Annotated in this window: 51 protein-coding genes (1 of these 51 cut by a window edge); 22 read left to right on the plus strand and 29 right to left on the minus strand. The window is 68.4% G+C overall.

The features are described from left to right. Positions 1-37 precede the first annotated feature (37 nt). On the minus strand, positions 38-325 hold the full coding sequence (gene rpsF / locus ACWF82_RS11925) for a 30S ribosomal protein S6 (protein WP_022565973.1): 288 nt from the start codon (positions 323-325) through the stop codon (positions 38-40). Positions 326-494: 169 nt separating this feature from the next. On the opposite strand from rpsF, the gene ACWF82_RS11930 reads away from it, so the two are divergent. Continuing rightward, positions 495-1880, plus strand: a complete 1386-nt coding sequence (locus ACWF82_RS11930) for a glycosyltransferase family 87 protein (RefSeq protein ID WP_452500477.1) — start codon at positions 495-497, stop codon at positions 1878-1880. Positions 1881-1952: 72 nt separating this feature from the next. Here the strand turns inward: ACWF82_RS11930 and ACWF82_RS11935 are convergent, their stop codons facing one another. Both ACWF82_RS11935 and ACWF82_RS11940 read right to left on the minus strand, forming a co-directional pair. Beyond that, the gene (locus ACWF82_RS11935) at positions 1953-3059 is read right to left on the minus strand and encodes a DUF475 domain-containing protein (RefSeq protein WP_452500479.1); all 1107 of its coding nucleotides are present in this window, start codon (positions 3057-3059) and stop codon (positions 1953-1955) included. A 69-nt stretch (positions 3060-3128) separates the two neighbouring features. Next, entirely contained in the window at positions 3129-3704 is a 576-nt protein-coding gene (locus ACWF82_RS11940; protein WP_019049996.1) for a TerD family protein, read from the minus strand. 321 nt (positions 3705-4025) lie between these two features. On the opposite strand from ACWF82_RS11940, the gene ACWF82_RS11945 reads away from it, so the two are divergent. From ACWF82_RS11945 to ACWF82_RS11960, 4 genes are read left to right on the plus strand one after another with little or no spacing between them, the layout of a single operon-like run. Further along, positions 4026-5114, plus strand: a complete 1089-nt coding sequence (locus ACWF82_RS11945; protein WP_452500481.1) for a hypothetical protein — start codon at positions 4026-4028, stop codon at positions 5112-5114. A 16-nt stretch (positions 5115-5130) separates the two neighbouring features. Next, a complete protein-coding gene (locus ACWF82_RS11950) occupies positions 5131-6342 on the plus strand; it encodes an HpcH/HpaI aldolase/citrate lyase family protein (protein WP_452500737.1) in 1212 nt (403 codons plus the stop codon). Further along, positions 6339-8822: a phosphoribosyltransferase gene (locus tag ACWF82_RS11955; protein WP_452500483.1), complete on the plus strand. Its 2484-nt coding sequence runs from the start codon at positions 6339-6341 to the stop codon at positions 8820-8822. Before ACWF82_RS11950 ends, ACWF82_RS11955 begins: the two co-directional genes overlap by 4 nt. A 38-nt stretch (positions 8823-8860) precedes the next feature. After that, positions 8861-9667, plus strand: a complete 807-nt coding sequence (locus tag ACWF82_RS11960) for an HAD family hydrolase (protein WP_452500739.1) — start codon at positions 8861-8863, stop codon at positions 9665-9667. 45 nt (positions 9668-9712) lie between these two features. Here the strand turns inward: ACWF82_RS11960 and ACWF82_RS11965 are convergent, their stop codons facing one another. The 4 genes from ACWF82_RS11965 to ACWF82_RS11980 form a co-directional block, all read right to left on the minus strand. Then, on the minus strand, positions 9713-10762 hold the full coding sequence (locus tag ACWF82_RS11965; RefSeq protein ID WP_452500485.1) for an alpha/beta hydrolase: 1050 nt from the start codon (positions 10760-10762) through the stop codon (positions 9713-9715). A gap of 135 nt (positions 10763-10897) precedes the next feature. Beyond that, positions 10898-11662 carry an AIM24 family protein gene (locus tag ACWF82_RS11970; RefSeq protein WP_452500487.1) on the minus strand — a complete coding sequence of 255 codons (765 nt, stop codon included), beginning with the start codon at positions 11660-11662 and terminating at the stop codon, positions 10898-10900. A gap of 4 nt (positions 11663-11666) precedes the next feature. Beyond that, the gene (locus ACWF82_RS11975) at positions 11667-12365 is read right to left on the minus strand and encodes an AIM24 family protein (protein WP_452500489.1); all 699 of its coding nucleotides are present in this window, start codon (positions 12363-12365) and stop codon (positions 11667-11669) included. Positions 12366-12374: 9 nt separating this feature from the next. After that, positions 12375-12998: an AIM24 family protein gene (locus ACWF82_RS11980; RefSeq protein ID WP_452500491.1), complete on the minus strand. Its 624-nt coding sequence runs from the start codon at positions 12996-12998 to the stop codon at positions 12375-12377. Positions 12999-13165: 167 nt separating this feature from the next. Here ACWF82_RS11980 and ACWF82_RS11985 point away from each other — a divergent pair, with 167 nt between their 5' ends. Together ACWF82_RS11985 and ACWF82_RS11990 are read left to right on the plus strand one after the other, a co-directional pair. After that, positions 13166-14515, plus strand: coding sequence for a TerD family protein (locus ACWF82_RS11985; RefSeq protein ID WP_452500493.1), 1350 nt, complete (start codon positions 13166-13168; stop codon positions 14513-14515). Between the two features lie 30 nt (positions 14516-14545). Then, positions 14546-16066 carry a TerD family protein gene (locus ACWF82_RS11990; protein WP_452500495.1) on the plus strand — a complete coding sequence of 507 codons (1521 nt, stop codon included), beginning with the start codon at positions 14546-14548 and terminating at the stop codon, positions 16064-16066. A 3-nt stretch (positions 16067-16069) separates the two neighbouring features. Here ACWF82_RS11990 and ACWF82_RS11995 read toward each other — a convergent pair whose 3' ends face one another. The 3 genes from ACWF82_RS11995 to ACWF82_RS12005 form a co-directional block, all read right to left on the minus strand. Beyond that, positions 16070-17809 carry a glycosyltransferase family 87 protein gene (locus ACWF82_RS11995; protein ID WP_452500497.1) on the minus strand — a complete coding sequence of 580 codons (1740 nt, stop codon included), beginning with the start codon at positions 17807-17809 and terminating at the stop codon, positions 16070-16072. Between the two features lie 21 nt (positions 17810-17830). Then, entirely contained in the window at positions 17831-20038 is a 2208-nt protein-coding gene (locus ACWF82_RS12000) for a transglycosylase domain-containing protein (protein WP_452500741.1), read from the minus strand. Positions 20039-20856: 818 nt separating this feature from the next. Then, positions 20857-21276 (minus strand): DUF5318 domain-containing protein, encoded by a 420-nt coding sequence (locus tag ACWF82_RS12005; RefSeq protein WP_189031475.1) that lies wholly within the window; start codon positions 21274-21276, stop codon positions 20857-20859. Between the two features lie 425 nt (positions 21277-21701). Here ACWF82_RS12005 and ACWF82_RS12010 point away from each other — a divergent pair, with 425 nt between their 5' ends. Both ACWF82_RS12010 and ACWF82_RS12015 read left to right on the plus strand, forming a co-directional pair. Beyond that, complete coding sequence (locus tag ACWF82_RS12010; RefSeq protein WP_071930941.1) at positions 21702-22259, plus strand: PadR family transcriptional regulator; 558 nt, start codon at positions 21702-21704, stop codon at positions 22257-22259. Continuing rightward, entirely contained in the window at positions 22252-23361 is a 1110-nt protein-coding gene (locus ACWF82_RS12015; RefSeq protein ID WP_452500499.1) for an inositol-3-phosphate synthase, read from the plus strand. The genes ACWF82_RS12010 and ACWF82_RS12015 overlap by 8 nt, the downstream gene beginning before the upstream one ends. A 218-nt stretch (positions 23362-23579) precedes the next feature. On the opposite strand, the gene ACWF82_RS12020 is transcribed toward ACWF82_RS12015, so the two are convergent. The 6 genes from ACWF82_RS12020 to ACWF82_RS12045 form a co-directional block, all read right to left on the minus strand. Further along, positions 23580-24011 carry a GyrI-like domain-containing protein gene (locus ACWF82_RS12020; protein ID WP_452500500.1) on the minus strand — a complete coding sequence of 144 codons (432 nt, stop codon included), beginning with the start codon at positions 24009-24011 and terminating at the stop codon, positions 23580-23582. A gap of 2 nt (positions 24012-24013) precedes the next feature. Then, positions 24014-24475 (minus strand): GyrI-like domain-containing protein, encoded by a 462-nt coding sequence (locus ACWF82_RS12025; RefSeq protein WP_452500502.1) that lies wholly within the window; start codon positions 24473-24475, stop codon positions 24014-24016. Between the two features lie 203 nt (positions 24476-24678). Then, the gene (locus tag ACWF82_RS12030; RefSeq protein WP_452500504.1) at positions 24679-27018 is read right to left on the minus strand and encodes a transglycosylase domain-containing protein; all 2340 of its coding nucleotides are present in this window, start codon (positions 27016-27018) and stop codon (positions 24679-24681) included. Positions 27019-27132: 114 nt separating this feature from the next. Next, positions 27133-28020 (minus strand): carbohydrate ABC transporter permease, encoded by an 888-nt coding sequence (locus ACWF82_RS12035; RefSeq protein WP_378852234.1) that lies wholly within the window; start codon positions 28018-28020, stop codon positions 27133-27135. An 11-nt stretch (positions 28021-28031) separates the two neighbouring features. Next, positions 28032-29009, minus strand: a complete 978-nt coding sequence (locus tag ACWF82_RS12040) for a carbohydrate ABC transporter permease (protein WP_452500506.1) — start codon at positions 29007-29009, stop codon at positions 28032-28034. A gap of 45 nt (positions 29010-29054) precedes the next feature. Further along, on the minus strand, positions 29055-30302 hold the full coding sequence (locus tag ACWF82_RS12045; RefSeq protein WP_452500508.1) for an ABC transporter substrate-binding protein: 1248 nt from the start codon (positions 30300-30302) through the stop codon (positions 29055-29057). A 217-nt stretch (positions 30303-30519) separates the two neighbouring features. Here ACWF82_RS12045 and ACWF82_RS12050 point away from each other — a divergent pair, with 217 nt between their 5' ends. Beyond that, entirely contained in the window at positions 30520-31320 is an 801-nt protein-coding gene (locus ACWF82_RS12050) for a DUF2786 domain-containing protein (protein WP_452500744.1), read from the plus strand. Between the two features lie 120 nt (positions 31321-31440). Continuing rightward, positions 31441-31965, plus strand: coding sequence for a TIGR04338 family metallohydrolase (locus ACWF82_RS12055; RefSeq protein WP_452500510.1), 525 nt, complete (start codon positions 31441-31443; stop codon positions 31963-31965). Positions 31966-32064: 99 nt separating this feature from the next. On the opposite strand, the gene ACWF82_RS12060 is transcribed toward ACWF82_RS12055, so the two are convergent. From ACWF82_RS12060 to ACWF82_RS12080, 5 genes are all read right to left on the minus strand, one after another. Next, complete coding sequence (locus tag ACWF82_RS12060; protein ID WP_452500512.1) at positions 32065-32487, minus strand: organic hydroperoxide resistance protein; 423 nt, start codon at positions 32485-32487, stop codon at positions 32065-32067. 8 nt (positions 32488-32495) lie between these two features. After that, a complete protein-coding gene (locus ACWF82_RS12065; RefSeq protein WP_379305701.1) occupies positions 32496-32927 on the minus strand; it encodes a MarR family winged helix-turn-helix transcriptional regulator in 432 nt (143 codons plus the stop codon). Positions 32928-32966: 39 nt separating this feature from the next. Further along, positions 32967-33485 carry a RipA family octameric membrane protein gene (locus ACWF82_RS12070; RefSeq protein WP_452500514.1) on the minus strand — a complete coding sequence of 173 codons (519 nt, stop codon included), beginning with the start codon at positions 33483-33485 and terminating at the stop codon, positions 32967-32969. Between the two features lie 105 nt (positions 33486-33590). Next, positions 33591-36389 carry a TIR domain-containing protein gene (locus tag ACWF82_RS12075; RefSeq protein ID WP_452500516.1) on the minus strand — a complete coding sequence of 933 codons (2799 nt, stop codon included), beginning with the start codon at positions 36387-36389 and terminating at the stop codon, positions 33591-33593. 135 nt (positions 36390-36524) lie between these two features. After that, entirely contained in the window at positions 36525-37529 is a 1005-nt protein-coding gene (locus tag ACWF82_RS12080; RefSeq protein WP_452500518.1) for an o-succinylbenzoate synthase, read from the minus strand. A gap of 50 nt (positions 37530-37579) precedes the next feature. On the opposite strand from ACWF82_RS12080, the gene ACWF82_RS12085 reads away from it, so the two are divergent. Further along, positions 37580-37927, plus strand: a complete 348-nt coding sequence (locus ACWF82_RS12085; RefSeq protein ID WP_452500520.1) for a hypothetical protein — start codon at positions 37580-37582, stop codon at positions 37925-37927. 39 nt (positions 37928-37966) lie between these two features. Here the strand turns inward: ACWF82_RS12085 and ACWF82_RS12090 are convergent, their stop codons facing one another. Then, positions 37967-39136 (minus strand): thiolase family protein, encoded by a 1170-nt coding sequence (locus ACWF82_RS12090; protein WP_452500522.1) that lies wholly within the window; start codon positions 39134-39136, stop codon positions 37967-37969. A gap of 93 nt (positions 39137-39229) precedes the next feature. On the opposite strand from ACWF82_RS12090, the gene ACWF82_RS12095 reads away from it, so the two are divergent. After that, positions 39230-39751: a winged helix-turn-helix transcriptional regulator gene (locus tag ACWF82_RS12095; protein WP_452500746.1), complete on the plus strand. Its 522-nt coding sequence runs from the start codon at positions 39230-39232 to the stop codon at positions 39749-39751. Positions 39752-39826: 75 nt separating this feature from the next. Here the strand turns inward: ACWF82_RS12095 and ACWF82_RS12100 are convergent, their stop codons facing one another. After that, positions 39827-40903 carry an ABC transporter ATP-binding protein gene (locus ACWF82_RS12100; protein WP_452500524.1) on the minus strand — a complete coding sequence of 359 codons (1077 nt, stop codon included), beginning with the start codon at positions 40901-40903 and terminating at the stop codon, positions 39827-39829. A gap of 143 nt (positions 40904-41046) precedes the next feature. On the opposite strand from ACWF82_RS12100, the gene ACWF82_RS12105 reads away from it, so the two are divergent. The 5 genes from ACWF82_RS12105 (at position 41047) to ACWF82_RS12125 (ending at position 46049) form a co-directional block, all read left to right on the plus strand. After that, positions 41047-41841 (plus strand): LLM class F420-dependent oxidoreductase, encoded by a 795-nt coding sequence (locus tag ACWF82_RS12105; protein ID WP_452500526.1) that lies wholly within the window; start codon positions 41047-41049, stop codon positions 41839-41841. A gap of 69 nt (positions 41842-41910) precedes the next feature. Continuing rightward, positions 41911-43704 carry an ABC transporter substrate-binding protein/permease gene (locus ACWF82_RS12110; RefSeq protein ID WP_452500527.1) on the plus strand — a complete coding sequence of 598 codons (1794 nt, stop codon included), beginning with the start codon at positions 41911-41913 and terminating at the stop codon, positions 43702-43704. Beyond that, entirely contained in the window at positions 43701-44426 is a 726-nt protein-coding gene (locus ACWF82_RS12115; RefSeq protein WP_452500529.1) for an amino acid ABC transporter ATP-binding protein, read from the plus strand. Before ACWF82_RS12110 ends, ACWF82_RS12115 begins: the two co-directional genes overlap by 4 nt. A gap of 105 nt (positions 44427-44531) precedes the next feature. Beyond that, positions 44532-44828, plus strand: a complete 297-nt coding sequence (locus ACWF82_RS12120; protein WP_379305679.1) for a hypothetical protein — start codon at positions 44532-44534, stop codon at positions 44826-44828. 153 nt (positions 44829-44981) lie between these two features. After that, positions 44982-46049: an alpha/beta hydrolase gene (locus tag ACWF82_RS12125; protein WP_452500531.1), complete on the plus strand. Its 1068-nt coding sequence runs from the start codon at positions 44982-44984 to the stop codon at positions 46047-46049. A 1-nt stretch (position 46050) separates the two neighbouring features. Here ACWF82_RS12125 and ACWF82_RS12130 read toward each other — a convergent pair whose 3' ends face one another. Genes ACWF82_RS12130 through ACWF82_RS12145 form a run of 4 tightly spaced genes read right to left on the minus strand, consistent with a single transcriptional unit; the run spans position 46051 to position 51399 of the window. Beyond that, positions 46051-47331, minus strand: a complete 1281-nt coding sequence (locus ACWF82_RS12130) for a CHAT domain-containing protein (protein ID WP_452500533.1) — start codon at positions 47329-47331, stop codon at positions 46051-46053. Further along, entirely contained in the window at positions 47328-48842 is a 1515-nt protein-coding gene (locus ACWF82_RS12135) for a tetratricopeptide repeat protein (protein WP_452500535.1), read from the minus strand. The genes ACWF82_RS12130 and ACWF82_RS12135 overlap by 4 nt, the downstream gene beginning before the upstream one ends. Further along, a complete protein-coding gene (locus ACWF82_RS12140) occupies positions 48842-50062 on the minus strand; it encodes a hypothetical protein (RefSeq protein ID WP_452500537.1) in 1221 nt (406 codons plus the stop codon). The genes ACWF82_RS12135 and ACWF82_RS12140 overlap by 1 nt, the downstream gene beginning before the upstream one ends. Continuing rightward, positions 50062-51399: a hypothetical protein gene (locus ACWF82_RS12145; RefSeq protein WP_452500748.1), complete on the minus strand. Its 1338-nt coding sequence runs from the start codon at positions 51397-51399 to the stop codon at positions 50062-50064. Before ACWF82_RS12145 ends, ACWF82_RS12140 begins: the two co-directional genes overlap by 1 nt. Positions 51400-51545: 146 nt before the next feature. Here ACWF82_RS12145 and ACWF82_RS12150 point away from each other — a divergent pair, with 146 nt between their 5' ends. The 4 genes from ACWF82_RS12150 (at position 51546) to ACWF82_RS12165 (ending at position 55911) form a co-directional block, all read left to right on the plus strand. Next, positions 51546-52058, plus strand: coding sequence for a lipoprotein LpqH (locus ACWF82_RS12150; RefSeq protein ID WP_452500539.1), 513 nt, complete (start codon positions 51546-51548; stop codon positions 52056-52058). Between the two features lie 41 nt (positions 52059-52099). Then, positions 52100-52900, plus strand: a complete 801-nt coding sequence (locus tag ACWF82_RS12155) for a hypothetical protein (protein WP_452500541.1) — start codon at positions 52100-52102, stop codon at positions 52898-52900. 155 nt (positions 52901-53055) lie between these two features. After that, positions 53056-55116, plus strand: a complete 2061-nt coding sequence (locus ACWF82_RS12160) for a PhoX family protein (protein WP_452500542.1) — start codon at positions 53056-53058, stop codon at positions 55114-55116. Positions 55117-55224: 108 nt separating this feature from the next. Further along, positions 55225-55911 carry a pentapeptide repeat-containing protein gene (locus ACWF82_RS12165; protein ID WP_452500544.1) on the plus strand — a complete coding sequence of 229 codons (687 nt, stop codon included), beginning with the start codon at positions 55225-55227 and terminating at the stop codon, positions 55909-55911. Position 55912: 1 nt separating this feature from the next. Here the strand turns inward: ACWF82_RS12165 and ggh are convergent, their stop codons facing one another. Next, entirely contained in the window at positions 55913-57253 is a 1341-nt protein-coding gene (gene ggh, locus ACWF82_RS12170; protein WP_452500546.1) for a glucosylglycerate hydrolase, read from the minus strand. A gap of 54 nt (positions 57254-57307) precedes the next feature. Then, positions 57308-57671 carry the 3' portion of a DUF6069 family protein gene (locus tag ACWF82_RS12175; protein ID WP_452500548.1) on the minus strand. 140 nt of this gene lie beyond the right edge of the window, so the window shows 364 of its 504 coding nt (coding positions 141-504); its start codon lies beyond the right edge, outside the window — the gene reads right to left on this strand; the stop codon is at positions 57308-57310.

Raw genomic sequence — 57671 nt, forward strand, 5'->3', positions numbered from 1 at the left:
GATAGGCACCGACGAAAACGAGATTTCGCTCTGCGGACTACTTGTCGTTGCGCAGAACCTTGGTGCGCAGCACCGTCTCGTTCAGGCCCAGCTGGCGATCGAGCTCGCTCACGGTGGCCGGGGTCGCGGTCAGTTCGACGACCGCGTAGATGCCTTCGGCCTGCTTGGCGATCTCGTAGGCGAGCCGGCGGCGGCCCCAGATGTCGACCTTGTCGACCTTGCCGCCCTCGGTCTTGACGACGTTGAGCAGGTTATCCAGGGACTGCCCGACGATGCGCTCGTCCAGGCTGGGGTCGAGGATGACCATCACTTCATAATGACGCACGGACCAATCACCTCCTGTGGACTAGGAAACGGCCATGGACTTTCCATGGCAGGAGGGTTCGTTGCGTCAGCAACCCGGTAAGGCTACATGAGCGGGCCCTGAGCAGCGAAATCGATCTACGCCGCGGGTGTACTCCTGGATCGTCGCCGCGCCGCATAATGTGGTCGATATGACCACAGCCGACCCACAGCAGCGCGCGGCACGTGGCGCGGCGCGGGCCACGGCGCTGACGTTCCTGATCGTGCTGTTGTGCGCGCTCACCCTCGCGATGGCCTATGCCAACAAGGCGCGATGCGCGGGCGGCGCGATCGATGAAACCGGTCGCAGCCAGGTATTCGATGTCCGCAAGGATATGGATGTCTGCTATTCCGATATCCAGTTCCTCTGGATCGGCCGCGATATCGACAATCACGTCTTCCCGTATGTCGACGGCGGGATCACCGAGGAGGGCGCGCTCACCGGCGGCGCGGTGGAGTATCCGGTGCTCAGCGGCGTGCTCATGTGGGCGGGCGCGATCGGGGTCACCAACGACGCGGATTTCCTGTGGCATTCGGCGCTGCTGCTCACGCCGTTCGCGCTGCTGACAGCGTGGATGCTGGCCCGGTTGGCCGGCCCGGCCGCGTTGCTGTGGGCGATCGGCCCGCCGTTGGTGCTGTATGCCTTCCACAACTGGGAACTGCCGGTCGTGTGTACCGCGGTGGCGGCGGTCTACGTGATGTCCATGCTGACCGGCCTGTCGATACGCACCCGCGGGATCATCGCCGCGGTACTGCTCGCCATCGGTTTCTGCTTCAAGATCTATCCGGGGATCTTCCTGCTGCCACTGGCGTTCTACATCCTCACCGAGGGCGCGCCGAAAGACGCGCGGCGCGTGCGTGATCTGGACGTGGCCGGCGCGGCACAGGCACTGCTGGCGGCGATGGGCACGGTGGCCGCGGTGAATCTGCCGTTCGTGATGGCGGGCGTCGAGGGCTGGCGGGCCTCGATCACCTTCCAGCAGATGCGCCAGGCCGACATCACCACGAACTCGATCTGGTACTGGGGACATCGGCTCATCTTCGGCCGCGACGCCGAGACCACAACCACCTGGCACGACATGGTCGCCGTCGCCTCGCCCGCGCTGATCCTGGCGTCCTTCGTGCTGGCGATGTGGCTCGGCCTGCGCCGCTGGACGCCGACCTCGCCCTTCCCGTGGGTGGGTGTGAGCGGCGCGATGCTGTGCGGATTCATGCTTTTCCACAAGGTCCACTCACCCCAGTACACCCTGTGGATAATTCCGTTCCTGGTGCTGCTGCGGGTGCCGTGGTCGCTGGTCGCGGCGTATCTGGTCGCCGACGCGGCGGTGGGGATCGGCGTCTTCCGGTACTTCTACGCGATGGGCGCGGGCGAGGGGGTCGAGCTGATGGAGGGGATCGTCCAGTTCGGCGTGTGGCTGCGCTCCGCCCTGCTCATCGTGCTGTTCTTCGTGTTCCTGCGGGCCGGGCTGCGCGGTGCGCGCCGGACCGAATCGGCCGCCGCTCGCCTCGATCGACACGAACTCCAGCCGGTCGCCTGAGAAACGACAGCGGCGGCGAATCCCGATCCGGGATCCGCCGCCGCTGTGGCTATCGCGTGTTCGTGCCGCCGATCAGCTGACCGGTGCGGCTTCCTTGGACTCGTCCACCGCGTCGGGCTCGTCCTTGCGGTTGCGCAGGATGCTCGAGATGAACGCCGCGCCGATGAACGCCACGCCGACCAGACCGGTGATGAGCTCGTCCACGTGCACGCCGATCGAGATCAGCAGGATCGTCGCCAGCGCGCCGATCGCCCAGTGCGCGCCGTGCTCGAGGTACACGTACTCCGAGAGCGTGCCCTGACGGACCAGGTACACCGTGATCGACCGGACGAACATCGCGCCGATGAAGCCGAGGCCGAGCGCGATGATGATCGGGTCGGAGGTGATCGCGAACGCGCCGATCACGCCGTCGAAGGAGAACGACGCGTCGAGCACCTCGAGGTACAGGAACAGGAAGAACGCGGCCTTACCGGTCGCCTTCACCAGACCCGACGGGCCGGACGGCGAGTGTTCGAGCTCCTCGGTGTGGAACATCGAGCCGAGCCCGTCGACCGCGATGTAGACGATCATGCCGAGCAGACCGGCGACCAGCACGGTCGAACGGTCGTCTTCCTTGGCCAGGAACTCGGCGACGAGGATCAGGCCGGTGCCCGCCACGACCACCGACAGCATGTCGAGCTTGCCCGCCTTGGCCAGCGGCCGCTCCAGCCAGCTCAGCCAGGTGATCTCACGCTCTTCGAAGATGAAGTTCAGGAACAGCAGCGCGAGGAACATGCCACCGAACGCCGCGATCTGCGGATGCGCGTCGGTCAGCAGGGTCTCGTAGCTGGGGCTGCCGTCGGGGAAGTACGGTGCGTCGTCCGGCGGTGGGTTGAGCGCCAGGTCGAACGCTTCGATCGGACCGAGCCCTGCGGTGATCCACACGATGGCCAGCGGGAACACCAGACGCATACCGAACACGGCGATGACGACACCGATGGTCAGGAAGATCCGCTGCCAGAACTCGCTCATCCGTTCCAGGACGGTGGCGTTGATGACGGCGTTGTCGAACGACAGCGACACCTCGAGGATACCGAGGATCGCGCACAGTGCGAGGGCGGTCAGGCCACCATAGAGGTAGGCGACGACCAACGACACCACCGTGATGACGATGGACATGCCGAAGATGCGCGTAATCACGCGGAGGGACCTTTCTGTCTCACACGGACAGGGGGCCCGGTCAGTCGAGCCCCCCGTCCGCGATGGTGACTAGACGTTGACGCCGTAGTCGCGGGCGATACCGGCGAGGCCGGAGGCGTAGCCCTGTCCGATGGCGCGGAACTTCCATTCGGCACCGTTGCGGTACAGCTCGCCGAAGACCATAGCGGTCTCGGTCGAGGCGTCCTCGGACAGGTCGTAGCGGGCGAGCTCGGTGCCGTTGGCCCGGTCGACGACGCGGATGTAGGCATTACGCACCTGGCCGAACGACTGCGAGCGGGTCTCCGCGTCGTAGATCGAGACCGGGAAGAAGATGCTCTCGATGGTGGGCGGGGTGTTGGCCAGGTCGACGTTGATGACCTCGTCGTCGCCCTCACCCTCACCGGTGGTGTTGTCGCCGGCGTGCTCGATGGCGCCTTCGGGGGACTTCAGGTTGTTGAAGAACACGAAGTGCTTGTCCGAGACGACCTTCTTGTCGGCGCCGGTCGCGATCGCGCTGGCGTCGAGGTCGAAGTCGGTGCCGGTGGTGGTGCGCACGTCCCAGCCGAGGCCGACCGCGACCGCGGTCAGGTTCGGAGCCTCTTTGGTCAGCGAGACATTGCCGCCCTTGGACAGACTGACACCCATGCGGGAATCCCTTCGGTTAGTCCGGTGTGTCGTTTCCCAGCATGTCCGAATCGCCGGGTACCGCTACGACAGTAATAGGTTTCGCGGAACTTGCGTAGGAACGAGCAGCAGCCCTGGTTAACGCGGGGAATCTCCTACCATCGGGACTGTGCGTGGTCGGGTCGCCGCGCGGTTCGGAAAGGGGACGTGCCGGTGACATCTCGCAGACGCGGATGGTTCAGATCGGGGGCCGATCATGAGTGGATCAGCGGGGCGAGGGCGGCCACGTCGTCGGCCTTCCTCGATATGGACCATCGGCAGACGGCGGCGGAGGCGGGTGTGGTGGCCAGCGAACAGGTCTTCCCCGACCGCCGGGTCGGCGCGGTCTGGGAGCCGGTGCGCGCGCGGTGCTACGCCGCCGCCGGCGCGTATCTGAGTTTCACCGAAGAGCTCGATACCGCCGAAGCCGCGGGCAGCCCGATCGCGGACGGACCGGGCAGGGCCGATGCGCTGGTGCGTCAGCTCAACGACGCGGCGCGCGGGGTCGACGAGTTCTATCACTCCCATCGCGGCGGCCTGGAGGAAGCGGCGCGGGTGCGATCGGCGGTGCCGCAGCTGCTGGCGCACGTGCGGGCCGAGGCCGAACAGGTGCTCGCCGCCGCGGCGTCGTCGGGGTACGCGAGCTACCCCTCGATCGCGGCAGGTGTAAGGCGGCTGAATGAGGATCTGATCACAGCGTCCTCGGCCGATCCGCAGACCTCCGTCGCCGCCGCGCGCACGGCAGCGGCGGCGGTGCAGCAGGCGACGTCGGAATTGTCGGATGCGTTGGCGCAGGCCCCTTCTCGCGCTTCGGCGGCCGCGAAGGCGATCGCGTCGGTGACGACCAGGCTGGCCGCCGTCCGCAACCGCGCGAGTGGGCTCGGCCCGGCGTACTCGGCGCTGTTGCGCGAGTTCAACGCTGCGAGTTCGGCGGACTTGACCAACAATGAGCGGGAAAGCCGGCGCGGCATCGACGCCGCGGACGCGGCGCTGGTGGGCGCGCGTGTCGCGGCTGCCGATCACGACCCGGAGTCCGCCCTTGACCTGACCGCCACCGCGCGCCAGCACCTCGCCGAGGCCGAGCAGTTGGTCGACGCCGTCACCCGGCGCCTCGAACTGCTGCGCGAGGTGCGTGCCGACCCCGATGCGCACGCCCGCACCGTACGATTCCGGCTGCGGGACGCGCAGATGCTCGCGGTCGACCGAGGCCTGGTCGGCGAGTGGGGGTCGGTGCTCGATGCCCAAGCCGAACGCCTCGACCGCATCAATTCCGGACTGACGGGTCGTCATCCGGACTATTGGGCATATGTTTCCGAACTGGACACCGTCGCGGCGTTCATCGCCGGAGTGGTCGAACGCATCAGAAAACACGTAGGAACCGACAGGACTTAGGAATGCACAGGACATGATGACAGCGGGGTACGCGGTCGCGCCGGAGATCTGCCTGCGTAAGCAGGTTCCGCTGCGCCACTTCCGGCAATTGCACGGGCCGAGAGCCCGTGAGCTGTTCCTCCTCGAGCCGGAGCCGATCGTCGATGCCGACGACCGGGAACTGCTGGCGACCGCGCTCGGCGCGACGCTGTATGTACCTGCGACCCGCCCGGACCTGGTCGCCACCATCCAACGGCGCGCGGCGCGCGGCGTGTGCTCGATGGTGATCGACCTCGAGGACGCGGTCGCCGACCACCAGGTTGAGGCGGCCAAGGAGCACGCCGTCGCGACGCTGGATCTGCTCGCCCGCAGCGAGGAACCGAACCCGATGCTGTTCATCCGGGTGCGCGACCCGCAGACTGTCGCCGAGCTGGTCGACCAGCTCGGGCCGGGCGCCGACGTGCTCACCGGCTTCGTCTTCCCCAAGTTCGACGCCGTCACCGGGCCCGCCTACCTGGCCGCGCTCGACGACGCGCGGCGCAGACTGGATCGCCCGGTCTACGGCATGCCGGTGCTCGAATCGGCGAGCCTGGTGCATCGCCAGACCCGCGACGAGCAGCTCTCCCGCATCGCCGACCTGCTCGGCGAACACCGCGACCAGCTGCTCGCGGTCCGGATCGGCGCCACCGACATGTGCTCGACCTTCGGCATCCGCCGCGACCGCGATCTCACGATCTACGACGTGCGCGTGGTCGCCGACGTGATCGCCGACATCGTCAACTACCTCGGCCGCGCCGACGGCACCGGTTTCATCATCACCGGGCCGGTGTGGGAGTACTTCGCCGACCACGAGCGAATGTTCCGGCCGCTGCTGCGGACCGCGCCGTTCGAGGAGTCCGACGCGGTGCCGTTCCGCCAATACCTGGTCAGCCGGGACCTCGACGGCCTGCTGCGCGAGATCACCCTGGACCGCGCCAACGGCATCCAGGGCAAGACGGTGATCCACCCCTCGCACGTGGCCGCCGTGCACGCGCTGTCGGTGGTGACCCACGAGGAGTACGCCGACGCGCTGCACATCATGGAGGCCGACGTCGGCGGCGTCGCGGCCTCGGAATACCGCAACAAGATGAACGAGATGCGCCCGCACCGCAGTTGGGCCCGCCAGACGCTGGTCCGGGCTCGCGCGTTCGGGGTCGCCAACAAGGGAGTTTCCTTCGTGGATTTGCTGACAGCGATGATCGCCGAATGAGCGTGTTCGGACTCGACCTCGAAATACCGTGGGCGACACAGAATCTGGGTATCGAACTGCGACATGGTGAGTCGTTCGCCGCGTCGGCGGCCGAGGACGCGCTGCCGGGTGAGCTCTCGATCGCCGCGCTGGTCCAGCCGGGGCTGCGGCGTAATCCGCGGCGAGCCCACCTGCTGGTGTCGACCGTGCTCGGCAAGCATCTGCCCACCGATCCGCGCATCGTGATCGGCGCGGGCAATCGCCTGGGTGACCTGGTGCGCGACAAGCTCGGTGACCGTGAGCCCGTCGTGCTCGGATTCGCCGAGACCGCGACCGGTTTGGGCCACTGCGTCGCCGCGCGTCTCGGTGCGAGCTGCTACCTGCACTCCACCCGCAGGGCGGAACCGCGTGCCACCACGCTGACCGGTTTCGAGGAGGGGCATTCGCACGCCACCTCGCACCTGCTGCAACCCGCGCCCGCCGACATCTTCGTCAACGATCTGCCGCTGGTGCTGGTCGACGACGAGATCTCCACCGGTGACACCGCCATCGACGCCGTGCGAGCGCTGCACGCCTTCGCGCCCCGCTCGCACTACGTGCTCGCCTCGCTGGTCGACATGCGCACCGCCGCCGACCGCGCCAAGTTCGAGGCGTTCGCCGCCGAACTCGGCGCGCGCATCGACACGGTGTGTCTGGCTTCCGGCCGTACCGAGCTGCCCGACGGCTTGATCGAGACGGTCACCGCGATGCCGGAACCGGAGCTCAATCCGATGGCGGCACAGCCCGGTTCGTTCGGCCGGATCGAATTGACCTGGCCCGCAGACGTTCCCGAAGGCGGCAGGCACGGCATCCTGAACTCGGATGTCGCGGCTTTCGATATCGCGCTCGAGGCCGCCACCGACGAGGTGCATGCGCGCCTCGATGCCGAGTTCGCCGGTCGTCCCGTGATCGTGCTCGGCCACGAAGAGCTCATGTACCTGCCGCTGCGGCTGGCCGCCGAACTGGCGGAATCGGGCACTCCCACCCGCTTCCAAACCACAACGCGCTCACCGGCATACGTCCTCGACGAACCTGGCTACCCGTTGCGCCGTGGCTTCCGCTTCCACGCACCCGAGCCGGACCCGACTGCCCAGCGCTACCTGTACAACGCGCAGTGGACCGACAGCGATGCCGACCCGGTGCTGCTGATCGTCCTCGATCCGCCGGCCGACACCACCGACCTCGTCGCGCCGGGCGGCCTGGTCGACGTGCTCACCGCCGCGGGCGCCGATGTACTGATCGCCGTCCTTCCCGGCGCTGACCCGCGGGCGCTGCACACGGGCAGGACTTCGGTTCCGGCGGAGCAGCTGACTGCCGACGTGCCGGAACCTGCGCGTCGTTTCCCCGGAGCACTGCGCGGTCCCGAGTTCGGTTCCTATGCTGCCGACGAGGTTTCGTGGCTGCTGAAGGACCTCTCGGACGTCGACCTGGAAGCCGATATCGCCGAGCGCGAACGCCGTATCCAGGCCGGTGTCGCCCACTACGCCGAGTCGCTGCCGGTCGAGTACCAGCCCGACGCCGAGTACCGCGAACTGTTCGACCGCGTCCTGGCCGGGAGTGCCGAACGGCTCGCGCTCGCGGTCGCGACGGTGGCCGAGCTGGTGGTGGCCGAACGCGGCGAGGACATCGTGCTGGTCTCGCTGGCCAGGGCGGGCACTCCGGTCGGCGTGCTCATGCGGCGCTGGCTGCGCAGCGGTGTCGGTCGTCCGAGCCTGACCGTGCCGCACTACGCGGTGTCGATCGTGCGGGATCGCGGCATCGATGCGGTGGCACTCGATTACCTTGCCCACCATCATGATCCGTCCACGATCGTGTTCGTCGACGGCTGGACAGGCAAGGGCGCCATCACCCGCGAGCTCACCGACGCGCTCGACGCCTATCACGCCGCCGGTGGCGCGCGGTTCGACGACGAGCTGGTCGTGCTCGCCGATCCCGGCAACTCCGTGCGCACCTACGGCACCCGCGACGACTTCCTGATCGCCTCCGCGTGCCTGAATTCCACGGTCTCGGGGCTGGTCTCGCGCACCGTCCTCAACGACACCCTGATCGGTCCCGGCGAATTCCACGGCGCGAAGTTCTACCGTGAGCTCGCCGGCGCCGATGTCTCCAACCAGCTGCTCGACGCGGTGACCGCCGCCTTCGAGACCATTCGCGATCAGGTACCCGCCGCGGTCGCCGCGATCCGGGACTCCGATCGCACTCCCGACTGGTCGGGCTGGGCCTCGGTGGAACGGGTGCGTGCCGAATACGGTGTCGCGACAGTGAATTTCGTGAAGCCGGGCGTCGGCGAGACCACCCGCGTACTGCTGCGCCGGGTACCGTGGCGGGTGCTGGTTCGGGAAGCCGACGCTCCCGAACACGCGCACATCCGCCTGCTCGCCGCGGCGCGCAATGTTCCGGTGGAAGTGGTCCCCGACCTGGCCTACTCCTGTATGGGCCTGATCAAGGAGCTGGATCAGTGACCGCCGACGCGCTGTTCGCCACCGATCTCGATCGCACGATGATCTTCTCGCGCAACGGGTTCGGTGGCGCCGACGCCGTAGCCAAGCAGTGTGTGGAGTACTACGAGGGCGAGCCGCTGTCGTACATGACCACCACCGCCGTGGAACGGCTGGCGGCGCTGGCCGCGCTCGCGCCGGTCATCCCGACGACGACCCGCACGATCGAACAGTTCCAGCGGATCGACCTGCCCGGCGCGCCGTGGCGCTACGCCATTACAAGCAATGGCGGCAACATCCTGGTCGACGGCCTGCCCGACCCGACCTGGCGCACCGCGATCGACGATCAGGTCAAGGCCTCCGGCGCCACTCTCGCCGAGATCGGGGCCGAATGGCGCTCCCGCATCGACGATTCCTGGGTCACCAAGTACCGGGAGGCCGACGACCTGTTCTGCTACCTGGTCGTCCGGCCCGACGCGGTCCCGGACGGCTTCCTCGCCGAATGGGACGCGTGGTGTCGCACGCAGGGCTGGTCGGCCTCGCAGCAGGGTCGCAAGATCTACACGATGCCCGACGCGGTCTGCAAGAGCCTGGCCGTCGCCGAAGTCCGCCGCCGATTGGTGGAATCCGGTGCATTGTCCGAGGACGCGGAGCTGTTCACCGCGGGCGACGGCGCGCTGGACGCCCCGATGCTGACCGCGGCCGATGCGGCGATCCGTCCCCGGCACGGTGAACTGGAGGAGCTGAACTTCACCAGCCCGAACCTCATCGTCACCGAGTCGGCGGGCATTCTCGCGGGGGTGGAGATCCTGGAGTGGTTCCACGACGCCGTGGAGCGCGCCGCGCTGACAGTGGGCGACGCGGCCTGAGAGCCGAAACCCCGTGTGCCGCAGGGGCACTCGGGGTTGCCGGAATCACGGCTGCGGGAACAATCCCTTCGCCAGCACCGGCCACGACGTCTTGAGATCGTCCTGCCAGTAGCCCCATGAATGGGTACCGGTATCGCGGTAGACGAAAGTACCGGGAATGCCGAGCTGATCCAGGCGCGCCTGCAGATTGTGCGAGGACACGAAGATCGCGCCTTCGATCAGCGCGCCGAGGGCCACGGTCTTGGGCGTATCGGCGGGCTTCTCCATCCGGAACGGCCCACCTGGCTGATCGTGAATGCCCGGGATGCCGGTGCCGGTGGAGACGAAAAGATTTGTGCCGCGCAGCTTCTCGGCATTGACCAGCGGATCGTTGGCCGCCCACAGCGGCCCGCCGACCGGCCCCCACATATTCTCGGCATCACCGCCGCCATACAGCTCGACGGTCAGCTTCACCGCCTGCTGGCCCGCCGGATCACTCACCTGGGTGAGCCCGCTGTAGACCGCCGCGCTACGGAACAGGCCCGGCTTGGCGATCGCCAGGTTCAGCACCGGGATGCCCGACATCGACAGGCCCGCGATGGCATTGACCCCGTTGGTACCCAGCGCCGCATCGATCAGCGGCGGCAGTTCCTCGGCGATATAGGTCTGCCACTTGTTCACCCCGAGCACCGGATCGGGCTTGATCCAGTCGGTATAGAACGTCCACGCCCCGCCGATGATCTGCACGACATTGATGTCCTTGTCGGACAGGAAGTCCAGCGCATCGGTCCGCAGCTGCCACGAGGCACGATCCACCCCGCCACCAGCCCCGTTGAGCAGATACAGCGCCGGTTTCGGTGTCGACGTATCGGCCGGCCGCTGGACATCGACCGGGAACGTCTGATTCATCGCGGCCGAATGCACGTACAGCCGCAGATGTCGCGCGTCGGTCACCACTATCCGCTCGATGAAGGACCCATCCGGCGAGGTCGCAGCGTCGAGAGTGACACCGGGCGCACCGACAGGCGCCGCGGACACGGGGATACCGGTAACGATCGACGCGGCCACAGCGCACAGCACCGCCGCCACGACCCGTCGAATGCTGCGACGCCGCACTGCGCCAACTCCTCTGATCGAGCAACCGCCGACTCATTCCCTCGGCGGCCCCCACCGTAACGGCACCACCACACCCACCGTCAGCTTTTGGAGCGTACTCGTTTCAGAATTTGCCAGCCCGACCGAAGGGCTCGCTCAGTAGTGCTGTTGCTGACCCGCCAGCTGCTGCTGGACGACGCCGTGGATCCGTTGCAGGCCACCCACGGTGATACCGCTCTGCAGCTGACCTTCGATGGTCCTGACCAGGGCGTTGTCGCTCATCACCTTCTCCGAGGACTGGATGAGCACGGTGCCGGCGCCGGTGAAGTCGAACTGGCGCTCCTCGCCCGAGTTGGCGCCCATCCTGGCCGCACCGGCAGCCAGGAAGCTGCCGATCCAGCCCTGGTCGTAGTGGTGGCTGGGGGACGGGCAGTCGGCCCAGCCGACCAGGGCTTCGGGGTCGACGCGCAGTGGGGGCTCGGCGAACATGACCGGGCCGTTGGAGGAGGCGAGGAACTTGCCGGTGCCGATCAGGGTGAGGAAACCGGGGACGATCGACTGCTTGAGCGCCAGGCCCGGCTCGAAGGCGAGCAGGTTGGCGCCGCGGATGGTGAGGTTGCCGTCCTCGAGATCGTAGGAATTGATGTCGTAGCCGCGGTCGCCGATGATCAGCTTGCCGTGGCCCTCGGCCACCACGTACTCACCGGCGAACAGCGGCGCCGAGAACTGGCTGCTCACCATGTGCATGAGATTGCCCTGCAAGCCGTGGGTGAGCATCTGGAACTGGATCTGGCCGTAGTAGGCGATCATCGCGCCCTTGCGCATGAACCACGGGCCGGTCAGGTCGATGCAGTAGGCGTAGCTGTTGCCCGGGATGTTGTCGCTGGCACCGAGATTCATCGGGGAGAGGATTTCGCTCATCGACTCACAACTTCTCTTCTGAGGCCTGCACGTACACGACACCCTGTCCGTGGCAATGCAATTGCATCGCCTCGCCGGCGCCGCGGCCGACCGCGTCGCGCCAGCTCATCGCCGCCTTGAGTTCGGTCTGCACATTGCCGTAGGCGGCGACGAACGCCTGTGGGTCGACAACCACCGGATTCGGTCCGCCCACTTGCAGTTCCAGGAAACCGCCGTGGGCCAGCAGCACCGCGGAACCCTGTCCGCTGAGCTGGGTGGTGAACATGCCCTGGCCGGTCGCGACACCGGCGGCCGCGCCACGCAGCGCGCCCATCAGGCCGCCGCCACCGCCGCCACCACCGGAACTCGCCACCGAGACGACCGATGCCTGCAGACCCGCGGTGTTGGCCAGCAGTCGCGAAGCCTCGGCGCGCAGCACCGCGCCCTGCTGCATCTGCACCACGTGCACCTCGAGCCCGGCGAATCCGTAATGGACGGTGCCGTTTCCGCGCGCCAGCATGGTGCGCTCGTGCTCGCCCGCCATCATGGCGCCCGCCATCCGCATCAGCCCGCCACCGCCCATCCCTGGCCCGGCGCCGGGAATCTGGTGCGGCGCGAACGCGACCTGGCCCTGGTAGAACAACATCGCGCCGGTCCGGGCGACGACGCCGCCCGCCTGCCCGACATCGACCTTGACGACCTTGCTGTTGACCTTCTCGAACATCGCCGCTTCCTACCGTTCCGCCGGCTGGATCAGCACGACACCCTGGCCGTCCCACCGCAGTGAGAACGCCTCGCCCGCGTCCTGGCCGACCATCGTGCGCCAGGAGACGTCGGTGACGAAGGACTGGTTGAGGTTGCCGCGGGCCGCGACGAACGCGTCCGGATCCACGATCAGCGGATACTGCGGCGAGACCTCGAGATGGATCAGCGGACCACCCGCCGACAGCAACGCCACCTGGCCCTGCCCGCTGACGGTGGTGGTGAACAGGCCGCTGCCCGCCGACATCCCGCCGACACCGGCGAACCGCACATCGGTGCGCAGATTGCCCGCGAAGGCGAGCAGCTGCTGCGACTCGACCTGCAACGTCTCGTTGTTCAGATCGACAACGGTGACGTTCTGGCCGTTCACGGCGAAGAACACCCGACCGTTGCCGGTGCATTCCATCAGCGACAGCTTCTCGCCGGTGGCGCGGCGCTTGAGGCCCGAAAGCACGCCCTCGCCGCCGCCGAACCCGGCCGATTTGAACTGCACATTGCCTTCGTAGGCGACCATCGAGCCGGAGATCGCGCGGATACTCGTCCCCGCGAGATGGGCCTCGATCACCTTCTTCGATTGTTCGAACAGCTGCGCCATGACGGCCCTGGAGTCCCCTCTGGACAGGCGGGTGGAATGCCCGATACCTACTGCGTGGTCACCCTAACCGATCGATCGGGTACGCGTGGTGGCCGCGGAGCGCGGACGCTCGCGCTCGCTTTCTCGTAGAGTGGCAGGCGACCGCACCGACAAGCGAAGGGTCGAACTTGTCTGCAACACTCGCCAAGGGCCAGAACGGTCCACTGGCCGTCAGTGACGTGGTGATCTCGCTTCAGCTCACGGCACCGGCCGATCTGTCCGCGCTGCTCGTGACCGAGCAGGGCAAGGTCCGCACCGATGCCGATTTCGTCTTCTACAACCAGCCGAGTGGGCCCGGCGTCGATCTGCGCCCCGGGCCCGCGGGCCAGCCTGCGTCCCTGGCGGTTTCGCTGCCCTCGGTACCCGCCGACATCGACCAGATCCGCGCGGTGATCACCCTCGACGACGCGACGAGCAACTTCGGCCGGTCCGCCCCGCCGACCGCGATCGTCTCCGACGCCGCCGGTAACCGGCTGTTCGAGTACCGGATCGACGGGCTGAACGCGGAGTCGATCGTGATCGCGCTCGAGCTGTACCGCCGTCAGGGCAGCTGGAAGGTGCGCGCCGTCGGCCAGGGCTACGCCGGTGGCTTCGCCGCGCTGGTCACCGATCACGGTGTGCAGGTGGACGATTCGCCCGCACCCGCCGCCGCTGCCCCGCAGCCGGTGCCCCAGCAGGCGCCGCCCGCGTACCCGGCGCAGTCGGCGCCGAGCTACCCGCAGCAGCCCGCGCCCGCCTACGCGCCGCCCGGCGGTGGTTACCCGCCGCCGCCCGGCCCGGCGCAGCAGCCGCCCGCTGCCGGTTACCCGCCGCCGCCCGGTCCCGGCCCCGGTTACCCGCCGCCGGCGCAGGCCGCCCCGCCGCAGCCCGCCGGTGAGGTCAGCCTGAGCAAGGATCGCCCGGTCAGCCTGCAGAAGGGCCAGCGAGTCACCCTCCGTAAGGAAGGCGGCGCCGCGCTCACCTTCGTCAAGATGGGCCTGGGCTGGGACCCGGTGCGCACCCGCGGCATGTTCGGCAACCGCACGGTCGACATCGACCTGGACGCCTCGGTCTGCCTGTTCGCCGACCAGAATCTCGTCGACGTCGCCTACTACGGCCAGCTGTCGTCCAAGGACGGCTCGGTGCGCCACCAGGGCGACAACCTGACCGGCGAGGGCGAAGGCGACGACGAGATGATCCTGGTGGATCTGACCAGGATCCCCGCGCACATCTCCACGCTGCTGTTCATCGTCACCTCCTACAAGGGGCACACCTTCGAGCAGGTGCAGAACGCGTTCTGCCGCTTGATCGATGGCACAACCAACGGCGAACTCGCGCGCTACACCCTCGCCGGCGGCATGCCGTTCACGGCGATGGCGATGGCCAAGGTGTACCGGGTCGGCGGCGACTGGAAGATGCAGGCGCTGGGCGAGGGCTTCCAGGCCAAGCATCCCGGGGAGGCCGTGCCGCAGCTGGCCCGGTTCCTCGGCAGGGACTAGGCGAGTACGGACAAGAGCAAGGCTGACAACGTGATTCACCTGAAGGCGGGCCAGAACACCGCGCTGACCGCCGGCACCGTGCGCTTCACCGCGCACACCGCGGGCACCGTCGATCTCGGCGCGCTGGTGGTCGGCGAGGATCTGCGGGTACGCGACGAGCACGATCATGTGTGCGCGTCGCGGCCCGCCGCTCCCGGCGTCACCTTCGCCGGCGGTGCGGTGGATATCGCACTGCCACAGGTCAGGCCGGACGCGCATGCCGTGCTCCTGTTCGTCACCGCCGGGCACGTGCTCGGCACCGTCACCGCGACGCTGGCCGAGAACGGCACGCCCACAGCCGAATTCGAGATCTCACCCACCGCGGGGGAGAGCGCGCTGATCTGCTTCGAGGTGTACCGCCGCGGTGGCGGCTGGAAGCTGCGCGCGCTCGGCCAGGGGTACGACGGCGGGGCGGCGCAGCTGCTGCCCGCCCACGGCGTGCCCGCCCCCGTATCACCGCAGGCCGCGGCGCCGACCGTGACGGCCGAGCGGCCCGCTGGTGCGCCGGGTATCCCGCTCGAGGTCGACCACGGTCTGCAGCGGATGTGGATGATCTTCGAAGACGCGGCCCGTTCCGCGGCCGCACTGGTCTCGGCCCGCGACTACGCCACCAAACGGCTGGATCAGGAACTCTCCGACGCGGTCTCGAACCCGGCGACCCGCAATACCCCGGCCGCCGACGCGGCTCGCGCCGAGGCGCAACGCAGGCACGACGAGCTGGTCGGCATCGCCGATTCGGACCATCGCCGCGACAGCGACCACCTCGGTCGCGAGATCGCCGAGGCCGATTCCGTCATGCCCGCCGCGCTCGCCTCCTGGCTCGCGCCGGCCTGGACCACGAAAGCCGCGCGCAGCGACGGCATCCGGCTCGGCGAGCTGTACGCGCACGACCGCGGTGAGCTGCGCGTGCCGTATTGCGTTCCGGTGCCGCTGAACCGGCCGCTGTGGGTCGACACCGAGTCGAGCGGAGCCGCGTCCCGCGTGGTCGGCGCGCTGGTGGCCCGGCTGGTCGCGGCCCTGCCGGACAAGCCGACCCGGGTCGACCTGATCGATCTCACCGGTGGCCTGCGTGGGCTCGCCGCTCCGCTCGCCCCGCTGCTCGCCGGTCCGGTCATCGTCGACCACGCCGACATCCCGGCGCGCCTCGGCGCACTGGCGCACGCGGCCGAGCTCGCCGACATCGCTTACAACAGTGGGCAAGCCGTGCCGCCGTCCGAGCACCGGATCCTGGTCGCCGCCGACTTCCCGCACGGCTACCAGGCCACCGACGTGGTGCACCTTGGTCAGCTGATGGTGCGCGGCGATCTGATCGGGCTGTCGCTGGTGATCGTCGGCAGCGGCGGCGCCGACTTCGGTGACGGCCCGCTGTCGCTGCTGTCCCAGTCGTGCAGGCACCTGCCCACCATGCCCGGCACCCCGCTGTTCGACCCGTGGACCGGCAACGCCTGGGAACTCGACCTCGACATGCTCCCGGCCGAACCTGAACTCCAGGCCCGCTACCTGCGGTTGTAGCGCTCAGTCCACCATCGACGCCGGCCGCGTGCTCGTGCAGGCCTGCCTGGGGCGCAGGAATTGCGGCAGCCACGGCAGGAGTGGGTCGGGTGCGCGGTCGAGGATTCCGCCCGCCGGATCGTCGACGAAGTCGCGGCGCACCAGGTCTTCCTGGGGGCGCAGGATCTCGTGGACGATCAGCGCGCACAGGCCGAGGACGGCGAGGTCGCGCAGCACGACGGTGCCGGTGAACCACTGCTCGGGCAGGCCCTTGGCGTCCTCGCCGAGGTAGTAGTACATGCGCGGTACCCAGACCAGCGCGTCGATCGTCATCCAGGCCAGCAGGATTCGCCGATGCGGCAGCGCGAGCACCGCCAGCGGCACCAGCCACAGCGAGTACTGCGGGCTCCACACCTTGTTCGTCAGCAGGAACGCGGCGACGACCAGGAAGCACAGCTGCGCCACCCGCGGGCGCCGCGCGGCGGTCAGCGCCAGGTAGGCGATGCCGGCGCAGGCCGTCAGGAACAGCAGCAGCGAGACGGTGTTCAGCACGGCCGGCGGCTGGCCGTGTTCGAGCGGCCCGTCGAAACCACCCCACCCGGTGAACGAGGTGATCACGTTGTAGATCGAATCCGGGTCGGCGTGCCGGGTGGTGTTGAGCCGGAAGAACTCTCGCCAGCCGTCCGGGTACAGCACGGCGATCGGCAGGTTCACCGCGATCCAGGTGCCCGCCGCGGCGAGCACGGCCAGGGTGGCCGCGCCGAGCGGGCGCAGCGCGAAGAACTGTGTCCTGGCGGGGGTTTCGCGCAGCCAGGTGCGGGCGGTGCCGAGGCTGTCGACGTCACGCAACCGCAGGCCGGCCCGCGCGGCGGGTAGTCGCTGCATCGGATCCGCGCGCAGGCACAGCACCAGAATCGGCCCGAGCAGCAGCAGCGGATACAGCTTGGCCGCGCCGCCGAGGCCGAGCAGCACACCGGCAAGTACCGGTTTGCGCCGCGCCCAGGCCAGCAGGCCGGTGGCCGCGAAAGCCGTTGCCAGCGCGTCGAAATTGGTGAACGCGTGCACGATCACCAAGGGCGACACCGCGATCAGCGCCGCGTCCCAGACGCGCCGCCCGGCTAGTCGCGAGGAGGCCCACACGGTGATCAGCCAGCCCATCGCCAGACCGAGCGCGACGACATTGAAATACACCACCACCGACAGCGCGCCGGGCAGCGGCAGGTGATCCCAGACATTGCCGATCTGCATCGCCGCGTACTGATACAGGCCCGAAAGCACCGGATACTCCATGTATCTGGTCTCGGTGCCGCCGTCGGGGGTCGACTCGGTCCAGGACTTCTTGTACGGGAACGCGCCCTCGTTGAGCCGTTCAGCGCCGTAGAGCGGCACCGTGTCGGAGTAGCACATGGCCACGTACTGGCGGCCGTTGTTCCAGTCCAGCATCAGCCCGCCCGCGCCGTCGCCGGTCTGCTGGATGCAGCCCGCCTTCGCGAACCAGCCGAGCGCGAGGAACGCGACGGTGAAGGCGAACATCACCCGCAGCGGCGTCCAGAACCGCACCCGGCCGATCAGCGCGTGATCGCCGACCGGGCCGCCGATCACCGTCGACAGCTGCGCGGTCAGCGAATCGTTGCGGCTCGGCTTATCTCGCGCGTCGATCGAGCGCAGGTCGGGGGCGAGCTGGGCGGGCGCGACGTACTGCACCGCGCGGCCAGGCCGGGTACCACTCGACGCCGGCTGGTCCGCGAGTTGCTGATCGGTCACGACATCCGAGGCTACCGGTGGTTACCGGGATCTGGTCGGTGTGGTTCCCCCGCCACTCTCGTTGTCGCTGTTAGTACCGCCCGTACCCGGCCTCGTGCCACCGCCGTTGCCATTGCCGTTACCGGTGCCGTTTCCGTTGGTCGGCGGCGAACCGTCCGCGGGCGCGGTCGGCTGACCCGGCAGCGGGCCGGTCGTCGTCTCCGGCGCCTGCTGCGACGGCTGCTGTCCGGCGGGCTGCTGCACACCGGGCACCGGAATCCGGATGCCGGGCAGGATCTCGACCTGCGAGGGCACGATCACCGGCGGCGCGATGACCGGCGCGGTGGTGGACGGTGCCGTGTAGGGCGCCGACCATTCCGGCACACCGGCCTGGCCCTTGATCGGGGCGGGCTTGGGGAACGACTCGTTCGACGTGCCGGACAGCGCGCCGTCCATCGTCGCCTTCCAGATGTCGGACGGCAGACCCGAACCGTAGATGCTGCCGCCGCCGTAGTTGCGCAGCGGATCACCCTGCTCGGTGCCGACCCACACCGCGGTCGACAGCGACGGGGTGTAGCCGACCATCCAGGCGTCGCGGTTGTTGCCGGTGTCGCCGAGCTGGTGGGTACCGGTCTTGGCGGCCGACTCCCGGCCACCGGCCAGGTTGTGGTTGCGCGAGTACGCCGCGATCGGCTTCATCGCCGCGGTGACGTTGTCGGCCACCGCCGCGCTCACCCGCTGCTCACCGGCGGGCTCGCCGCGATCGAGCAGCACCTGACCGTCGGCGGTCACGACCCGCTGCACGAAGTGCGGTGCGTGGTACATGCCCGACGCGGCCAGCGTGGCGTAGGCGGAGGCCATGTCCAGCGGACGCGACTGGTACTGGCCGAGGATGACGCCGTTGTTCGGGCCCGCGCCGTTCGGCTCGGTCAGGGTGGCGCCGATGCCGGGCAGCTCCTCGGGGATACCGAGTTTGTGGCCCATGTCGGCGACCTTCTGCGGGCCGTTCTGCATGTCGAGCTGCATGCGGTAGAAGCTGGTGTTCAGCGACCGCTTGAGCGCCTCGGCGATGGTGCACATGCCGCAGGACTCGCCCTCGACATTGCCGATCTTGATGCCGTTGACGGTGATCGGCGAGCTGTCGTACAGCTGCGAGAGCGGGATACCCAGTTCGAGGTTCGCGGCGAGGCCGATCACCTTGAACGAGGAACCCGTCGGCAGGCCAGCGTTGGCGAAGTCGAAGCCCTGGCCGTCCTCACCGCCGTAGTAGGCGCGCACCGCGCCGGTGCGCGGGTCGACCGAGACCACCGCGGTCCGCAGGTTCTCCGGCTCGCCCTCGAGCTTGGACCGCGCGGCGTTGACCGCGGCCTCCTGCGCCTTCGGATCGATCGTCGTGGTGATCTGCAGGCCCTCGGTGTTGAGCTGCTGCTCGCTGATGCCCGCCGAGGACAGCTCATTGAGCACCTGGTTCTTCACCAGTCCGCCGGGGCCCTCGTCCTCATCGTCCTCGTTGAGCGAGGCCAGGGTGACCACCTGCGGGTACTGCATCGACGACCGCTCGGCCGTCTGCAGGTTGCCGCCGGCGACCATGCCGTCGAGCACGTAGCCCCAGCGCGTCTTGGCGCCCTCGGGGTTCTTCTCCGGATCGAGCAGCGAGGGCAGCTGGATCGTCGCGGCGAGCACCGCGCCCTCGGCCACGGTCAGCTCCTGCACCGGCTTACCGAAGTACGCCTTGGCCGCGGCATCGATGCCGTACGCGCCACGACCGAAGTAGATCGTGTTCAGGTAGGCGGCGAGGATGTCCTCCTTGCTCCACTGGCGGGCCATCTTGGCCGAGATCACCAGCTCGTGCATCTTGCGCTGCATCGAGCGCTCGTCACCGACCAGTGCGTTCTTCACGTACTGCTGGGTGATCGTGGAGCCACCACCGGCGCTTTCCTTGCCGAGGACGTTGTCGCGGGCCGCGCGCGCGAAGCCCGACACCGAGAAGCCCGGGTTGGTGTAGAAGTCGCGGTCCTCGGCGGCGATCACGGCATTGCGCACGTGCGGCGGGATCTGATCGATCGAGACCTCGGTGCGGTTGCCCTGCGGCGGGACCACCCGGCTGATCTCGGTGGTGCCGTCGCTGGCGAAGATCGTCGCGACCTGGTTGGTCTCCAGATCACCCGGCTTGGGCACCGAGACCGCCGTGTAGGCGACCAGGAACACCGCGCTCGGCACGACGATGGCCAGGGCCATCAGCACGTACATGGTCCGGCGAATGGCTCGCCACGGGATCTTCCGCACACCCTTACCGGAGCCGCCGTCGTCGCCACCGCCACCGTCGCGGCGGTTACGCGGTCCGGTCGGCGGCGGGGTGCCACCAGCGCCGGTGGCTCTGCGCTCACCGGTGGTCGGACCGCCGGGACGGCGCCCGGCGCCGGGACGCGCGGTCGCGGGTGACGGACCGGTCCTGGGGCGGTTCGCGTCGTCGGCGCCACGGACGGGCCTGGCCGCGTCCGGGTGAGCCGCGCGCACGGTCTCGTCACGCCCTGGGCGCGGAAGTTTCTGGGTGGCGCCTGCGGCGGGCGGCGGCACCGGGCGACCCGGCTGGGCCGGCCTGCCCTGCGGCGGCCTGCCCTGACCCGGCGCTCCCGGTCCACCCTGCGGACCGGCCGGTCGCTGGGGTGGCGGACCAGGCCGACGTGGCGGCATGCCACCCGGCGGCGGAGCCTGCCGATTCGGCGGCGGCCCGCCCTGCGGACCACGTCCACCGGGCACCGGGCCACGCCCGCCCTGCTGGCCGGGGCCCGCGGGCGGCATCGGGCGCCGCGGCGGCGGGGCAGGCCGGTCACCCGGCTGCGGAGGGAGACCCGGCTGTGAACCCCGAGCCGGACGGCCGCGCTGCGGATCATCGCCGTAGGGGGAGGACTCGTAGGGCGAACTCACTGACCAGATCTCCATAACTTGTAAGGTTCAACCGGCACACGACATCCGCGCCGGACAACCGGCGCGGATACCTTGCACCCCGAACTGCGGCGCGTCATGCGGTGGCCACCATCACCCGGCCCCATCATCGCGCCGCCCCATCACTCGGCCGCAGAGCGCCGCCCCGCTCGCGAACTCGTCCGGCGGCGGGCCGGCGCAGGGGCAGAGCCGAGCACATACGACTGCACCAGATGGTTCCAGCTGCACGAGCGGCACACCTCGACGACATGCACCGAGAATTCCTCGTTCGACTCTGCCATCCTGACCAGCTCCTCGGGCGTCCGCGCGGAACCGGCCACCTGGCCGAGCCCGTCGCCGTACACCCACGAAACCAAGGTCAGCTGCTCTTTCCGGCAGATCGGGCAGGTGACCTCGCTGCCCCGGCCATGGAACTTGGCGGCCCGGAGCAGGTACGGATTCGCATCGCACACCTCGGCGACACCGACCCTGCCCGCGTAGACGTCAGCCAGCAGCGACCTGCGCCGGAGCGCATAGTCGACCACCTGCCGCTGAATTCGCACGATCACCAGAGTAGCTGGGTTTGAATCCCGCTGCCGGTGGCACCGCTACTTCCGTGCTCGCGCCGTGAACTCCCGATCCCGGCGTCGGCCCGGGTATTTCCGCAGGTGAGGCGCGCCGCAACGATGGCTGATTCCCGGGCACGTAGAGCGGCCGATTCCGTGACGAGGGCGCGTGATATCGATCGCGCGCAAGTGTCGACCGTGCTTGACGCGGCGAAGCCGAAGGCGCGCAACAGGTTCCGTATCGCCCCCACCGCGGCCTCTCCCACCTAGCCCTGACCAGGCCATCTCACCAGCCATGACCCAGTGATGTGCGTCATTCGGCTATGCCTTGTTATATCGCTCCGATATAGTTGGAAGTCGCATCCATCGGTTAGGTCCGTTCGGCCTGTCAGGCCGACATAGTCAGGGAGTGAGGTCGGCGAATGCTCGAATTGGCGATTCTCGGCCTGCTCCTCGACGCGCCCATGCACGGTTACGAGCTGCGCAAGCGGCTGACGGGCCTGCTCGGAGCGTTCCGGGCCTTCTCCTACGGTTCGCTCTACCCGACGCTGCGCAGGATGCAGGCCGACGGGCTGATCGCGGAGGAGCTTCCGGAGGGCGCGATCGCGCGCCGTGCGCGCCGCGTCTACCGGCTCACGCCGGTCGGGCGGGAACGGTTCAACGAACTCCTCGCCGACACCGGTCCGCAGAACTACACCGATGACGGCTTCGGCGTTCACCTGGCCTTCTTCAGCCGCACCCCCGCCGAGGCGAGGATGCGGATCCTGGAGGGCCGGCGGCGTCAGGTCGAGGAGCGCCGAGAGGGACTGCGGGAAGCGATCAAGAAGGCCAGCGGCTCGCTGGATCGCTACACCCGTCAGCTCCACCAGCTCGGATTGGAATCAAGCGAGCGCGAAGTGCGCTGGCTCAACGAGTTGATTGCGGCGGAGCAATCGACGAAGGCGGCACCACAGAAAGAGGGAAAGAGCGGCCATGAGTGATGTCAACAAGGTTGGGTCCGGCGAGGTTCGCGTCGCGATCGTCGGTGTGGGCAACTGCGCATCGTCGCTGGTGCAGGGCGTGCAGTACTACAAGGACGCCGATGAGAACGCCACCGTTCCCGGCCTCATGCACGTCAAGTTCGGTCCCTATCACGTCAAGGACGTGAAGTTCGTCGCCGCGTTCGACGTCGACGCCAAGAAGGTCGGCTTCGACCTGGCCGAGGCGATCTTCGCCAGTGAGAACAACACGATCAAGATCTCCGACGTGCCGCCCACCGACGTGACGGTCCAGCGTGGCCCGACCCTCGACGGTATCGGCAAGTACTACGCGCTGACCATCGAGCAGTCCGAGGCCCCGGCGGTCGACGTCGTGAAGGCGCTCAAGGACGCCCAGGTCGACGTCCTGGTCTCCTACCTGCCCGTCGGCTCCGAAGAGGCCGACAAGTTCTACGCGCAGTGCGCCATCGACGCGAATGTCGCCTTCGTCAACGCACTGCCGGTGTTCATCGCCTCCGACCCGGTCTGGGCGCAGAAGTTCGTCGACGCCGGTGTCCCGATCGTCGGCGACGACATCAAGTCCCAGGTCGGCGCGACCATCACCCACCGCGTGATGGCCAAGCTGTTCGAGGACCGCGGCGTGGTGCTCGACCGCACCTACCAGCTCAATGTCGGCGGCAACATGGACTTCAAGAACATGCTCGAGCGTGATCGGCTGGAGTCGAAGAAGGTCTCCAAGACCCAGGCCGTGACGTCGAACCTCACCGGTTCGCTCGCGGGCAAGGTCCACGACCGCAACGTCCACATCGGTCCCTCGGACTACGTGGAGTGGCTCGACGACCGCAAGTGGGCCTACGTCCGTCTCGAGGGCCGCGCCTTCGGTGACGCCCCGCTGAACCTGGAGTACAAGCTCGAGGTGTGGGACTCGCCGAACTCGGCGGGCATCATCATCGACGCCGTCCGCGCGGCCAAGATCGCCAAGGACCGCGGCATCGGCGGACCCGTCATCCCGGCCTCGGCCTACCTGATGAAGTCCCCGCCGGAGCAGATCGCCGACGACGTCGCCCGCGCCCAGCTCGAAGCCTTCATCATCGGCGCGGAGTAATTGGAGCGCTGGCGCGCTCGAGTCGCGGCCCCTCCTGTCCCGCCGATCAGGCACCGGTGCTTGCTCCTTCGTCGCCTGCGCACCGGCACCTGATCGGCGGGACGGCCGCGACCGCCGCTGCGCGGCGGACCCTCCTCGAGGTCGGGTCGTGGCTGGTTGCGTAACGAAAAAGGCCGGGCTGCACGGTGTTTCCGTGTAGCCCGGCCTTTGTCGTGTGCTCAATCGAGTGAGACGTACACCTCGACACTTGTCGGGCCGGTGTAGCGCTCGAGTTCGGCCGTGTGCGAGCGGGTGATGGTGCCCGCGTTCTCCGCCTTGATCACCTGGGCCCACGCGGTGCGCAGCAGGTCGTACGGCTTGTCGGAGACCACGAACTTGGCATAGCGGCCCGCGGGGATGCGGGTCAGCACATCGCCGTTGTCGATGTCGTCGAGCCCGCCGACCTCATAGCCGAGAACCGCGACCGCGTGGTCGTTCTGGCCGATGTAGGCGGCGGCGCGGGGCACCGTCTTCTCCCTGGATAGGTACCGGTCCCAGGTGAAGTTCACCAGGTCGAGGTCGCGGGCGGTCACCTCGCGACCGGCCAGCGGCACGGTGAGCCCCGCGACCAGCCCGTCGTCGAGGGTGACGATCTCGAAGTCGACAGTCATGGCTATTCGCCGCCCTTCTCTTCGATCAGCGAAACGAAGATCTCGACCGTGCGCTCGTCCGGATACTGCTCGTAGTCGCCGGAGTACGCACGCTCGAACTCACCGGCGGCCTCGGCGTCCCAGATCTGGCGCCACAGCGCGACGATGGTGTCGCCGCGGTGCTCGCCGGTGGCGACGAACCGGGCATAGCGGCCTGCCGGGATGCGCGCGAGCACGTCACCGACCTGGAGATCGGCGAGGGTCTTGCACTCGTAGCCGACGATGTGGGTCAGGTAGGAGTTGATTTCCGTCGCGAAATCGACGTACCCCGTCGCGATCGGCCCCGGTAACTGCGGTCTCGCCTGCAGGTGCTGCCACGCCTCAACCACCTTGGCGCGGCGCGGCCCCTCCACGGCGAGCGCCGGACTGCGGAGCACAGTGCCCGCGATCAGCGTCTCGGGACGGTCAACGACATTGAAATCCACCTGCGTAGCCCCTATGTCTAGTCTCGTCGTCGCTCGAGCGCATATCTTCCCGCATCGATATGACAGGTTTCGCGCCGGGATCGTTCGACGCGTCGTCGCGTCGCGGCAAACCGGCGATGCCGACTGGTCGGGCTGGTTCGCGCTCTGGCCAACGATGTTGCCATGTCCGCGGGGGTGTGGGGTCCGGGTGGCCAATCCGTGATCTATCCACCGCCGTCGCCGCCGAGCCCGGGGAACAATTCGCCGGGCGCGGCGGAGGGGCGCGGCGCAGGCGGGATGATGATCAGCGGCGCCGGATTACGTGGCGAGGTGGTCGGCGGGCTGATGATCTCCGGCGCCGGGTTGCGCGACGTGGTGGTCGGCGGCGTGATGAGATCCGGCGCCGGGTTGCGCGGCGCGTTCGTCGGCGGGTTGAGGATGTCGTAGGGACTGCCTCCACCCGGCGCGGCGGGGGCGGGGGCAGGCACCAGCGATCCGCCGCGGCCGGGCAGCGCCGGCGTGGGGAACTGCTCGACCGGTGTGCCTGCCAGCGCGGTGTCCATCACCTGCTTCCAGATGTCGGAGGGCAGGCCGGATCCCCAGATCGCGCCGCCGCGCCCGCTGCGCAACGGCTGCGGCTGCTCGGTGCCGACCCACACCGCCGTCGACAGCGACGGCGTATAGCCGATCATCCAGGCGTCCTTGTTGTCCTTGCTCTCGCCGAGCTGGGTGGTGCCGGTCTTGGCGGCCGACGGCCTGCCCTCGGCCAGCCCGTGCCCGTTGGAGTAGTTGGCGATCGGCAGCATGGCCTGGGTGGTGGAGTCGGCGATGCTCGCGATGATCCGCTGCTCTGGCTCCGGAAGCTGAACGCCCACCCGGTTTTCCGGCGCGCCGCGGTCGAGCAGCACCCGCCCGTCACCGGTGCTCACCCGCTGCACGAAGTGCGGCTGGTGGTAGACGCCGGACGCGGCAAGGGTCGCGTACGCCGAGGCCATGTCGAGCGGGCGCACCAGATACTGCCCGAGCACGATCCCGTTGAGCGGGGGATCGCCTGCCTCGGTGAGGGTCCGGTCCTCCAGCCCGGGGATGTACTCGGGGATGCCGGCCAGGTGCGCGGCCTCGGCGACCGAGCGCGGGCCGTCGGCCATCGTCATGGTGAGGCGGTAGAAGCTCGTGTTCAGTGAGCGTTTGAGCGCCTCGGTGAGCGCGCAGCGTCCGCAGGAATCGCCCTCGGCGTTGGTGATCGTGGTGCCGCGGTCGACCACCGGCGAGCTGTCGATCGCCCTGGTCGTCGGGATGCCCTGCCGCTGCGCCGCGACGAGCGCGAAAACCTTGAACGACGAACCGGTTTGCAGCGGCGCCTGCGCGAAATCGAAACCGCTGCCGTTCTCGCCGCCGTAGTAGGCGCGCACCGCACCGCTGCGCGGATCGATCGAGACCACCGCGGCGCGCAGTTCCGGCGGCTGCCACTCCAGCCGCTGCCGCACCGTGTCGACGGCGCCCGCCTGCGCGACCGGATCGATGGTCGTGGTGATCTGCAATGCGCCCGTGTTGATGTCGGCGTCGCTGAGGCCGGCGGCGCGCAGCTCGCGCAACACCTGGGTACGGATGTGGCCTTCGGGCCCGAGCGCCACCGGCTCGGCCGGAATGTCGGCGAGCGGGATGATCGGCGGGAACACCGTCGCGTCGCGGTCGCCGGGGGCGAGCACCTTCATCTCGACCATGCCGTCGAGCACGTACTGCCAGCGTGCTTTCAGCTGGTCGAGGTGGTTTTCGGGGTCGAGCACCGAGGGCGAGCGGATCACCGCGGCGAGCACGGCCCCTTCGGCCGGGGTCAGCTCCGGCACCGGCTTGTCGAAATACGCCTTGGCCGCGGCGGCCATGCCGTATGCCCCGCGCCCGTAGTAGATCGTGTTGAGGTAGGCGGCCAGGATCTCGTCCTTGCTCCACTGCCGCGCCATCTTCGCCGCGATGATCAGCTCGCGCATCTTGCGGGTGACGGTGCGCTCGGAGCTGAGGAAGGCGTTCTTCACGTATTGCTGGGTGATCGTCGAACCGCCACCGGCATTGTCGTTGCCGAGCAGGTTGTCGCGGGCGGCCCGCAGGAACCCGCTCGTCGAAAAGCCGGGGTTGGTGTAGAAGTTGCGATCCTCGGCGGCCAGCACCGCGTCACGCACTGGCATCGGCACGTCGGTGAGCGGGATCGGGATCCGATTGCCTTTCGGCGGAATGAATTTCGTCAGCACGGTGGTGCCGTCGGCGGCCAGCACGGTGGCGGGCTGTTCGACGGCGACCTCGGCGGGCTCGGGGATCTCCGAGCTCCAGTAGATCGCGACGAACAGCAGCGTCGGCAGGCAGACGAAGATCACGAACAGCGCCGTGATCAGCCGCCGGATCTTCTGGCCCCTGGTGCGGGGTTCGGCGGCCAGTCGCGCGGCCTGGGCTCGTCGCGCCTCGCCTTTGCGCGGCTGATCACGTCCCAGTGGATCCTTGAATCCGGCGATCGAGGAGTACGGCGCTTCCGGATCGGAACGCCTGCGCCCACCCTCGGAGGCCAAGACCATCTCCTTCCGGAGCGACGGAAGAACTCACCTGCACCGACCGATGACTCTACCCGCCGGGGCCCGCGGAACCCGGGAGGAACGCGTGGGGGCGGCGAACGCGCCGCCCCGCACCGATCAGCTCTTCACACCACCGGCGGTCAGACCGGAGATGATGCGGCGCTGGAACACCAGCACCATGATCACCAGCGGCACCGTGACGATCACGCCCGCCGCCATGATCGCCGCGTACGGCTGCACCAGCGGATCGTTGCCGGAGAACTGGGCGATCGCCACCGTGACCGGCCTGGTCTTCTCCCCGGACAGCAGCCGGGCGAGCAGGTACTCGTTGATCGAGGCGATGAACGCCAGGATCGCGGTGGTGAACACCGCGGGCGCCGCCAGCGGCAGCATGATCAGCCGGAACGCCTGCGCCTTGGTCGCGCCGTCGATGCGCGCGGCTTCCTCCAGCTCCCAGGGCAGTTCGGCGAAGAACGAGGCCAGGATGTAGACCGTCATCGGCAGCACGAAGGAGATGTTCGGAATGATCATCGCCTGGTACTCGCCGATCCAGCCCAGATCGGTGAACAGCTGGAACAGCGGCGTCACCAGCACGACTGCGGGGAACATCGAGGCCGACAGGATCAGCCCCGAGATCAGGTACTTGCCCGCGAACGCCATCCGGGCCAGCGCGTACGCGGCGAGCACGCCGAGTGCCAGCGCGACCGCGGTGGTCACCGAACCGATGATCACGCTGTTGAGCAGCGCCTGGCCGAAGTTGTTGCCGCGACTGGTGTCGAAGGCGTTGCGGAAGTTGTCCAGCGTCACGTGGGTCGGCCACGGCGTGCTGTCGAAGGTGTAGGCCTGATCGCGGAACGCGACGACCGTCATCCAGTAGAACGGCCCGAGACCCCACACCAGCACGATCAGCACACCGAGGTACATCCGCACGGTGCCGATCCGCTTGCGCCACGACACCGGCTGCACGGGCGCTTCCGCGCGCTCGACGGGCGCCTCTTTCGTCATCGACATGCTCATCAGTTCGCCTTCCGCTGTTCTTCCTGCGTGCGAACGGCGTTGGCGCCCAGCACCTTCACCAGCACGAACGCGATCGCGAAGACGAGCAGGAAGGTGATCGTCGAGAGCGCCGCGGCGCTGTTGGGGCCCTGACGCACCTGCTCGACCACCAGGATCGACAGGGTGTTCGTCGAAGGGTTACCCAGGGTCATGATCGCGGGCAGGTCGTACATGCGCAGCGCGTCCATGGTGCGGAACAGCACCGCGACCAGCAGCGCCGGCTTGAGCAGCGGCAGCGTGATATGCACGAACCGCTGCCAGGCCGACGCGCCGTCGACCTTGGCCGCCTCGTACACGTCGGCCGGAATCACCTGCAGGCCGGCCAGAATCAGCAGCGCCATGAACGGGGTCGTCTTCCAGACGTCGGCAGCGATCACCGCGAACCGCGACGCCCAGACGTCGGAGGTCCACAGGATGTGGGTGCCGAGCACCCGGTTCACCACGCCGTCGTACTGGAACATGAACTCCCACAGGCGCGCCGTGACGGCGGTGGGGATGGCCCACGGGATCAGCACCGCCGCGCGCAGCAGGGCCCGGCCACGGAAGGTCTTGCCCATCACGATGGCCATGCCGAGACCGAGGATCGCCTCCAGCGACACGGTCACCACCGTGAAGAACAGGGTGACCCCGACCGCGGACCAGAACTGGGAGCCGAGCGTGCCGGTGGGGCACGACACCGTGCCCATGAGCGTGTTGCACTGCTGCAGCAGCCAGTGCGTGTAGTTGCTCAGCCCGGCGCTGCCGCCCTCGACGAACATGCCGGTGGCCGGGTCGATCCCGGAGTCCTTCTGGAAGGACATGAAGATCGCCTGAACCACCGGATATCCGATGACCACGGCCAGCGCGACGAGCACGGGCGTGACGAAGAGCCACGCCTTGCCGGATCGTCGCAGTTCCAGCGCTAGCCCGCGCTGCTTGGCTCCCGAAGGATCCGACACCGTTACTACTCTCCTACGGTCTGGTCGGGTCCGCTGCGCGCTCCGCTACGAACCGGCGGTCTCGATGCCCTTTTGCATGCCGGCGACGGCGTCGTCGACGGACTTCGTGCCGTTCAGAGCAGCATAGGCGTTGTCCTGGATGGCCTTCGACACCGCGGGATAGAACGGGGTGACCGGACGCGGCACCGCGCTGGCGATGGATTCCTTCAGCGCGGGCAGGTACGGCATCTTCGCGATCAGGGCAGGGTCGTCGTAGAGCGAGGCGCGCACCGAGGGCAGCGCGCCCGAGGCGATGATCTGCTGGGCCTCTTCGCTGATCAGGTAGCGCACGAAATCGGCCGCGGTGGCCTTGTTCTTGGAGAACGCGCTGATGGCGGCGTTGTAGCCACCCAGGGTCGAGGCGCCGATGCCGGTGTTGCCCGGCAGCGGGGCGACGCCGAACTTGTCCTTCACCGAGGAGGTGTCGGCGTTGGCCTGGGCGTACAGGTACGGCCAGTTGCGCAGGAACAGCAGCTTGCCGGACTCGAACGCGCTGGCGCTCTCGCCCTCCTTGAAGGTGATGGCTTCCTTGGGGATGTCACCGTTCTTGTAGGCGTCGACGAGGACCTTCAGGCCCGCCTTCGACTCCGGGCTGTTCACGGTCGGGGTCTTGCCGTCGGCGCCGACGAAGCTGCCACCGAAGGCGTTGATGACCTCGGAGGTGTTCACGGTCAGGCCCTCGTAGGGGGCGAGCTGACCGGCGTAGCAGCCGATGTTGTTGTCGCGGGCGATCTGGCACTGGCCGAGCATCTCGGTCCAGGTGCGCGGCGGGTTGGGGACCAGGTCCTTGCGGTAGTACAGCAGGCCGCCGTTGGTGTTGCGCGGGGCCGCGTACAGGGTGCCGTTGTAGGTGGCGCTGGCGACGGTCGGCGCGAGCAGCGGCGCGGTGTCGATCGCGAAGGTGTCCTTGAGCGGCTGGATCCAGCCCTTCGCGGCGAATTCCGCGGTCCACGGCACATCGAGGGCGACGACGTCGTAGCCGTCCTGCTTGGCGCGGAAGTGCTCGGCGAGGTCGTCGTGCTGCTGGTTGGCGTCGGCCGACTGCTCCTTGAACGTCACCTGCTCGTTCGGGTGCGCGGCGTTCCAGCGGTCGATGAGCTGCTTGACCACACCGGTTTCGGTGGTGTCCTTACCCTCGACGTAGGTGATCGGGCCGCGGCCCGTCAGGTTCTGGTCGAGCGCGTTGCCTCCGTTGTCACTGGAGCAGGCACTGGCGAACGATGCGGCAAGCAACGCAATCGAGGCAGCAGCCATCGTCGCTCTCGGGACAAACTTCAAGGCCATCGCAGACACTCCAGGGTCGAGACGTGAGCAGCAGCACACCCGTGCGGTGCACAAGGCAACATACATGGTGGCGGGTCCTCGCGTCCGATCGTCCTGTCCAATCAGCTACTTTCCGGTCAGTTCGCTGTCGGTGCGGTGCCCTACCCTCGACGGGGTGACCAGCCCATCGCCGTCGACGCCCGACCGGATGCTCACCCGGATCGGCGGTTTGCTGCGCAAGGCCGAGGCCACCGACAACGAACACGAGGCCGAGGCTTTTCTCGCCGCTGCCCAGCGGCTGGCCACGAAATCCTCGATCGATCTCGCGGTCGCCCGCTCCCACGTCGCCGACCGTGAACGCAGGTCCACACCGGTGCAGCGGATCATCCCGATCGGCGAACCAGGTCGAAAGGGACTGCGCACCTACGTGCAGCTCTTCGTCGCGATCGCTACGGCCAACGATGTGCGCTGCGATGTCGCCCGCAGTTCCGCCCAGGTGTACGCCTACGGTTTCACCGCCGACATCGACGCCTGCGAGGCTTTGTACGCGAGCCTGCTGATCCAGATGGTCCGCGCCTCGGATCACTACATCAAATCCGGCGCGTACCGGGAGGCGACGGTCGTCAAGACCGTCGCGGAGAAGCGCTTCGGGCGTACGGTGCGCCGAAAGGTCGAAGCCCCGGTGGCCGGGGTGACCGCGCGCCTGAACTTCCAGATGGCCTTCGCCGCCCGGGTCGGTGCGCGCCTGGCGGAGGTGAAGGCCGAGGTCGTGGCCGAGCAGGCCCCGGCCGAGTCGACCGGCACCGCACTGGCCCTGCGCGACAAGGAAGTAGCCCTCACCGACTTCTACACGGCCACCTCGGAGGCGCGCGGCACCTGGCGCGGACCTCAGACGTCCACCGGCCACTCGGCTGCCGCTCGGCGCGCGGGAGACCGCGCGGGGCGCACGGCCAGGCTCGGTACGTCCCCGGAGTTGCCTGCAGCGCGGGCGAAACTCACCGGCCGATGAGAGTGCTCGGCGAGTTCGTCACGGCGCGACTTTCGGCACAGTGCCTTGGTCCGGTGCGTGCCGCCGAGTACCGGACCAAGGCGAGTCTATGTGGGCCGAGGACGGCGACCGGAGCGTGCTGTGGCGCCGGGTGATCCGCACCGCCGCCGAGATTCCCAGCGGGCCAGGGTCTATGACGCCGAGCAATTGGTCCGCGGCGTCTTCGACCGGGCGCAGGAATTCGGGCACCGGATCGTCGAGGTCTACGGTTCGCAGCTCACGCTGCCCGTCGAGCGCCGCTTCGCCTCCGTCGAGTCGGTGCAGTCCTACGTGGACAAGGTCCTGGCGCTGAATTGGGTACGCGCGCAGTGGGAGAGGGCCGGATCGCCGGTCCGGGTACGCGCGCGAGCCGGGGCTTCGGCCGCGCACTACGAACCTGCCGACGCGGTACTGGCCGTCCCGCTGCACACCGGGGCGACCGCCTGGGCGTTGCGCGAGCTGGTGGTGTTGCACGAACTCGCGCACCACCTCGCACCCGCCGACGAGGCACCGCACGGCCCCGAATTCTGTACCCGCTATGTCGAATTGGTCGACGGCGTGATCGGCCCCGAAGCGGCCCTGCTGATCCGGGCGACGTTCGCCGGGTGCGGTGTTCGCTGCAATTGACTGGTAAGGCCCGGCCTATTCGTGCGATTCGGCGCGACGCAGTCAGTATTTCGACTGAAGCCGAGCGAATTGCACGAATAGGCCGGACTCGTGCGCCGATCAGTCCTCGGCGACCTGCACGTCGACCGCGATGTTGCCGCGGGTCGCGTTGGAGTACGGGCACACCTGGTGGGCCTGCTCGGCCAGCGCCTGCGCGTCCTCGCGCGACAGGTGCGGCAGCGTGACCTCGAGGGCCACGGCCAGTTCGAATCCGCCGTTGCCGTTCGGGCCGATCGAAACCTGCGCGCCGACAGCGGAATCCGCGATATTCGCGCCGGCCTGCTTGCCGACCAGGCGCAGCGCCGAGTGGAAGCAGGCGGCGTAACCGGCCGCGAACAGCTGCTCGGGGTTGGTGCCGGCGCCGTCGCCGCCCAGCTCCTTCGGCGGGGCGAGCACCACGTCGAGCTTGCCGTCGGTGGTGCGCGCGGTGCCGGTGCGGCCTTCGCCGCTGGCCAGGGCTTCGGCGGTGTAGAGGACCTGCATAGGAGCTCTCATTTCTCTGTGAGGGAATCGGTGAGTTTGCGCAGTAGTCCGCGCAGTGCGGTGATCTCGTCGACGGACAGTCCCGCGATCTCGGCCATCTCGGCCGGAATCCGGCACGCCTCGGCGCGCAGCGACCGCCCGTGCCCGGTGAGCACGATGTCGACCCGGCGTTCGTCCTCGGCCGCCCGCCGGCGCTCGACGAACCCGGTCGCCTCCAGCCGCTTGAGCAGCGGAGACAGCGTTCCCGAGTCGAGGTCGAGCGCTTTGCCGAGCTCGCCGACACTGCGTCCGTCGTGTTCCCACAACGCGAGCATCACCAGATACTGCGGATACGTGAGCCCGAGCTGTTCCAGCTTCGGGCGATAGACCGCCGTCATCGCCCGCGAAGCCGCGTACAGCGGAAAGCACAGCTGTTCGTCGAGGGTGAGTCCGTCGGTCATGAGAACAATGTAGCCCACAATTAAGTTGTGCACAACCAATCAATGGAACACGATGGCGAGGAACCCCGAGACGTAGGCGACCGCGAAGAGCACCGGCACCCACTGCTCGATATGGGACAGCGGCCAATACCGCGCCCGATCCCGGCCCTCACCGAGGGCCCACCATTCCGCCTTCCAGAAGGGCGAGGCGGGCAGCCGCTCCTCGAGCGCCCCGATCACCTGGAACTTGGCGCCGTTCAGCAGCCGGTAGCTGCGGACCAGATAGAACCAGGCGAAGCACTGGCCGAGCACAGCGATCAGCGGAATCACCAGCCATTCCGCTGTATCGGGCGGCGGTGACTTTCCGAAGAGGGTGACGAGGGTGAAGATGCCGGTGTTGAGGGAAAGGAAGAAGGAATTCGCCAGCCCGCGCCGGGCGCTCACGCGGTCGGTCATCTCGACGTAGAGGCGGTACTGCTCGAGCACCATGTCGTCGTAGGCGCGGCCTTCCTTTCCCTGGGGTTCCGGCAGGTCGTTCCAGAGCCTGCCACTGATCCCGCGTTGATCGTCATAGAGCACCGCGCACCTCCGGAGGTATCGGGCGCCGGGGGCCGTCCTTATCGGCCGTGCGGTGATGAACATCCGCGTCGGCGCCAACGTGCATGGTTCGCAAGGGGTTTGGAGCTACGCCGCATATCGGCATGCCATATCCCAACCGGTAGGCAGATGGGACTGCACCTGGGCTCGGGTCACGTAGGGTGTGGCGAGTTCACATGCCCTGTCCACGTCCCAGAGCCGGTCCCATAGCCGCACGGTCCGGTCGGCACCCGCGGTGGCCATTCGGGCACCGTCCGGGCTGAACGCCACCGCGATGATGGGGTCGGTGTGGCCGGTGAGCGGAGCGCCGATCGGTTGGCCGGTAGTCGGGTTCCACAGCCGCACCGTCTTATCCCCACCAGCGGAGGCCAGCAGAGTCCCATCCGGGCTGAACGCCACCGTGTTCACTTCTGCGGTGTGGCCGATGAGTGGAGGGGCTGCGAGTTGCCTGGTACCGGGATCCCACAGCCGCGCCGTGCGATTGTTGTCCGCGGTCGCCAGCCGAGTACCGTCCCGGTTGAAGGCGACCGCCCATAACTGATCCGTGCGACCGGTGAACGGTTCGCTGATCGGCCGATCGGCGGTGAGATCCCACAACTTCGCGGGCTGGTTCAGGCCGCCCGCGGAGGCCAGCCGGGTGCCGTCCGGGCTGAATGCCACCGAGTACACCGTCCCGGTATGGCCTGCGAGTGGTTTGCCTATCTGCTGTCCGGTGGCGAGGTTCCACCGGCGCACCGTCTTGTCCTCGCTCGCGGTGGCCAGCTGCGTGCCGTCCGGGCTGAACGCCACGTCGAACACCGCGTGGGTGTGACCGACGAACGGGGGACCAGCTGAATGCCCGGTCGTGGGATTCCACAGTCGCACGGTGTGATCCCTGCCCACGGTGGCCAGCCAGGTGCTGTCCGGGCTGAATTCCACCGCAGTCGCCGAGCCGGTGTGCGCGGTGATCGGATCGCCGACCGGTCGGCCGGTGCGGGGATCCCACAGTCGCACGGTGCCGTCCTTGCCACTGGAGGCCAACAGGCTGCCGTCCGGGCTGAACGCTACGTCGGTCACCCCGTCGGTGTGGCCGGTGAGCGGTATGCCGACCGACGTCTCGGTGGTGATGCTCCACAGCCGCACGGTTTCGTCGTCGCTGGTGGTCGCCAGCCGGGTGCCGTCCGGGCTGAATGCCAGCGCCTTCACCCCACCGGTGTGCCCGGTCAATGGTTCGCCGACCTGTCCTCCGGTAGCTGGATCCCACAACCGCACAGTGTTGTCGTTGCTCGCGGTGGCGAGCCGGGTGCCGTCCGGCCTGAAGGCCGCCGACAGCACTTCGCCGGTGTGGCCGGTGAGCGGATTGCCGACGGGCCGACCGATAGTGGGATCCCACAGTCGCACGGTGTTATCCGCGCTGGTGGACGCCAGCCGGGTGCCGTCTGGGCTGAAGTCCACGTTGGCCACCCAATCGGTGTGGCCTGCCAATTCAGGACCGACCTGGGTACCGGTCGCCGGATCCCACAACCGCACGGTCTTGTCGGAGTTGGCGGTGGCCAGCCGGGTGCCGTCCGGACTGAACGCCACGTCGTATACCGCGACGGGGTCGGCGGTGATCGGTTCGCCGATCGGCCTACCTGTGCGTGGATCCCACAGCCGGGTAGTACCGTCCCATCCGGCGGTGGCCAGCCGGGTGCCGTCCGGGCTGAACGTCACCGATCGCACCATGCCGGTATGACCGGCGAGCGGTTCGCCGATCTGCTGCCGGGTCGCCACGTCCCACAGCCGCACGGCCTGATCGGCACCGCCGGTGGCCAGCCGGGTGCCGTCGGGACTGAACGCTACCGAGGCCACCCCGCCCTCGGCGGCGACGATCGGATCGCCGACCTGCCTGCCGGTCGCCGGATCCCACAACCGCACCGACGAGTCACTACTCGCGGTGGCCATCCGGCTGCCGTCCTGGTTGAACACCACGTCGTTCACCCAGTTGACGTGGCCGGTCATCGGCGGAAGGGCCTGTTGTCCCGGGCTCCGGTCGAAGGCGATACGGGCGTTCACCAGGGCACTGGTGGCCTGCCACAGCGGTGCCGGTGTCGCTCGGCTGCTCTCCGCGGCCAGCGCGAGCGCGAGCGCGGCATTGCCCGCCGCGGCATCGCGCGACGCGGCAGCCAGAGCCATCGCGACCGCCTCGTTGCGCTGGTGCACCGCCTTGCGTTGCATGACGACCGCGATCGTGGCCGCGACGACCGCGAGAACGGTCAGCACGACCAGGCCGATGACAGCGGCCCGCCGCAACCGCCGGAAGCGGCGTTGCTCACGCAGATCCTCGCCTGCCAGTTCGTCTTTGGGTTTGCCGTGGATCGGGGCGGCCAGATCGGTGACCTTCTCCCGGAACATCGGTGCGCGTGGATCCCACGGCGCGTCCGCGCTGACGTCCACGTAGAACGGCTCGGTGGGCAGCACCCCCGGCTGGGTGAGCACCGGCAGGGCGACATCGGATCGGCTCGGATCGAACCGCTGGGTGGCCTCGTCCCAGGTCACGCGCCCGCCGACCACGACGAACAGCAGCTGGTCCGGTCCCCGGCGCCGCAGCCACTGGGTGACCTCCTTGTCGACCCAGCCGGAGGCGACGGCCTGCGGGGACAGAACCACGATCAGATACCGGGCGCGATCCATCGCCTCGCTGACCTTGCCCCACAGGTCGGGGCTGGCGGTCAGGTCGGTGGCGTCACGAAACACCCGCAGCGCCCGCAGCCGGCCCACATGTCGGCCGATGCGATGCAGGCCGGACTGGATCCCGGCCGCGACCGGCCGATCGTGGTGCGTATACGAGATGAAGGCGTCGTATTCGAACACTCCCCCCTGCCCGCGAGCCTGCCACCCTGGAGCCGCATCGGCCTGCACGTACATGACTCATCTCCCGGTCGAGACGCATGGACCTGACCATCCGAGCCTTTCGCCTCCGCACGCGGATTTCGCGGGTAGTCCACTACTCGTCTTCGCGGGCGCCGAGCAGCGCTCCGACCAGCTCGTACCGCCGCAGGATCAGTCGGCGTCGAGCAGTGCGCTGACCCGCTCGTACCGCCGCAACCACCACTCGGTCCGCTCCGGATCGGGATGCCGGTACTTGTCGAGCAACCCGGGGTCGGGTTCCGGCGCGGCTGTCGGAACCGTGAGCCACCCGTTCACCGGCAGCAGCGATTCGGCGACGAGATCGCCTTCGAACAGCGCGAGAGTCCCTAACCCACAGGCGAACTCGAGCTGCGGCAAGGCCCCTGCCAACGCGATCTGGGCGGCCAGCCCGACACTCGTCTCCAATGCCGACGACACCACAGCCGGCAGCCCGGCGGCCTCGGCGACGGCCAACGCCCGCCGAACCCCACCCAGCGGAGTGCACTTCAGCACCGCCACATCGGCGGCCCCCGCCACCGCGACCCGCAACGGATCCTCCGCCCGCCGAATCGACTCGTCCGCCGCGATGGGCACCGAAACCCGCCGCCGCACCTCAGCCAATTCCTCGACCGTCCGGCACGGCTGCTCGACATACTCCAATCCGCCGGCAGCCCGGTCGATCTCGCCGATATACCGAACCGCGGTCGCCACATCCCACACCGCGTTGGCGTCAACCCGAACCGCCCCGCCGACCCCGATAGCCTCCCGCACCGCCGCCACCCGAGCCAGATCCTCACTCAACGACCCGGGATGATCAGCCACCTTCACTTTCGCTGTCGCACAACCCGACTCACGCACAATCCGCCCAGCCCGCTCGGCATCGACAGCGGGCACCGTGCAATTCACCGGCACCCGATCCCGCACCGGCGCAGGCCACCCCACCGTCGCCTGCTCCACCGCCGTAGCCAACCACCCCACCGCCTCCCGATCGTCGTACTCGGGAAACGCGCAGAACTCCCCCCACCCCAACGGTCCCCGAATCAACATCCCCTCACGCACAGTGATCCCCCGAAACCGCGTACGCAGCGGAATCGCATAAACGAACGTATCGGCGCCCACCTCGCGATCGTAGAGCCCGGTAGTTCCGCACCGTGGCATGAGTAGTTCCACGGTGTCGTCCGGGTGCTGCTGCCGGTCATGCTGAGGCCATGACCGCGCCCACCCGCCGTCCGTACGGCTCCTTCGTAGACCTGGCGGTCGGTCTCGTGATGACCGTCCTGCTGCTTCCGCTCGCCAGCCTGGCGATCACCATGGCGGCCTATTTCGAACTGTCCAACCACACCTGCGGTGCCAGCTACGGCGGTTGCTACACCCCCTATGTCACCTGGGGATTCCAGGTGGCTGCCGGTGGCTCTGCGCTCGCGATACTCGGCTCGCTGCTGTGGGTATCGATCGGCGCGTCGAAAGGACGAGTCGTCGGCTACGTGCCGGTGCTCGGCGCGCTGCTGATCATCGCCACTTTCCTGCTCGGCGGTGAGATCGCCACCTGGGCATGATCGCTCGGCGGCGCTCGCGAGGGAGCGCCGCCGACAGGGTCAGAGGCGTTCGATGATGGTGGCGTTGGCGAGGCCGCCCGCTTCGCACATGGTTTGCAGGCCGTAGCGGGCGCCGCGCTGGTGGAGGGCGTGGACGAGGGTCGTGGTGAGGCGTGCGCCGGAGGCGCCGAGGGGGTGGCCGAGGGCGATGGCGCCGCCGTTGACGTTGACCTTGCTCAGGTCGGCGCCGGTTTCCTGGGCCCAAGCCAGGACGACGGGGGAGAAGGCCTCGTTGATCTCGATCAGGTCGATGTCGTCGAGTCGCAGGCCTGCCCGGCGCAGGACCTTCTCGGTGGCGGGGATGACCGCGGTGAGCATGAGCAGCGGGTCGTCGCCCGCCACGGCGAAGCTGTGCAGCCGGGCCAGCGGGCGCAGGCCGAGCTCGGCGGCGCGTTCGCCGGACATGATGAGCACCGCGGCGCTACCGTCGCTGACCTGGCTGGCCGAGGCCGCCGTGATCTCCCAGCCGATCTGCGGGAAGCGGGCCGCCATGGCGGGGTCGTAGTAGGCGGGCTTCAGCTTGCCGAGCGTCTCCAGGGTGGAGCCGACCCGGATGCCCTCGTCGGCGGCAAGGCCGTTCAGTGGCGCGAGCTCGGCCGCGAAGAGCCCGTCTTTGGTTGCGCGGGCGGCCTTTTCGTGACTGCCGAGCGCGAACTCGTCGAGCTGCGTGCGGGTCAGTCCCCACTTGGCGGCGATGAGTTCGGCGCTGATGCCCTGGGGCACAAGCTCATCCGGGTACCGCTCGGCGAACGCGACGCCGGACAGGTCGGTGGCACCGATCAGGTTGGCGCCCATGGGAACCCGGCCCATCGACTCGACGCCTGCCGCCACGACGATGTCGTACGCACCCGCGATCACGCCCTGCGCGGCGAAGTGAATGGCCTGCTGACTGCTTCCGCACTGCCGGTCGACAGTGGTGGCCGGCACCGATTCGGGATACCCGGCCGCCAGCGCGGCCCGCCGGGTCATGTTCGCACCCTGCTCGCCGACCTGGGTGACGATGCCGCCGATCACGTCGTCGACCAGGGCCGGGTCGATACCGCTGCGCTCGATCACCGCGCGCAGGCTGTGCGCGAGCAGGTCGACCGGGTGGACGTCGTGGAGTGCGCCGTTCGGCTTACCCCGGCCGATGGGGGTGCGTACCGCTTCGACGATGACCGCGTCTCGCATGGGAGTCCTCTTTCGACGGTGAGCCGACTCTGGCTCTATCCAGCAATAGTCAGCTTAGGCGCTAACTATCATCTACTCAAGTCAGATGTGGGTATGATGTCGGTCATGGCAGCCGTGATGGAAGGACCCCTGGCCGATCTGAGCAGGTGGGATACCGCGGGCTGTTCCATTGCCAGAGCCATGGACCTGATCGGCACCCGCTCGGCGATGCTCATCCTGCGCGAGGCCTACTACGGCACCACCCGCTTCGACGGCTTCGCCCGCCGCGTCGGCATCACCGACGCCGCGGCCGCGGGCCAGCTCCGCAAGCTCACCGCGGCGGGCCTCCTGGAAAAGCGCCCCTACCAGGAAGAAGGCAAGCGCACCCGCAACGAATACGTCCTCACCCAGATGGGCCGCGACCTACTCCCCGCGGTCGTCGCCCTGTGGCAGTGGGGCGACACCTATCTGCAACCCGGCCCACCGCCGTTGCTACGCGTCGACGCCGAGACCGGCGAACCGGTCCGGGTCGAGTTGCGCAGCGCCGACGGGACCGAGGTCGAACTCGAGCGGCTCGGGGTCCGGGTCAACCAGGACTATCTGCGCGCCCGCAAGGAAGCAGCGCGCGAGAAGTGACGCTCGGACGCTGACGTCGGCGTCCTTGGTGCCCGGTGAATCGGACCGGCGACATCGGTCGCCGGTCCGCGCCGGTCAGCGCAACCGACGGCCGTCCTGCGCACCGAAGAAGTACACGTGCTCGGGATCGACGGTCAGCTGCAGCAGCTCACCCTTGGCCGGTGGATTACGCCAATCCACCCGCGTCACAATCGTTTCCCCGGTCTGCCCGCCGTCGGAAACCGCGCGACCGTAGACGTAGGCGTCGGAGCCGAGCTCCTCGACCACGTCGACCTCCATCCGGAGACCGCCGTCGCCCACCTCGAGATGCTCGGGACGGATACCGAGGACGACCGTTCCCTCGCCCGCGTCGGCCACCGCGCGCGGCACCGGCACGGGGTAGCCACCGATGGTGACGGCGCCGTCGTCGACGGGCAGCGTGAACAGGTTCATCGCGGGCGAGCCCATGAACCCGGCGACGAACATGTTCGCCGGATCCCGGTAGAGGTCACGCGGGGACGCGCACTGCTGCAGCAGCCCGTCCTTGAGCACGGCGACGCGGTCACCCATCGTCATCGCCTCGACCTGGTCGTGGGTGACGTAGACGGTGGTGGTGCCGAGCCGGCGCTGCAGCTGGGCGATCTGGGTGCGGGTCTGCACGCGCAGCTTGGCGTCGAGGTTCGACAGCGGCTCGTCCATCAGGAACACCTGCGGCTGACGCACGATCGCGCGGCCCATCGCCACGCGCTGGCGCTGACCGCCGGAGAGCGCCTTGGGCTTGCGGTCCAGGTACTGCTCGAGGTCGAGCAGCTTGGCCGCGGCCAGCACCCGCTCGTCGCGTTCGGTCTTGGACACCTTGGCCAGCTTCAGCGCGAAGCCCATGTTCTCCGCGACCGACATGTGCGGGTAGAGCGCGTAGTTCTGGAACACCATCGCGATATCGCGATCCTTGGGCTCGGCATGGGTGACGTCGTTGTCACCGATCAGAATGCGTCCGCCGTTGACCTCTTCGAGGCCGGCCAGCATCCGCAGCGAGGTGGACTTGCCGCAGCCGGAGGGGCCGACGAGGACCAGGAATTCGCCGTCGGCGATCTCCAGATCGAGTGCGTCGACGGCCGGTGTTGTCGCACCGGCGTACAGCCTGGTGGCGCGGTCGAAGGTCACGGTAGCCATGCGTAGATCAACATCCCATCCCGGCAGGAACGTGCCGGACGATCCGAGTACAGGGTCGCACGGATCGTAGCGGCCGCCGAGAGGCAGCGCCGGATTCCGGGTAGCCTCGGTCGCGGAGCCCACCGAGTGCGGAGGAGCACGGTATGAGTCGTCCAGTTCGTATCGGAGTCCAGCTTCAGCCACAGCACGCGCCCGAGTACGCGCTCATCCGCGACGCGGTGCTGCGCGCCGAGGACACCGGCGTCGACATCATTTTTAATTGGGACCATTTCTACCCACTCACCGGCGACCCCGTCGGCGCGCATTTCGAATGCTGGACGATGCTCGGCGCGTGGGCCGAGCAGACCGAGCGGGTGGAAATCGGCGCGCTGGTCACCGGCGGCGGTTACCGCAATCCCGATCTGCTCGCCGACATGGCCCGCACGGTCGACCACATCAGCGACGGCAGGCTCATCCTCAGCATCGGCGCGGGCTGGTTCCAGCATGACTACGACGAGTACGGCTACGAGTTCGGTACGCCAGGCACCCGGCTGAGTCTGCTGAAGGACAACCTGCCCCGGATCAAAGCCAGGCTCGCGAAGCTGAATCCGGCTCCGGTCAGGGAGATCCCGATCCTCATCGGCGGTGGTGGCGAGCGCAAGACGCTGCGGCTGGTCGCCGAGTACGCCGACATCTGGCATTCCTTCGCCGACCTCGATGCGCTGACGCACAAGAACAAGCTCCTCGCCGAGCACGCGGCTGCCGTCGGCGCGGACGCGACGCGAATCGAAAGGTCGGTTCCGTGGCCCGGCCGGGCGAAAGCTGACGCGTTGCGCGCGGCAGGCGTCACCCTGTTCACCGTTGGCGTTTCCGGTCCCGACTACGACCTGACCACAGTGAAGCAGGCGATCGAGTGGCGCGACGACGTGAACCCCGAGTCGCTCGAAGGACTCGCCTGACCAGGTGATCCCCGTCGCGGACAGGCGCGTAACCATCACTGTGCGAGGTTGCGACTAGGGTCTATCGCCATGGCTGGTGTGCGTGCTGTGCGAACCCGGGCGCGGATCGCCGCGTTGTTGCTGCTTGTCGGCGTGGCCGCGACCGGGTGTGGTGGCGGGGACAGCGAAACGGCGACGCGCGATCTGTGTTCCCCACCGGGCCAGAGCGCCGCCTCGGCAGCGCCGAACAATCTCGCCTCCTCTGCGACCGCGGGCACCGACCGGTACACCACGCAGACCACCGCGCCGGTCGAGTCGATCGACACGAGCAAGCTCGGCCTGCTCAACCCGGGCACGCTGAGCGTCGGCACGTTGTCGGACGCGCCACCGAGCATCTGCGTGAACGGGCAGGGCACGTTCACCGGCTTCGACAACGAACTGCTGAAGGCGATCGCGGCGAAACTCGGTCTGCGGGTCGAGTTCTCCGGCACCGAGTTCGCCGGTCTGCTCGCCCAGGTGTCGGGCAAGCGGTTCGACGTCGGGTCGTCCAACATCACGACCACCGATGCCCGCCGCGAGCTGGTGGGCTTCACCAACGGCTACGACTTCGGCTACTTCTCGCTGGTCGTGCCACAGGGCAGCGCCATCAAGGGCTTCGGTGACCTGAACTCCGGCACCCGCATCGCGGTCGTGCAGGGCACGGTGCAGGACGAATTCGTGGTGAACCAGCTGCGGCTGGATCCGGTGAAGTTCCCCGACTACAACACCGCCTACGCGAATCTGAAGTCCGGTCAGGTCGACGCCTGGGTCGCGCCGTCGGCGCAGGCCGAGGGCGCCATCAAACCCGGTGACGGAATCGTGTTGTCGGAGAACACCTTCAGCCTGGACAACTTCGTCGGCTACGCCGTCGCCAAGAACAATCAGCCGCTCATCGACGCGCTGAACTCCGGTCTGGACGCGGTGATCGCCGACGGCACCTACGCCAGTCTGTATGCCGACTGGGTGCCGCGCGAACTGCCGCCCGGCTGGAAGCCCGGCTCCAAAGCCGCGCCAGCGCCGCAACTTCCGGACTTCGCCGCGATCGCGGCCGAGAAGCAGCCGGATACGACCGAGCAGGTGGCGCAGAAGTCGACCTTGCAGCAGCTCAAAGACACGTTCTTCGACTGGTCGCTGTACAGCAAGGCCTTTCCCGATCTGATCAAGACCGGCCTGCCGAATACGTTGATCCTCGCGGTGGTTTCGGGCGTGCTCGGCACCGTGCTCGGCATGCTCCTCGCGGTGATGGGCATTTCCCGCACGCGCTGGCTGCGCTGGCCCGCCCGCGTCTACACCGACATCTTCCGCGGCCTGCCCGCCGTCGTGATCATCCTGCTGATCGGCCTCGGTATCGGCCCGGTGGTCCGCGACCTCACCGGCGGCAATCCGTACTGGCTCGGCGCGGTCGCGCTGGCGCTGCTCGCGGCCGCCTATATCGGCGAGATCTTCCGCTCCGGCATCCAATCGGTCGAACCGGGCCAGCTCGAGGCCGCGCGCGCCATCGGTTTCGGCTACCGCCAGGCGATGACGCTGGTGGTGATCCCGCAGGGTGTGCGCCGGGTGCTGCCCGCGCTGATGAACCAGTTCATCGCGCTGATCAAGGACTCGTCGCTGATCTACTTCCTCGGCCTGCTCGCCTCCCAGCGCGAACTGTTCGCCGTCGGCCGCGACCTCAACGCCCAGACCGGCAACCTGTCCCCGCTGGTCGCGGCGGGCCTGATGTACCTGGTGCTGACCATCCCGCTCACCCACTTGGTGAACTACATCGACGGCCGGATGCGCACCGGAAAACCGACACCCGCCGACCCGATCGAGCAGGCCGTCATCACGGAAGGACGCGGCGCGTGAGTGCATCGCTGACCGGCACCGGTCTGAACCTGACCCTGGGCAACAACCACATCCTGCGCGGCGTCGACATCCACGTCGAAGCCGGGCACGCGACGACCGTCATCGGCCCGTCCGGCTCGGGCAAGTCGACGCTGCTGCGGGTACTCAACCGCCTGCACGAACCAGACTCCGGTGACGTGCTGCTCGACGGCAAGTCGGTGCTGCGCGAGGACCCAGACAAGCTGCGTCAGCGCATCGGCATGGTGTTCCAGCACTTCAACCTGTTCCCGCACAAGACCGTCGCCGACAACATCGCGCTCGGCCCGCGCAAGCTGCGCGGCCTGTCCGCCGAGCAGGCGCGGGCGCTGGCGCTGGAACAGCTCGAGATCGTCGGCCTGGCCGACAAGGCCGATGCCAGGCCCGCCGCGCTGTCGGGCGGCCAGCAGCAGCGCGTCGCCATCGCCCGCGCGCTCGCCATGAAACCGGAACTGATGTTCTTCGACGAGGCCACCTCGGCGCTCGACCCGGAACTGGTCAAGGGCGTGCTCGCGCTGATGGCCGATCTCGCGTCCGGCGGCATGTCGATGATCGTGGTGACCCACGAGATGGGCTTCGCCCGCAGCGTCTCCGACAGCGTCGTGTTCATGGATCAGGGCGTCGTCGTGGAGACCGGCACCCCCGACGAGCTGTTCGACGACGCCAAGACGCCGCGTCTGCGCCGCTTCCTCGATCAGGTCCTCTGACCAGGTCTTCCGACCGGTCGGCGGGGTCGCAGCAACGCATGCGCAACTGTTAATGTCGGACGTGTTCCAGCTGCAATCGACCGGTACGAGTACAGGGAGATCCGCATGACAACGGCACACGTAGAGCACCCCGAACACACCCACGTCCACGGCCCGACCTGCGGACATGTCGCCGTCCCGCACGGCGACCACGTCGACTACGTCCACGACGGCCACCTGCACCGCGAACACGCGGGCCACTTCGACGAGTGTGAGGTCTCGGCACACGTCGAGTGCACCGCCCACGACCACGTCCACGGCCCCGGCTGTGGCCATGTCGCGGTTCCACACGGCGACCACGTCGACTACATCCACGACGGCCACCGCCACGCGGCGCACGACGGTCACTTCGACGAACACTGACCAGCTGATTCCACCCGGAGCGCGCGTCCGGGTGGAATTCGCGTCCCCGCGATACTTCTGGCTCGACGATCGATCGTCCCCCCGGATACTCTCTGGAGTGTTCTGGCGGCCAGTGGTGTGTCTGCCGATTCACGAAGTGGAGAAATTCGGCAGATGGGTAGATCAATCAGGCGCGCCATGGCTTTCGGTCTCGCGGGCAGCGTGCTGGCGGCCTGCGTCGCCACCTTCGGCGCGGGCAACGGCCTGGCGGAGGGCCGTGATCCGATCATCGAGTCGAAGAAGCTGCTCGCCTCGCCGACCACGGCCGACGGATCGCACATCATCTCCAGCCGGGTCGATGATCGTAATCTGACCATGTTCGTCTTCTCCGCCGCGATGAACAAGGGCATCACGGTGCGGGTGCAGCGTCCCAGGGACGCGTCCGAACCGCGTCCGGTGCTGTACCTCCTCAACGGCGCGGGTGGCGGTGAGGACAGGGCGACCTGGTGGCAGAACACCGATGTCGGCGACTTCCTCGCTACCAAGGACGTCAATGTGGTGATGCCGATCGGCGGCGCCTGGGCGTACTACACCGACTGGCAGCGCGACGACCCGGCGCTCGGCCGCAACAAATGGCGCACCTTCCTGCTCGACGAGTTGCCGCCGCTGGTCGATCAGGCCTTGGGCACCAACGGCGTCAACGCCATCGCCGCGAACTCGATGACCGCGACGGCCGTCTTGCAGCTGGCGGAGGCCAGGCCGGGCTTCTATCAGTCCGTCGCCGGGTACAGCGGCTGCGCGCAGATCGCCGACCCGATCGGCAAGCAGTTCACCAAACTGGTGGTGGAAACCTACGGCGGCGGCGACGTCCGCAATATGTACGGCGCCGACGACGATCCGGCCTGGGCGGCCAACGACCCGGTCGTGCACGCCGAGAAACTGCGTGGCACAAGGCTGTTCGTCTCCGATTCCTCGGGTCTGCCGGGCGCGCACGACCGCATCGACGACCCGTACATGATGAACCCGACGCCGTTCGGCCTGGCGAATCAGCTCGTCGTCGGCGGCATCATCGAGGCAGCGGTCAACTGGTGCACGAGCAATCTCGAGGCCAAGCTGAGCGAGCTGCAGATCCCGGCGACCTTCGACCGTCAAGCCACCGGCACCCACTCCTGGGGATACTGGCGCGACGCCTTCTACCGGTCCTGGCCGGTCCTCGCCGCGGGGCTCGGACTGCCCGAATAGGTCAGTCCGACACGGTGGCGAACGCGGACCAGAGCAGCGGGGAGTTCTCCGGGGCTGGGTCGCCGCGCCATGCGGCCAATCGCGCTCGTTGCCAGGTCAGCAGGGTGGGGATGGGTGTGGGTGAATCGTGGGCGGTGTCCACGGCGCAGATGGCGGCTTGCAGCGGGTAGGTCGTGGTGTCGGTGAGGGTGTGGAAGGCGTGGTCGGTCGGCAGTGGCCAGCGGGTCGCCGTCACCAGTTCGGCGCCGGCGGACAACGCGGCGGTGGTGAGGCCGAGCGCTTCGGTGAAACGCAGGTCGCCGCCGCTTTCGCAGGCGATGAGCGCGACGCGGCTCGGCATCGGCCACAGTGTCCGGCCCGGCACCGGCGACGGGTCGATGGTGTAGGTGCCCAGCAGGAGGTCTTTTGCCGAGAGCGGGCGGTGCGTGCGATTCGGTGCCGCGAAGCCACGGGTGTCGGCGGCGCAGCTCAGGTGCAGCTCCGCGTGTTCGCTCTCGCCGGATTCCGGTGCGGGGGAAGTGACGTGGCCGACGTAGACGAGTCTGCTCGCGCCCGCCCTGAGGACCTCGGATAGCCAAATGCGATCGGTGTCGGTCCGGCGGAACAGGTCGACCGGGTCGGTGACCCTGGGCACTATCCGGTCGGCGTAACGCCGGAAGTGCTGGGCCACTACGGTTTCTGGGCTCGGCCTGCCAAGGACGGAACCGAGCTCCGAGTCGGCTCTGAACCCGGGAACACGGGGATCGAGTATCGCGACGACCGGTAGCTCGCGAGTAGCACTCCAGCGGTGCACGATTCGCTCCGGCGAGTGCACTACCGACACCGGGGCGAGCAGGCTGACATCGGCGATATCGAGCAGCCGGATCTGTGGATCGGGCGCGATGATCTCCCACGGCACCTGCGCCAACCGCGGGGACGGCTGAATCCGCAGGTGTGGCCGAACTCCGCGCTGCGACAGCTCGTAGAGCTGCACAGCCAATCCGTACGGCAGCAGGGTCCGTGACAGAGCCTGCGCCAGTCGGTTTTCCGCATCGGGTTCGGCGAGCGCGCCCGTGGTCAGCACCCGCCGCAGGTCATCGGGCCGCGACGGATCCGGCACCGCATCGGCCAGCAGTCGCAGCGTCGCCCGGACGTCGTCCTGGGGGATCATGCCCACGCCGCGCGCCAGGGCTTCATCGGCCCAACGCCAGGACACATAGACATCGCCCGCGTCGGCCATTCGAATGAATGCGGTGGGTGTCTCGCCCGCCGATGGCGCAGCCTCGTCCCGGGGAGGCTTCATAACGCGATCACCCGCTCGTCGCGGACGGCGCGACCATAACGCTGCTCGGCGTAGAAGATGAAGTCGGCCAGCACTATTCGTCCGCTGTCGGTCAGTCTGGGCGGGGGTGCGACGGGGATTCCGGCCGCGGCGGCGACATCCGCGAGTGCCGCGCCCAGCTGTAGCGCGGGTGTGGTGATCGGTTCGGTGGGTGTGGGGTCGAACAGCTGGAACCCGAGGGTCGGCGCCGTGGTCTCGGCGAACGCGGAGTGGTCGAGAGTTGCTCCCGCGCACAGACTGTCGATCAGGTCGCACACCAATTGGCCGTTGCCGGAGCGGGCGGCGCAGCGGAAGGCCAGGCGCATGGCGGGTTCGGCTACGGCGCGGTGCCAGTGCTCGCGCTGGTTACCGTTGGGGAGCGTGTGGCGCACCGCGTCGATGGCCAGTGCCGACGAAACCGCCAGGGTGACAGCGCGGGAGAGCACCGCCGGATCTGGCTGCGAGGCCTGTTCGATGGTGGTGTACAGGAGTTCGGCGTGCCAGTAGTCGAGCTGGGCGCAGTGCATGCCGAGCCCGTGTGCGGAGTAGACCGCGAACGATGCCGCGAGCAGCTCATCGGCCTGTACGAGATCACCTTCGGCCCAGGCGACCGTGGCAAGGCGCAGCCGGACATCCGCCGCATCCACCACCGCGCCGGTCGCATCGAATCGCGTCAGCGCCTGCTCGTAATATGTTCGCGCCGTGACCAGGTCACCTCTGTTCTCGGCGAGGAAGGCCGTCGTCTTGGCGCCGATCCCGGACCGATGTCCCAGCTCGGCGGCCTCGAAGAACCGCTGGCTGGCGCGCAGCGGCTCCTCTGCTTCGTCGAGTCGACCCGCCCGCACCAGCATGGTGGCCAGGTTCTGCCGCGACTCGGCGACGGAGGCGGCATCGCCTGTCGAGACGAAAGCGGCCACACCCTGCCGGGCGAAGTCGATGGCCAGTTCCCACCGGCCGGTCTCGAACGAGCTCGCCGCCAGGTTCATCAACGGGTGTCCGGCCAGTTCCGGCGCGAAACGCTCTGTCACCGCCAGGGATTCGGTTGCCAGCTCACCGGCGCGTGCCCACTGCTGCCGATGCAGCGCGACCGCGGTCAGCGAGAGCAGACACGCCACCCGCAGCAGACCCTGATCGGTTCCGTCGGCCAGTAGCGCCCGCGCTTCCTCGAGCATCTCCTGCGCGGCATCGAAATCACCGAGGTGTTGCAGTGCCTGCGACAGATTGACCAGCGCGGCAGGGCGCTGGTGCGCCGCGTCATCGGGCATGACGGTCAGCGCGGTCCGGAACAACGTCACCGACCGCCGATGATCACCGAGCTCGTCGGCCATACTCGCCGCATTGATCAGCGCCGCACTCCGCAACCGCGGCGCAGCGCCATCGGCGGCCTGCTCGAAGATCGCCATCGCCTCGACCACGTCACCACGCTGGTATGCCGCGTAACCCGCGGCGAGCTGCGCGTCGTCCTGGTCGGAGGGCCTACCGGTCGCTGCCATCAGAAGTCCTCGTCCGTCGCGGCAGCCGCTGTCTCGGCGGTCAGGAGCGAGTCGCCGGTGTGCTCGGTGAGGCGTAGCCGGGCGAACCGACGGATCTGAGCACGAACCTCCGACTCGTCTCGCGGAGGATCGGCAGGACCGACACCTGGCACGAAAATGGTTATCTCGGGCGATGTTTCAGGTGCTCCAGGAATCTGGACGGATCCCGTCCAGGCGTCGCCGAGCAGGTGCAGCGGTGTCGTGAACTCCACGTCGTCCAACGGTGATATCCCCGCTCGGTCCATGGGGGCGGGCTGAGCCGACCGCACCCGCGCGTGTGGCCGAAGGTGTTCGGGGATCATACGTCGGCAGTCCGGGGCGGCAACCACGCTCACCTGCACTGCCGATGTCTCGGCAGCCCGCGCCACCTGCCAGGACATCGCATTCTCGCCCGCGTCGAGAATCCCAGGCGGGCAACGCCGCCAATCCCACTCGCCACTGCCGCGCGCGATGATCAACCCATCGCCGCCCATTGTCGATCCACCTGCGGCCAGCGCGTAATCGTCCACGCGGCCCGAGGTTTCGCTCAGCTCTCGGATGTCATCGCGGGCCGTCCCCCGGCTGGTTGTGCGGTTAGGTGATTCACTCGATCGGTGGTCGCGATCTCGGGCCGTCCCCTGATTCGGGGAATCGGGTCGGGTGAACGGTTCGGCGTCGGCACCGTCGAGTGCGGTGTCGCACGTGTCGGTCAGCTCGGAGATCTCGGTGGCCAGTAGATCGGGATCGAGCGCGGGAATCCCGTCGACGGTCGACGCCGGCCACCACCGAGCTGCCCAGTGCGCGTAGGCGAGTCGGCGCAGGGCGATCACCAACTCCGGTCGCGCAGGCATGGCGGCGAGTGTGTGCTGCTTCGCGACATCGAGATCGGCATCGGCATCCGCGTCGTCGGCATCGGCGAGCGCGGTGACGTCGGCGACGGCGAGCGCGGCGTCTTCGCCATAGACCGCCCACAGCCAGTCCTGCGCGGATTCTGGGTCATCCAGTACGGCAGCCGGAAGAGATTGTGCGGCAAGCAGACTCCACGAGAGATGGCCGCCGGTCACTTCCAGCACGAGAACGTCGAGGCCTGGCGCATCGTCGAGCACCGTCGGCTCCGTCGGCGCGGAGAGTTGCCCGCCGGTGGTGTCCTGCGGGACCAGCGTCATGAGGCCCGCGGCCCACTGGATGCGGATCGTCGTCATCAGCTCGCCCTCGCTTCCGCCGCCGCGTGCTCGCCCATGGTGGTGAGCGCCTGCTTCACCCTCGCCCGATGGTCCAGGATCACCGACCGAGCGACCCCGTCGAGCAGATCCCACAGCTCACCCGGATCGACCACCGGCATCTCCCGCACGTCCCGCCCATGCAATCGAACCCACAACCTGCGCAGATAGGGCCGCCACGGGGTGTGCAGCTCGGTGGCGACGGCGGCCAGCGGACCCGTCGCACCGTCGACCACATGCACCGCGTACCGCCGCGCCTGCAGCACATACGCTTCCCGCCGCCAGCGACTGTTCACCACCTCGTGCGCACGCGACGGCCGCGCTCCGTCACAGGTTGTCCCGAGCTCGAGGTTGCCCCGCGGACCGGCCGCGCCGATCGGTGAGAGGCACAGTGCCAGTTCGCAGCCCGCTGCCGCTGTTACTCGCAGCGACTCGTCCAGCAGCCCCCATGGCGAGCAGCTGCGGGAGATCTCGGTGGTCACCATTTCCGGGATGCCGGGCAGGTCGGTGCGGTCGATACTGCCCTGGAGCACGGTGAAGACCCGCTCGTAGACGGTCCGGTCGAACGGCAGGCCGAGGTTGGCGGTCGATGCGGAAGAGCCCAGGTCGGGGCGCTGGGGACAGGTGTGGACAGTCAGGCCGAGGTCGTCTGCGCCGTGGGCCGGGTGTGTTCGCCACAGGGCGATGCCACGGTGGGTGCCTGCTCGGTCTTCGATCAGCTCGTCGAGCAGGGGGCCCGCGTCGGCCGGGTCGCCGTCGCGGGCCAGTGTGCTCGCCTCGAGCAGTTCGGTCAGCACGGACGACAGATCGCGGGCTCCGTAATCGGACAGCGGCCTTCTGCGCCAGGCGATGTCGAGCAGCGCGGTGAGCTCGACCAGCCGATTCGGCTCGGTCACATGGGCTTTCAAGGCTGTGGTGGTGCGCCCGCCGGTGCTGTCGTGGATCTCGCGCAGCGCCGCCTCGGCTCGCGACCGCGCGTCGAGGCCGGGCGCTCCGTGCACGGTGGCCAGTTCGAAGCAGCGCTGGAAGTACAGGTCCTGGGCATTGCCCTCGGTGATGCGCAGTGCCCGCCGTACCTGTTTGAGCACCGTGAACCAGTCCGCGCAGGCGCGCAGGGCGTCGGAGTGGGCGAGGACCAGCGAGGTCAGCAGGGCGACGCCGTCGGCGGAGAGCACGGTGCCGGCGCACAGCGGATGCTGCACCGGCCGGATGACCAGCGGATCGAGGATCAGCTTCACGGTGCGCCGCAACGGGCCGCCCTGAGGGCCGCTCAACGCCTCGACACCGTCGAGACCGCGCCACACCTCGTCGAGCACCATGGCGCGGGGTCTTCGCATTCGACCAGGTTAACGGCATTTCCGGTGGGTGACCCGGCGAAAAGTTGGGATCGGTAGGGCGCCGGTGGATTTCTACCTTTCTCTCAACGGGTCACCGACCCGCTCACACCGAGAGAACGGAAAACACCATGAACATCAAGCTGATCGCAGGCCTCGCCGCTTCCGCCGCCGCCACCGCGCTGTTCGTCACCGGCTGCGGCGACTCCGGTAGCAGCTCGACCCCGAGCAGCACCGGCTCGGCCGCGCCCGCTCCGGCCGCGGGCAAGTCCACCGCGAGCGTCGACGGCAAGGCTTTCACCGCCAAGTTCGACACCACCTGCGCCAAGCAGGGCGGCACCCTCGCGCTGGCGCTGACCGACCTGGCCAACGCCACCTACGGCAACCTCTCGGTCAGCGCCTCGGTCGAGGGCGACACCGTGCAGGCGGTCGCCATCGCGGGCACCCAGGGCGGCTCGAACGGCCTGCCCTACGCCGTCGGCTACGGCAACGGCCAGCCCGGCGGCTCGGCCACGCTCGCCAAGGACGGCAACACCTTCCGCATCACCGGCGAGGGCGTCAGCGCTCCGGACATGACCAACCCGCTGGCGGGCCCGGCCACCGCCAAGTTCGACATCACCTTCGCCTGCACCACGATCGCCTGACCCTGTCGCGACCCGGTCGCACCACTTCACGAGGAGGAATCATGAAATCCAAGCTCCGTGCGGCCGCGGTCGCGTTCGGAATCCTGTCCGTCGGCTACTACCTCTACTACGGCCTCACCTACACCCCCGACGAGTTCACCGGCGGCATGCTCGGCTGGGTCGGTCCGCAGATGGCGCTGCCGATCATCGCCCTGACCATCGTGCCGATGGTCTTCGCCTTCACCGGCGACGGCATCCTCGAGGCCTTCACCGGCCGCAACAGCTCGGAGTTCCGCGATGCCGAGGTGGGCATCGGCACCATCACCTCGTTCCGCCAGACCGGGGTATCGGTCAACGACCAGCCGCAGGTCAGGATCGAATTCCGGGTCGAAGGCGCGGACGGGAAGACGTTCGACTCGCACGCCAAGATGATCGTGCCGCTCACCGAGCTGGCGTTGTTGCAGCCCGGTGTCGTGCTGCCGGTCCGGTATCTGCCTGGCCGCACCGACAAGGTCGAGGTCGACCGCTCCGGTGACTCCGGCGCCGCGCAGCGGGCGATGAACGAGTCGCTCATCCGCAAGGGCATCACCACCCGTGGCAAGCTCGACATCGCCGAGCGCGGCGTGGCCGCCCAGGCGGTCGTCCGCAGCCTCGACGTCCCCGGCCGGATCCGCGGCGGGTACACCGAGATCGTGCTCGGCCTGGTGGTGACCCGCCCGGACGGCAGCACCTTCGCGACCAGCGCCGAGAAGTACCTGCCGCCGTCGGCGATCGGGCTGGTGCAGGTCGGCCGGATCGTGCAGGTGCACTACCTGCCCGGCAACGAGCAGGAGGTGGTGATCGCGCTCCCGGTCAACGCCTGATGACAACTCCACATCGACATCGCGAGCGCTGCGCCTGATCCCTTCGGATCGGTCGCAGCACTCGCTCAGTTTTGGTCGGGTGTTCATCTTCGCGTTTCCAGCGGCTCGCCTGAGCTGCTTACCGTGCCCGGAGTCCGATCTACTCAGGAGTCACCGTGAGTCCGAAACCGCTCGCCCTGTTCGTCAAGCACGACGGTCAGTCGGCACGCGCCGCCCTGACCTGTGAATACAAGTGCGGCAACGCCTGCTTCCACGAGCCGCCGAACACGTCCGAGGGCGCCTACTTCGGTGACATCGTCAGCGGCCTCAACCGCCGCGGCCTGATCAAGGGCGGCGCCGCCGCGGTTCTCGCGGTCGGCGCGGCGAGCGCGCTGGCGGCCTGTGGTGACGACAGCTCGGCGGCGAGCACGACGCCCGCCCCCACCCCGGCCGGAACCCCGGGCACCGGAACGGCTTTTACCGCCGTCGCGCCGAACAAGGAAGACGCGCTGGTGATCCCGGACGGCTACGAGCAGCAGGTCGTGCTCCGCTGGGGTGACCCGCTCTTCGCCGACGCGCCCGCGTTCGACTTCGACAAGCAGACCGCGGCGGCGCAGCTCGAGCAGTTCGGCTACAACAATGACTTCGCGGCCCTGCTGCCCATCGAGGGCCAGGCCAACAGCTTCCTGCTCGTGGTCAATCACGAGTACACCACCGGCCCGATGATGTTCCGCGGCTACGACAAAGCCAACCCCACCGACGAGCAGATCGCGATCACCAAGGCCGCGCACGGCATGGCCGTTGTCGAGGTGAAGGGCGAGGCGGGCAGCGGCAAGCTGACCCCGGTCTTCGGCAAGTACAACCGCCGCATCACCGCCGACACCGAGTTCACCCTCACCGGTCCCGCCGCGGGCAGCGCGTTCACCGTCACCGGTGCCGACCCGTCCGGCACCAAGGTGCTCGGCACCTTCGCCAACTGCGCCGGCGGCGTTACCCCGTGGGGCACAGTGCTTTCCGGTGAGGAGAACTTCAACGGCTACTTCGCCAACGGCGACAAGGCCTCCGACCCGCAGGGCCGGGTCAAGCGCTACGGCTTCCCCAAGGGCGGCACCCCGAACCAGTGGGAGCGCACCGACAAGCGCTTCGATCTGAGTTCGGAACCCAACGAGGCCAACCGTTTCGGCTATGTCGTCGAGGTGAACCCGTGGGACGCCTCGTCCACGCCGATCAAGCACTCGGCGATGGGGCGGCTCAAGCACGAGGGCGCGTCGATCTACGTCACCGACTCCGGTGACGTCGTCTCCTACACCGGTGACGACGAGAAGTTCGACTACATGTACAAGTTCGTGTCCTCGCGCAAGATCCAGTCGGGCACCGGGGCCGCGGCGATGCGGCACAACCTGACCATCCTCGACGCGGGCACCCTCTACGTCGCCAAGCTCACCGGCGACCACGCCGCCGAGATCGACGGCTCCGGCAAGGTGCCCACCGGCGGATTCACCGGCAAGGGCCAGTGGATCCCGCTGCTCGAGACCGGCGCCGACGGCAAGGGCAAGTCCCTGGTCGACGGCATGTCGGCCGCCGAGGTCGCGGTGTTCACCCGCCTGGCCGCCGACAAGGTCGGCGCCACCAAGATGGACCGCCCCGAGGACTTCGAGGCGAACCCGTTCACCGGCAAGGTCTACGTCGCGCTGACCAACAACGACAACCGCGCCAAGGACGACAAGCCGGGCGTCGACGAGGCCAACCCGCGCAAGCTGAACAAGAACGGCCAGGTCCTCGAGCTCACCGACAACCACACCGGCACCGACTTCACCTGGTCGCTGCTGCTGGTCTGCGGTGACCCCGCCGCCGCCGACACCTACTTCGCCGGCTTCGACAAGACCAAGGTCAGCCCGATCTCCTGCCCCGACAACCTGGCCTTCGACCCGTACGGCAACCTGTGGATCTCCACCGACGGCAACGCCCTCAAGACCAACGACGGCCTGTTCTCGGTCATCCTCGACGGCCCCAACCGCGGTGAGACCAAGCAGTTCCTCACCGTCCCCCGCGGCGCGGAGACCTGCGGCCCGATCGTCACCGAACAGCGCGTCATCGTCTCGGTCCAGCACCCGGGCGAGTCCGACGACGCCACCCCCGACAACCCGCAATCCCACTGGCCCGACGGCGGCACCGCCCAGCCCCGCCCCGCGGTCGCGGTCGTGTGGAAGAAGAACAGCGGTCGCATCGGCGTCTGACCGGCAACCCCGCTGACGGAACCGTCACTCGACTGGGCGAGTGACGGTTTTGTCGTCGGTGGGTGCCCGTATGTTGGTGCGGACATCGGCGGACGGGAGTGGTGGGACATGGCGGCGCGCAAGCGTGAGGTGCGGTTCGAGCCCGCGGTGGCGGCGCTCGGTGGGTTGCGGGCCGCGGTGGCGGGGGACGATCCGGCCGACGATCTCAGCGTGACCGGCGTCGAATATCGCGGGGCCGATTTCGCCGAGGTCCATGTGTACGGGCTGAGTGCCGAGGGCTGTCTGTTCGACAGTGTGCGGTTTCCGAGCACGTTGCGTCAGGCCACGATCACCGAATCCGCGCTGCGTGTCTGCGATCTCGCCAATGTGCAGGCCGACGACTCCTCGATGTTCGAGACGGCGATCGCGCATGGCAGGCTCACCGGATTGTCCTGGACCGCAGGCGTTTTGCGCGATGTGCTGATCGATTCGACACGCGCGGATATGGCCTCGTTCGCCGAGTCCCGGTTGCGCACGGTCGTTTTCCGGGATTGCGACCTGCGCCAGGCCGATTTCCAGCGCACCGAGTTCCGCAATGTCCGCTTCGAGCGGTGCAATCTCACCGGTGCCAGGTTCTCGGATTCCCGGCCCCAGCAGAACCTGCGTTTCGAGGACTGCGACCTCACCGGCGTCTACGGCCTGACCGCCCTGCGTGGCGCCACCATCCAGGGCGGTGACCTGGAATCACTGGCCGCCACCCTGGCCCGCGAACTCGGTATCACCGTCGAATTGCCAACCGCCGCCGGTGAATACTGACTCAGCCCAGCCAGTCGAGCACCGAAGCGGCGGTCCAGGATTGCTGCATGCTGCCCAGCGGGGCGCCGGTGAACGGCTCGTAGTACTCGGCGAAGCTGCCGTCGGCGGCCTGGCGCAGGCCTTCCGCGCGCAGCATGTGGGCGCGTTCGGCCCAGCCGCGGCGGGCGAAGGCCCAGGAGAACAGCCAGCTCATCACCGGCCAGACCGGGCCGCGCCAGTACTCGCGTGACCGGAAGTCCTTGGCGACCGGGGAGGTCGACGGCGGCAGGGCGTAGCGCAGATCGGGGTGACCGCAGAAGCGCGGGCCCTCGAAGGTGTTGAGCAGGGCGCGCTCGGCGTGGCGCGGCAGCCCGCCGGAGAGCAGCGGCGCGAACATGGCCAGCGTCTCGGTGCCGATCCAGCGCTGCAGCCGCACGTCGTAATCCCGTGCGGCGCCGGTCCGCTCGTCGGTGGTGGCGACGACGCCGGTGCGGAACCGCTCGGCCCAGCCATGCAGTTCGCGAACATCGGCGTGCGGCTGCTTGTACTCCTCGCCGATATCGGCGAGCACCTCACAGGCCAGCGCGAAGATCGCCGAGACGAACACGTCCTCCACGGCGAAGCTCATCACCGAGGTGAGCTGGTAGTCGTCGTAGTTCGCCCGCCGCATCTGCTCGACCAGCCACAGGTAGCGGTCGTATTCGCGGTCGCTCGGCCGCTGGGTCGGGTCGGAGATGATCGCGGTGTCGGCGCGCCGGTACGGGGGCAGGTCGGCGCCGGGGACCACATTCGCGTAGGCGCGGTCCCAGCGCGGTGAGTTGTCCATCCCGGATTCCCAGCCGTGGTACAGCGTGACCCGCCCGGTCTCCTTCGGGTCGCGGGCGTGCGCGAGCCAGCGGTGCCAGCGCACCAGATCCGGCCAGCGGCGGTTCAGGAATTCCTCGGCGACGGCCCTGGTCGAGCGGCCGTGCCTGCGGGAATGGTCGAGGATGCGCTGCACCGCGATGGCGTGCACCGGCGGTTGGGTGATCCCGGAGGTGTCGGGTCCGTCGGGCGCGTTGGCGGCCAGCTTGCGGCACTCCCAGCGGGCAGGCCCGGGAAAGTAGCCGTCGACGCCGTTGGCGAAGACGATGTGCGGGATCATCCCGTTCTTCCACTGCGCCGAGAGCAGCGTGTCGAGCTCGACGACCGCGCGCTCCACGCTCAACGGCGCGAGCCCGACCGCGACGAACGCCGCGTCCCAGCTCCACATGTGTGGATAGAGGCGGGGCGCGGCGCTGGTCATCGTCCCCAGGTCGTTGCCGCGCAGGAGGTAGGCGGCACGGGCCGCGAGCTGCGTGGGGGTGAACCCTGGGTCGGTCATCCGTCTATTCTGCGGCGGAGCAGGGCCGATGGCACCTCGGCACGGCTGTGATGGTCAGTACCCCGCTTGACGCGGGTCGTTCTGGGCCGCCGAGCCGACCGAGCTGAGCATGGTGGTGATGCACAGACCGACGAGCAGATTGATCACCGCGGTCGCGATCTTGGCGTCCATGTCGGCGACCAGGGTGAACGGCAGGATGACCGCGACGGCGGTGACGAGCAGGCAGATCCAGGTGAAGAAGGTCAGCGGGCTGGGCATGGCCAGCAGCAACACCATCAGCAACGCCGTCGCCAGCAGCGCCGCGCCCGCCGCGGCCAGGGCATAGGACGTGGTCGACACCGTGCCGTAGGCGCCCGCGCCCTCGGGCGAGAGAATCGCGATGCCGAGCACCCCGCGCACCAGCATGATCGCGACCACG

This window comes from Nocardia sp. NPDC055053, from assembly GCF_053608285.1.

Excerpts from the sequence above, each read along its gene's own strand:
- ACWF82_RS11930 (WP_452500477.1), top strand. The coding sequence starts at position 495 with ATGACCACAGCCGACCCACAGCAGCGCGCGGCACGTGGCGCGGCGCGG.
- ACWF82_RS11940 (WP_019049996.1), bottom strand. The coding sequence starts at position 3,704 with ATGGGTGTCAGTCTGTCCAAGGGCGGCAATGTCTCGCTGACCAAAGAG.
- ACWF82_RS11950 (WP_452500737.1), top strand. The coding sequence starts at position 5,131 with ATGACAGCGGGGTACGCGGTCGCGCCGGAGATCTGCCTGCGTAAGCAG.
- ACWF82_RS11955 (WP_452500483.1), top strand. The coding sequence starts at position 6,339 with ATGAGCGTGTTCGGACTCGACCTCGAAATACCGTGGGCGACACAGAAT.
- ACWF82_RS11960 (WP_452500739.1), top strand. The coding sequence starts at position 8,861 with ATGATCTTCTCGCGCAACGGGTTCGGTGGCGCCGACGCCGTAGCCAAG.
- ACWF82_RS11970 (WP_452500487.1), bottom strand. The coding sequence starts at position 11,662 with ATGAGCGAAATCCTCTCCCCGATGAATCTCGGTGCCAGCGACAACATC.
- ACWF82_RS11975 (WP_452500489.1), bottom strand. The coding sequence starts at position 12,365 with ATGTTCGAGAAGGTCAACAGCAAGGTCGTCAAGGTCGATGTCGGGCAG.
- ACWF82_RS11980 (WP_452500491.1), bottom strand. The coding sequence starts at position 12,998 with ATGGCGCAGCTGTTCGAACAATCGAAGAAGGTGATCGAGGCCCATCTC.
- ACWF82_RS12000 (WP_452500741.1), bottom strand. The coding sequence starts at position 20,038 with ATGTACGTGCTGATGGCCCTGGCCATCGTCGTGCCGAGCGCGGTGTTC.
- ACWF82_RS12010 (WP_071930941.1), top strand. The coding sequence starts at position 21,702 with ATGCTCGAATTGGCGATTCTCGGCCTGCTCCTCGACGCGCCCATGCAC.
- ACWF82_RS12015 (WP_452500499.1), top strand. The coding sequence starts at position 22,252 with ATGAGTGATGTCAACAAGGTTGGGTCCGGCGAGGTTCGCGTCGCGATC.
- ACWF82_RS12020 (WP_452500500.1), bottom strand. The coding sequence starts at position 24,011 with ATGACTGTCGACTTCGAGATCGTCACCCTCGACGACGGGCTGGTCGCG.
- ACWF82_RS12030 (WP_452500504.1), bottom strand. The coding sequence starts at position 27,018 with ATGGTCTTGGCCTCCGAGGGTGGGCGCAGGCGTTCCGATCCGGAAGCG.
- ACWF82_RS12035 (WP_378852234.1), bottom strand. The coding sequence starts at position 28,020 with ATGACGAAAGAGGCGCCCGTCGAGCGCGCGGAAGCGCCCGTGCAGCCG.
- ACWF82_RS12045 (WP_452500508.1), bottom strand. The coding sequence starts at position 30,302 with ATGGCTGCTGCCTCGATTGCGTTGCTTGCCGCATCGTTCGCCAGTGCC.
- ACWF82_RS12050 (WP_452500744.1), top strand. The coding sequence starts at position 30,520 with ATGCTCACCCGGATCGGCGGTTTGCTGCGCAAGGCCGAGGCCACCGAC.
- ACWF82_RS12060 (WP_452500512.1), bottom strand. The coding sequence starts at position 32,487 with ATGCAGGTCCTCTACACCGCCGAAGCCCTGGCCAGCGGCGAAGGCCGC.
- ACWF82_RS12065 (WP_379305701.1), bottom strand. The coding sequence starts at position 32,927 with ATGACCGACGGACTCACCCTCGACGAACAGCTGTGCTTTCCGCTGTAC.
- ACWF82_RS12075 (WP_452500516.1), bottom strand. The coding sequence starts at position 36,389 with ATGTACGTGCAGGCCGATGCGGCTCCAGGGTGGCAGGCTCGCGGGCAG.
- ACWF82_RS12080 (WP_452500518.1), bottom strand. The coding sequence starts at position 37,529 with ATGCCACGGTGCGGAACTACCGGGCTCTACGATCGCGAGGTGGGCGCC.
- ACWF82_RS12085 (WP_452500520.1), top strand. The coding sequence starts at position 37,580 with ATGACCGCGCCCACCCGCCGTCCGTACGGCTCCTTCGTAGACCTGGCG.
- ACWF82_RS12090 (WP_452500522.1), bottom strand. The coding sequence starts at position 39,136 with ATGCGAGACGCGGTCATCGTCGAAGCGGTACGCACCCCCATCGGCCGG.
- ACWF82_RS12095 (WP_452500746.1), top strand. The coding sequence starts at position 39,230 with ATGATGTCGGTCATGGCAGCCGTGATGGAAGGACCCCTGGCCGATCTG.
- ACWF82_RS12100 (WP_452500524.1), bottom strand. The coding sequence starts at position 40,903 with ATGGCTACCGTGACCTTCGACCGCGCCACCAGGCTGTACGCCGGTGCG.
- ACWF82_RS12105 (WP_452500526.1), top strand. The coding sequence starts at position 41,047 with ATGAGTCGTCCAGTTCGTATCGGAGTCCAGCTTCAGCCACAGCACGCG.
- ACWF82_RS12110 (WP_452500527.1), top strand. The coding sequence starts at position 41,911 with ATGGCTGGTGTGCGTGCTGTGCGAACCCGGGCGCGGATCGCCGCGTTG.
- ACWF82_RS12120 (WP_379305679.1), top strand. The coding sequence starts at position 44,532 with ATGACAACGGCACACGTAGAGCACCCCGAACACACCCACGTCCACGGC.
- ACWF82_RS12125 (WP_452500531.1), top strand. The coding sequence starts at position 44,982 with ATGGGTAGATCAATCAGGCGCGCCATGGCTTTCGGTCTCGCGGGCAGC.
- ACWF82_RS12130 (WP_452500533.1), bottom strand. The coding sequence starts at position 47,331 with ATGAAGCCTCCCCGGGACGAGGCTGCGCCATCGGCGGGCGAGACACCC.
- ACWF82_RS12135 (WP_452500535.1), bottom strand. The coding sequence starts at position 48,842 with ATGGCAGCGACCGGTAGGCCCTCCGACCAGGACGACGCGCAGCTCGCC.
- ACWF82_RS12140 (WP_452500537.1), bottom strand. The coding sequence starts at position 50,062 with ATGACGACGATCCGCATCCAGTGGGCCGCGGGCCTCATGACGCTGGTC.
- ACWF82_RS12145 (WP_452500748.1), bottom strand. The coding sequence starts at position 51,399 with ATGGTGCTCGACGAGGTGTGGCGCGGTCTCGACGGTGTCGAGGCGTTG.
- ACWF82_RS12150 (WP_452500539.1), top strand. The coding sequence starts at position 51,546 with ATGAACATCAAGCTGATCGCAGGCCTCGCCGCTTCCGCCGCCGCCACC.
- ACWF82_RS12155 (WP_452500541.1), top strand. The coding sequence starts at position 52,100 with ATGAAATCCAAGCTCCGTGCGGCCGCGGTCGCGTTCGGAATCCTGTCC.
- ACWF82_RS12165 (WP_452500544.1), top strand. The coding sequence starts at position 55,225 with ATGGCGGCGCGCAAGCGTGAGGTGCGGTTCGAGCCCGCGGTGGCGGCG.
- ggh (WP_452500546.1), bottom strand. The coding sequence starts at position 57,253 with ATGACCGACCCAGGGTTCACCCCCACGCAGCTCGCGGCCCGTGCCGCC.